Source organism: Planktotalea sp. (assembly GCF_050633725.1).
Classification (GTDB): Bacteria; Pseudomonadota; Alphaproteobacteria; order Rhodobacterales; family Rhodobacteraceae; genus Planktotalea.
Genome location: NZ_JBOEHB010000012.1, coordinates 187007 through 244346, shown reverse-complemented (window position 1 = coordinate 244346; position 57340 = coordinate 187007). Strand labels below are relative to the sequence as shown.

Below are 57340 nucleotides of genomic sequence, written 5' to 3'. Positions count from 1 at the left end.
AACAGCTCAAGAAGCTGCCGACAAGTTAACAAAGAGCGATCCGCGCGAGGTCTTCTCTCATCGGGCGCTGAGCAATCCAGAAGCGGTGTTCATGTTCCCGGGCGGGGGGGCGCAGTACGCTGGCATGGCGCGCGATTTGTATGAGACAGAGCCTGTGTTTGCAGAGTGGGTTGACGCAGGTTTGGACATTTTGCAACCTCGGCTCGATTATGACATCCGTGCGCTTTGGCTGCCAAAACCCGAAGCGCGCGCCGAGGCGGACAAAGCGCTGAAAAAGCCTTCCATCCAACTTCCGCTCATCATGATCGTGGAATATGCATTGGCTCAGCTGTTACAAAGCTGGGGTGTTACTCCGCGTGTTCTCATTGGCCATTCAATGGGCGAAAATACTGCGGCCGCACTTGCAGGGGTGATGTCGTTTGAGGAGTGTATTGGCCTCGTTCATCTGCGCGGCCAATTGTTTGATACGATACCCGAAGGTGGCATGCTGAGTGTTTCTTTGCCTGCGGATGAATTACGAGGTTATCTTGGTGATACGCTTGATCTAGCGGCGATCAATGGCCCTGATTTATCTGTTGCCTCAGGTCCACAAGAGGCGCTTGATACCTTGCAGGCTAAATTAGCTACTGCAGAAATCGAGTGTCAGCGTATTCCAATAGACATCGCTGCTCATAGTCGCATGCTTGAACCTATTTTGGCTCGTTTCGGGGATTACCTGCGCACGCTCGATCTTCGCGCGCCTAGCATCCCGATAATCTCCAATAGCACAGGTGTTGAATTAACGCCCGAGCAAGCCACTGATCCAGAGTACTGGGTGCAGCATTTGCGCGGCACAGTTCATTTTGCCGACGGGATTGCCCATATCGCAGAAAGACCAAACCCTGCGTTTATTGAAGTGGGGCCCGGGAAAGCGTTGAGTTCTCTTGCGCAGCAATGCGTTAACGTTGAAAGCGACCAGGTCATCAATGTGCTCCGCCACCCTGACCAAGATATAAGTGACGATGCGTTCTTCATGGCGGTTCTAGGACGCCTTTGGGCAGTCGGCTTGGAAATTGATTGGCCCCAGATTTGGGGTGAAAGTGCACGCAATAAGGTGGTGCTGCCGGGGTATCAATTCCAAACTAACCCCTATTTTATCGAAGCAACGGAACCTCAATCGACGCCTGCCCAATCTCGTTTGATGCGACGCGATGACATCACGGATTGGGGTTATGTGCCCTACTGGCAAAAGCGTTACGCCGAATGTAGCTTGGATGTATTCAGTGATCTCGGGTCTCCCAAAACATGGCTGTTCTTTGTTGATGATGCAGGCGTCGCACTTCCTTTGATCGAGCGCCTACGCAGCGCGGGGCACACTGTCAGTGAAGTCGTCACAGGCGATGCTTATGCTGCGCTTTCCACGGACCGCTATGCATTGGCACCAGAACATGGGCGCGAAGGCTATGATCGTCTGATTGGCGATCTGGTCGCTGCTGGACGGACGCCCGAACATATCGCCCACTTCTGGTCTGTCACCCGCGAAGAGAATTATCGTCCCGGATCCAGCTTTTTCCATCGCAATCAGGAGCAAGGGTTCTATTCCTTGATGTTCCTTGCTCAAGCGATCAGTGGTGAGGGGCTGCCAACCCCGTTGCATATTTCTGTGGTGTCTTCAGATGCTCATAGCTTGGCAGGTGAGACAGGGCGCTATCCTGAAAAAGGGACGCTCAGTGGTCCTGCGAAAGTCATACCTGCAGAATTTCCGGGTATCACGGTCTCATGGCTTGATATTTCTGCGCCGTCCCCAAAACCTAAAAGGTTTTTCCAACAGCCCGCCTTAGAAAGCGATCTGTCTACGCCTTTGCTTGAAGAGCTTTTGAGCCCTTCTCAGAATAGCATTGCAGCATTGCGCGCTGGAGTGCGCTATGTGCAGACCACGCAAGCCCGTCCACTACCTGAATCCGCGCAACCTTGGAGCCTTCAAAAAGGGGATACCGTTTTAATAACGGGCGGATTTGGTGGCATCGGGCTAAGCCTCGCGCGGGATTTTGTGACCCGATTTGGCGCTCGTATTGTGCTTGTTTCACGCAAGGAACTGCCTGAACGCGCAAATTGGGCCAAGCTTCCACCCGCCGATCCTGTTGCTGGGTATGTGGAAGCGGTTCAAGAACTGGAAGCGCTTGGTGGCGACATTCTCTGCCTTTCAGGCGATGTGTGTAACGTACAAGATATGCGCCGCATTCGCGAAGAGGCCGAAGCAAAATTTGGCATTGTTACGGGAGTTATTCATGCCGCAGGCGTCATTGATGACGCACCGATCTTGGCGAAAGCTGCGGGATCGGTCGAAGCTGTCTTTACTCCTAAAATACACGGCACCCAAGTGATTGGAAAAACTTGGGAAGACGGCGCGCTCGATTGGCTTGTTCTCTTTTCATCTTCTTCAACCGTGACAGCACCCGCAGGTCAAATTGACTATGTTGCGGCGAATGATTTTCTCAACGCATATGCGAATGCGCGAACGGGCGGTAAAACGCAGGTTATCGCGCTGGGTTGGGGTATTTGGTCGGGAGTTGGCATGGCTGCTGATGCTATGGCCGCGCGACTTGGTGAGGTGAAACCGTTTCCGAAACAGCAGGTCGCTCAACCGATGCTTGATACGCTTTCAGCGGACGCTGAAGGGCGGCATGTCTTTGAGACCGAATTATCCGCTACGACCCATTGGGTTCTTTCTGAACATCGCACCATAGACGGGACAATCTTGATGCCCGGCACAGGTTATCTGGAGCTGGCGCAGGAAGCCTTGCGCGCGCTGGGCATTTTCGACGCTTACAGTATCCGCGACCTTTATTTCTTGCGACCATTGGATGTGACCGAAGGAGACGCTCGAAGAATGCGCGTTCGCCTCACAACAAGTGATGCGGGTTTCGAGATGGAAGTTCTGAGTGAACTTGAGTTCCAAGGTAAGCCCGCTTGGCAACGCAATGCGCAAGCGAGTTTGGTGTTGAACAAACCGAATGAACCGAAGCCTTTAGAGTTGGAAAAACTCCGTGCTGACTTGCCAGAGGCAACACTCGCCAAAGCAGGTGAAACGCTGGTTTCCCCACAAGAAACCCATCTTGCATTCGGCCCACGTTGGCGCGTTTTGCAATCCAGAGCACTCGGGGATGGACGCGGAATTGCTGATCTTGCTCTGCCGAGTGAAGCGTCTCAGGACGTGGGTTTTGGGCTGCATCCCGCGCTTTTGGATCTCGCGACTGGCTGGGCGATGGAGCTCATAGATGGATATAAGGGCGAGCATCTTTGGGTGCCTCTAAGCTATGCGGATATCCGTATTTTTAGAGACCTTCCGTCGAAAATTGTCTCCGTTGTGCGGTCTGTTCGCAGGGAAGGCGAGGCCGTGCGCTTTGATCTGACGCTTTGCAGCCCCGATGGCGCGGTCTGCGCTGAAATAGATGGGTTCTCAATCAAACGGCTTGATGATCTATCCAGTCTTGGCCGAGCGCCCGCACCGCATCTCAACGAGATCGAGTTCGAAGATAATGGAATGGCTCAACCGCTTTCCGCTATTGAAGAGCGACTTTATCACAATATTAGTCAGGGTATTCGGCCAGATGAGGGTGCCGACGCCTTCGCGCGGGTTATGGCGATGAAGGTACCGCAGGTGACAGTATCATCGCTTGATCTAGACGCGCTAAAAGCACAAGCCAGCCTTGATACTGCGCAATCTGAGACTAGCGAGGGATTTGAACGCCCCGATTTAGATAGCGATTATGTAGCACCCGAGACCGAAGTAGAACGCATGCTCGCTAGAATCTGGCAAGATCTACTTGGTGTTTCCGATGTAGGTGTTGATGACAGCTTTTTTGACTTGGGTGGGCATTCGTTGATTGCCGTGCGCTTGTTCGCGCAGATCAAGAAAGCCTATCGCATCGAGTTTCCAATCTCGATCCTGTTCGAGGCTCCGAGCATTCGAAAGATTGCCTCCTTGATCGAGGCTCAGATTGGCCCGCAAGATGGCGATGCAGGCGAGGTGAGTGCAAAATCACCAGAGCGCCGCTTTACCCACATTGTTCCAATGCACGAAGGCGCCGCTGGTCAAAAACAACCGTTTTTCCTTGTCGCTGGTATGTTTGGCAATGTTCTCAATTTGCGCCATCTTGCTCATCTGCTTGGCGCGGATCGACCGTTTTACGGACTGCAAGCGCGGGGTCTCTACGGGGATCAAGAGCCACACCGCTCCATTGAAGACGCCGCACGCGATTACATTGCAGAGCTGCGAGAGGTTCAACCCGAAGGTCCCTACATGCTTGGTGGATTTTCGGGTGGCGGTATAACAGCCTATGAAATGGCCCGGCAGCTAGAGGCTGAGGGCGAGCAAATCAATCTGATTGTTCTGCTTGATACGCCTCTGCCGATGCGTCGTCCTTTGGAGTTTATTGACAGGCTGTATATTCAGGCAGCCGAGTTAAAGCGTGGTGGCGTACTTTATCCGTTCCGTTGGATCGCGCGCCGGGTCGCGTGGGAAATTTCTAAGAGACGCGCACCCGAAGACACTCAGGTTCAAGCGCATCAGTTCCACAACGCCTACATTGAAGCCGCCTTCCTCGAAGCGGTCGCATCTTATGAAGTGCGCGCTTGGAACGGTAACTTGCAACTCTATCGACCCCCGTTGGTTGGCCATTGGAACGTTTCTCAAGGGAAGCGGGTTAACTCAGAGCGCGCATATATTTTGCATGATAATGATTGGACGCAACATGCGCCAAACGTGCAGGTGACAGAGGTTCCAGGTGATCACGATAGTATGGTGCTCGAACCGAATGTAAGGGTGCTTGCGGCACGGATGAAAGAGGCGATTGAAGAAGCAACCAATGCCCCAGCGCCAACGCCCAAGAAAATGGCGGCAGAATGATATGCCAAGCATTTTGACCATCATTCTGAACTACAAAACTGCCGAGATGACGCTTCGCTCCGCAGAGGCCGCTTTGCGCGAAATGGCTGATCTCGACGGTGAGATTGTCATTGTTGATAATGCGTCGGGTGACGGTTCATTCGAGGTCCTACAGGACCACGTTGCGCGAAACGATTGGAAACGCGTGCGCGTCGTGCTTTCACCGCATAACGGTGGATTTGGTGCAGGCAATAATATCGGGTTGCGCCTTGGTCTTTCTGATGGATCGATGCCCGACTATTTCTACGTGCTGAATTCCGATGCGTTTCCTGACAAGGGAAGCGTGTCTGCGCTTGTGAGCTATCTGGAAGCGAACCCAAGTGTTGGATTTGCGGGCAGTTACATTCACGGCCCCGATGGCGAGCCTCACCTGACGACCTTTCGATTTCCGTCGATTGCATCCGAACTTGAAGGCGCGGCGCGCTTCGGTCCGATCTCGCGGGCGTTGCGTAACAAGCGCGTACCTATCGACGTTCCTGATCACACGCGTACTGTCGATTGGCTCGCAGGCGCGAGCCTGATGATGCGCCGCGAGGTGCTGGAAGATATAGGTCTCTTTGATGAAACGTTTTTTCTATATTTTGAAGAAACCGACTTGTGTCGGCGCGCCAAGCTTGCTGGTTGGCCAACAGTTTTTGTGCGCGAAAGCGAAGTGACGCATATTGGCTCGGTTTCGACGGGTATGAAAACATGGGCGCGCATGCCGCAATACTGGTTTAACTCGCGCGCGCACTATTTCCGCAAAAATCACGGCTGGCTCTATGCGGTTGTTGCTGTGAAAGCGCATGTGATTGGCGGTTTACTGTGGCGCGCTCGGCGTGTGTTGCAAGGCAAACCCCAAGCCGATCCTGATAGATTTCTACGCGATCTCATTGTGCATGACATGCGTGATTTGACCCGTCCGCGTCGACGCCCGAGCGTTTCGAAATTAAGTGATTTGATGAGTGTTGGAGAGACTTAGATGAGTGCCCCCCTAAGCGTTATTCTTATTGGTTCGGAAAGCCTGACGATTGAAGCCGGCCGCCAACTACGTGCGCGAGGCTATGATCTGCGCGCAGTGGTGACTCATAGTGCAGATGTGCGCAAATGGGCTGCTGGTGAAGGCGTAGATGTTCTTGGGTTTGGTAGCGATCTTATTGTACGCCTTGGCGGTTCGGTGGATTGGATTTTCTCGGTCGCGAATTTGGAGATTCTGCCCGCGCCTTTGATTGAGTTGGCAAGTAAAGGCGCGGTGAACTTTCATGATGGCCCGCTGCCGAAATACGCAGGACTAAATGCCCCTGTTTGGTCGTTGCTTAACGGTGAGACACAGCACGGAATCACGTGGCACTTGATCGAGGGCGGGGTCGACGAAGGGCGTATCTTGGCGCAAGAGATATTTGATATCCGCCCCACCGATACTGCTTTTACGCTTAACTCACGATGCTTCGAAGCTGGGGTCCAGAGCTTTGCTCAAGTAATGGATGCGATCGAAGCCAATGCGGATAACGCACTTGAGCAAGACCTCTCGAAACGCAGCTATTTTGCCTTGGCTCAACGCCCAAGCGATCATGGTCTCCTAGACGTTACACGTTCGCGTGAAGAGGCTCTTCGCGTAATTCATGCGCTTGATCACGGGCCATATTGGAACCCTCTATGCACAGCAAAACTTCGCGTTGGCGATGTCATATTGCATATCAGCGGCGTCTCTACTGAAGAGACCCAAAAGGGACGCGCGGGCGAAATTCTAGCGCGAGAGTTGGACAGTCTCACAGTAGCCTTTCCTGACGGCGCTTTGCGTTTGACGATCTCGTCCGGTGACTTGGCGAAGGTTTCGGTTGGCGATGTCGTTGTGCCTTTTGTTCTTTCCTCTGATTGCGCTGCACAACTTGGTCAAGCGGCTAAGGTAGATGCGTTCTGGCGCAAGCGACTGGCGTCGATGGCGGCGTGCGAGCTGCCGCTTGAGCGCGCGGGCGATGAACACAGTTGGCATAGTCTGAAGGTGTCTTCTGGCAATGCCGAGTTGCTGGATCAAGCGATGCTCGTGCTCGCAGAACAAATGACGGGAGCGGAATGTGACATAGCACTTGGCATGCCATCTGACACGCGGTTGCTGTCAAATTGGGTGCCTTTGCGTGACATTAACGAGCGCGAAAAACTACTTAAAAAAGGCGGGTTTGCTTGTGATTTGCTTGTGCGTGACGCAACGCTGAATGAGCTGTCCCCCCCTCCAATCGGTATTTCTGAAGATCAACCTATTGACGGAACCGCCGTGACGTTGATTGGCGCTAATTTACATTACAATGCGGCACGCCTTAGTGCGCAGGGCGCAAAATTGCTTGCTGCCCGTCTTGTACATATTGCTGAGCACCTGAAAGACGGCGTGGCACCCGGCAAGATCGCGGCTATTCCTGACAGTGAGGCAAAGCTGCTGGCCTCTTGGAATGATACTGCAACTGAATTTGACACAGATTGTTTGCCACAACTGTTCGAGGCACAGGCTGCAAAAACACCAGACCAAACAGCAGTGGTCGTGGAGGACAAAACGCTTAGCTACGCCGAGCTAAACGCTGTAGCAAACCAAGCAGCTCATGTGCTTCGGGAAATGGGCGTTGGCGCGGATACGCTGGTGGGGCTTTATACGTCCCGCTCGCTAGATATGCTGGTTGGCGCGCTTGCGATCATGAAAGCGGGCGGTGCTTATGTTCCGCTCGATCCAGCCTATCCTGATCATCGGATCAAAGGATATCTTGAAGATGCGGACCTACCCGTCATTGTCACCCAAGAAGCGATTTCAGAGACGTTGCCAGAGAACAAAGCGCAACTTTTGCTGCTTGATGCAGATCCACGTTTGGCCGATGCAAGCACAGAGAACCTTGCCCCACTCGCTGGGCCTGAGAACCTCGCCTATCTGATTTTCACGTCTGGCTCTACTGGGCGCCCAAAGGGCGTGATGATCGAGCATCGAAACCTGAACAATTTCTTTGTTGGTATGGATGAGCGTCTGCATCACGATCCCGCTGGAACATGGCTGGCGGTGACTTCGTTGAATTTCGACATTTCGGTGCTTGAGCTTTTCTATACGCTCACACGTGGCTTCAAATTGGTTGTGACGTCGGATGAAAGCCGCGCGGTTCTGTCCAATGGCCCTGTCATGGGCTCAAACGCTGAAATGGATTTCTCGATCTATTATTGGGGTAACGACGACGGGGCAGGCGAAAAGAAATATGAACTGCTGCTAGAAGGTGCGAAATTCGCGGATCAAAACGGATTTTGCGCAGTTTGGACGCCAGAGCGGCATTTTCATGCGTTTGGTGGCCCTTATCCTAATCCTTCAGTGACTGGCGCAGCTGTTGCGGCGGTAACGCAGAATATTGGAGTGCGCTCTGGTTCTTGCGTTGCGCCGCTGCACCATCCAGCGCGCATCGCTGAAGAATGGGCGGTGATCGACAATCTTACGAATGGGCGCGCTGGCTTGGCTATGGCTTCGGGTTGGCAACCAGATGACTTTGTTTTGCGGCCTGAAAACACGCCGCCAAACAACAAGCCTGCTATGCTCGAAACCATTGAGACTGTGCGCAAACTTTGGCGCGGGGAAGCCGTGGAGTTTCCAAAGGCCGATGGCACATTGCACGGTGTCGTCACGCAACCGCGTCCGGTTAGCAAAGAGGTGCCAATCTGGGTAACAACCGCGGGCAATCCTGAAACATGGAAAGAAGCGGGACGCATCGGGGCTCATGTTTTGACCCACTTGCTCGGCCAAAGCATTGACGAGGTCGCAGGCAAAATCACGATTTATCATGCTGCTCTGCGCGAAGCGGGCTACGATCCCGCTGACTTTAAAGTAACGTTGATGCTGCACACATTCGTTGCTGAAACACGCGAAATTGCCCGCGAAGTCGCGCGCGAACCTATGAAAGACTATCTTCGCTCGGCGGCAGGGTTGATCAAGCAATATGCGTGGGCCTTCCCCGCGTTTAAGCGACCCGAAGGTGTGGACAATGCTTTCCAGCTTGATCTTGGATCACTAGAGGAAGAAGAGCTCGAGGGCATTTTGGATTTTGCCTTTCTGCGATATTTTGAGGACTCGGGTCTATTTGGAACTGTGCAGGATTGTGTCAGCAAAGTTGAGGCACTCAAGAAAATCGGTGTGGGTGAAATCGCATGTTTAATCGATTACGGCATTGGAACCGAGCAGGTTCTAGAAGGGCTAAAGCCGCTTGCCGAGATCGTAAAGCGTTCAAATACAGCGCAAAGCATTGCTGAAGACGATTTTTCCATTGCCGCGCAGTTGGTTCGCCACAATGTTAGTCATTTGCAATGCACGCCGTCGATGGCACGGATGATTTCGATGAACGATGAATCTCGCGACGCATTATCTGGCCTTTCACATCTGATGATTGGTGGGGAAGCCCTACCGGGAACTTTGGTAAGCGATTTGAATGCTGCGAGTGGTGCGTTGATCACCAATATGTATGGACCGACAGAGACAACAATCTGGTCTTCGACACGCCCAGCTACTGACCAAGGCACCGTACCGTTAGGCCAGCCTATCGCGAATACGCAGTTTTATGTGCTGAATGAAGCTGGCGCGCTTTGCCCAATCGGCGCCGAGGGCGAATTGTGCATTGGCGGGGCGGGTGTGACGCGTGGCTATTGGCAGCGCGATGATCTGACAGAAGAGCGATTTGTACCTAGCCCAGATGGCGGGCGCATGTACCGAACAGGTGACTTGGTGCGTTGGAGTGCGGAAGGGGAACTGGAGTTCATTGGGCGTGTTGATAACCAAATCAAACTCCGTGGATATCGGATCGAACTTGGTGAGATCGAAACGGCGTTGGAAGCGCAAGCGGGCGTCACGCAAGCAGTTGTTGTCGCGCGCGAAGACACGCCAGGTGATGTGCGTCTTGTAGGCTATGTGACGGGCCGAGATTTGTCGGCAAAGGCTTTACGCGCTGCGATGAAAGCGAAATTGCCGGTCCATATGGTTCCGTCTTCGGTTGAGCTTCTGGATCGTTTTCCTTTGACGCCTAACAAGAAAGTGGATCGCGCAGCGTTGCCAGCGCCTAAACCCGTGGAAACACCTCAAACGGTTGCTTCGGTTGCGGCCGCACCTAATGCGAACGATACAGGCGATATTACATCGCAGCTTTCAGCGATTTGGAGTGCGATTTTGGGCACTCAAAACGTATCGCCGAGTGACAATTTCTTCGACATCGGTGGGCACTCATTGTTGGCCGTTCAAGCGCATCGTGAAATTCGCGACAAAACGGGCGCGAAGATTTCGATAACGGATATTTTCCGTTTTCCAGTATTGTCCGCTTTAGCGGAGCGCGTCGCCGCGAGCGGTGGTCAGGCTTCTAAGGTCGAAGTTGCCGCAGCTGCGCCCGTTTCTTCGCCCCAACCTAATCTGCGTGCAGGAAATCGTGCAGATGCGATGGCAAAGCGACGTGCAATGCGTGCTGCGCGTTTGGGTAAATGAGCTTGCTCACTTCCCTCGAGATGTGGCTTCCCAAGGAGGTTGGATTTGCGGTGCGCAATCCCAGCAAAAGTTACCCGTTGCACGATGTAGAAAAGACGTCAGTTGCGCACGCGATACCCAAGCGGAAAAATGAATTCAGCGCGGGGCGGGATGCTGCACGCGAAGTGCTTAGTCAATTTGGGCTTGATAATTGCTCTATCTCAGTTGGTGAAAAACGCGCTCCGGTTTGGCCCGATGGCTTTTGCGGCTCGATTACTCATAGCGATGAAATTTGCATCGCGGCGATCGCGCGACAAGGCAACGTTCAAGCAATCGGCATTGATGCTGAACCCGACCTGCCGCTAAGGTCAGAGCTGCATTCGAGCATTCTTCATAGTGATGAGTTTGATGCGAGCGCAGAAGACGCGATTGCTATTTTCAGCAAGAAGGAAGCGTTATTCAAAATGCTATTTCCACTGACAGGTCTTTGGATGGGTTTTCATGATGCCAAACGTGTTGGTTTGGATAGGCTGGAACTCACACGTAGTTTTGGACGGTTTACTGCCGGTATGCATTTTCATGTTCCAACGCTACGTGTTTCTGGCCATGTCATCTCATTTTGTAAACTCGAAGGAGACATCGCTTGATATCTCGACTTTTAGAAAAAATGCGGCGTGTTTTGTGCAAACGGCGTTTTCTGGGCTCCAGTGCGCTTTTGCTTTTGCTGTCGGCATGTGGCTTGGTGCGTTGCACGCCAGACCCTTTGCCGCGAGATCAGTTCGAAGCGCTATATGAAGCGCCTTTGAAAGCGTCAAAACAGGGGCTGCACGTATTTCATCTCGGTCACTCTTTGGTTAATCGAAATATGCCTAAAATGCTTGAGCAATTGGCCCAATCTCGTGGGGTAGAGCATCAGTTTGAAAGCCAGATCGGTTGGGGCACTCCATTGAAGTCTCATTGGGAGCCGGCCGAAGAAATTTTTGGTTTCGAAAAGGAAAACGATCATGCGCGTTACCGAGATGTCAAAGCCGCGTTGAAGAGCGGCGAGTATGACGCCTTTGTGCTCACCGAAATGGTCGAAATCAAAGATGCGATCGAGTATTTTGATAGCGCGGAGTATTTGCACAAATTTGCTACTCTTGCCCGAGAAGGTCGGCCCGATACACGCATTTATCTTTATGAAACGTGGCACGAAGTAAACCATCCTGAAGGATGGCGGACACGACTGGAAAAGGATCGAGAACGTTATTGGGAAGATGGTATTCTGCGGCCCGCGTTAGCTTATGATGCTACGCCTTTGCCAATTTACGTGATTCCTGTTGGACAGGTTTTTGCTGAAATCGCGCGCCAAATTGAAGCGGGAGAGATGCCGGAGTTGAAAAGCGTCGAAGACCTTTTTGCACGGGATGAAGACGGGGCTTTGGATCCAATTCATGTGGATCATTTAGGTAACTATATTTCCGCTCTGACGCACTATGCCGTGCTCTATCAACAAAGGCCAAAAGGCTTGCCGAATGAAGTCGATTTGTTTGATGAAAATCGTTTGTTTACAGTGTCTTCAGATGCGCTAACGGACAGACTGCAACAGATCGTTTGGGATGTTGTCGTAAACGATCCTATGACTGGGGTCGCAGCGCATTGACGGAAACAATTTGCGTGGATTGTTTCTTCTGGAATGAGACAAAAAAGTGGCAAATTGTGCCATTTTGAGTTATCTTAAATGCGGACGTATCGGCTGCCACCGATTCCGTGGGGGACTTTGCTGGCAGACCTAATCAAGGTTTGCAGCAATGGCGGGGCGAAAGCCCCGTGTGCGATGACGTCATTTCGGCAGCATGTTTTGGATAGGCTTGGGGCTATTGTATTGGCTCTAGAGCGGCATAAGTGGTGATGGCCAGGTGTTTGGCTGAGGAGAATTGGTTTGGATCAGATCAGAACCTTTGGTGAGTTTATGGGCGTAATTAAGCGCCGCTTTTTCTTGATGGCGCTGATTGTGTGTCTCGGGACTCTGGCGGCGATTTACTACGCGATGAATCAACCCAGCATGTATGAAACGCATGCAGCGCTTCAAATTGAAAGTGCGTCAGTCTCTAGTCAAACTACGGGAGCACCAGTTGCGACCAACGGTGCGGCACATCGCCTGACCTTGATTGAACAGCGATTAATGGCGCGCGACAGCCTTGTGCGCGTTGTGGACAAGTTGCAGTTATTTTCAGACGGCCCCCCCATGCCCTTGAACGAGAAAGTGGATGCGCTGCGCTCTAGCGTTCAGATCGTTCAAATCAAAGATGGCGCGCAGGCGTGGCAACCAAATATCACCCCATCTGGCATGCTCATTACAGTTACTTTCGGGGATCCTGATCTTGCGGCAAAAATTGCTAATGAGTTTCTGGGCTCTGTCTTGGAAGAGAACCGCAAACGCAAAGAAGAACGGACGGAAGGCGCATTGGCGTTTTTCAGCAGCGAAGAAGAGCGCATAGGCGCGGAAATCTTGCTGGTCGAAGAAGAGATCGCAGTATTCAAGAGCGCCAATTCTGATGCGCTACCGGGCGGAATTGCCTCCCAGCGTGATCAACTAGGCACGCTACGCGAGACTGAACTGGAAATTGACCGCGAAATAATCGCTGCTTCGAGCAATACCTCTCGCCAAAGACAGTCTGTGGTTGATTTGCAGGTTGCACGCTTGGAAGAGCAAAAAACGCTGATTCAACAACGTATTGATCGTTTCGAATCCGTGATCGCCGCCGCGCCAGAAGTAGAGCGTGAATTGGGCGCACTTAACCGTCGCCTGCGTCAATTGCAGGATCAGTATAGTGTTATTACAACGGGTCGCGCAGAAGCCGAAATGGGGCAGTTGCTTGAAACGGCGGACCAATCTGAGCGCTTTGTTGTTTTGGAAACCGCGCTGGTTCCTGAATGGGCTGTATCCCCTAGCCGCAAAAAGATTGCGATGCTGGGCTTTATTGGGAGTGGGTTCTTAGCTTGCCTTGCCGCGCTGGCTCTTGAAATGATGAATCCCGCTATTCGCACCAGTGCGCAACTAGAGCGCCAACTTGGCTTGCAGCCCGTTGTGTCTATTCCATATGTCACGACGACATGGGAGCAACGCCGCCGCAAACTCGCGTGGATTGGTGGATTTGTAGCGTTGATATTGTCGGTGCCCTATCTTCTGCGAACACTTGCAGAAAAGGGTTTGGGCGGATTGCTCGGTGGGCTGTTCAACCGTCAGGCGAATTCATAAGCAAACCAAGAGGCCTGCTTTGAAAGAGCCCGTTCTGCTAGAGGCGCAGTTCTATGTCAGAAAGGCTAGTAGCTGTAGTGACTAATCGATAGGCCTTCAGCTTTGTTTAGGATGACACCTAACAGTGGTTTGTCTTCTCCGAAGCGACGTTTAAGCTCACGTACTTCGTTGGCTTTGGTTGTTCCGCCGCCAACAACAAGAAGCACCGCATCATAGTGCTCGCGAAACGCCATGACATCATCATGGTACAAAGCAGGTGGCATATCGTAGATAACGACATCTGGTTCCAGTTCTGCTTCCATCTGGTGGATGGCGTCGGAGGTTGCCTGCGCGCCAAGCATTTCAGAGGCAAAAGGTTCGCGCGTATCGTTCAACGCAAATGCAACGTTTGAACCGATTTTGAGCATATTCTGTCCCATTCGCCGGAAATGTTCCGAGACAGAAACAGAGCCGCGAAGATAGTCGCCCATTGCTCCAGGATCAGTCACGCCCAGAAGCGGAGCCACCGAAGGATTGCGCAAATCGAGGTCCATCAACACCGTGCGCAAACGTTCCTGCCGTGAAAGGCTGATCGCAAGGTTGGTCGAAATGAACGTTTTGCCGCAATCTTTAGTTGGTGAGGTTATGACAACCCGTCGCCAACCTTTTTCAGCCAGTGCTTGCACCAACCGCGTGCGCAATACGTCAAAGGCGACATGCGCGGGGTTGTGACGGCTAGCACTGATAACGCGGTGTTTCTCGAGGTGCGCTTCGTTCACAATGATGCCACCAAGGCGATCCCAGGTATCTGGTGTCGGTTCCAACACCTGTTTGGACTTCATCGGCATCACGAGACGACGACGCATCTCTGCGGCTTCAGTTTCAGACAAGCGCATCCCACCGCCAGAGAACCGGCGACGGGTGCCAGTGCTCTGCGGTTCTGAATTCAGCTGGTTGGCGTTTGCTTTATTCATAACGTGCGTGTGTCCTTTGCTGCTCTGCCTATGGATCGGCAGTGCATTTCCTCACTATAGTCTAAAAAATCGGGCGAAATCATGTCGCGACAAGGGGGCAAGCAAGTTATTTTGCGCAATTTGTTGTGATTGGCGCAAGAAGAGTGGCCCCACGCTATTTTCTACTGTCTTTCCAAGACCCCCAAGCAAACCAATATCCATCGAAAATGCGGTGTTATCGAACGACCTGCGATCGTGCGTTGGCTGGTTTGGGTATCGTTGCGATAGAGCAATGCTGGGCTTTAGTAGCCCAACAGATTCGCGTCGATGATACCCTTTTGAACAAAAGCATGGCGATCCGCCTCCGGGGCCCAATCTAGCATTTGCTTGCTTTGAGAATTGTCAAAGGGGCTGAAGTGGGCGCGCGATTTCCAATCCATCAAGGACGGCCGCAGCACGCCATGACGACGCAGCGCGTGTTTCTTGAGTACAAATTTCACGGCATCAAAGGCCCAAAACAGTGTTGGATTGCCGCCCTTAACTTTCACGCGCGCTTCTAGCGCATCGTGGATTGCATCAAAATATTCGCGCGCAGTGAATTGGATATCGCCCACGAGATTGAATGATTGGCCAATCGCGTCTTTGTGCGTTCCCATGCGGACAAGTCCGTCACTAACGTCATCAATCAATACAAACGGCAATTTGTTTTTGCCCGCGCTCCACAGGCGTACAGCGCCCGCGCCGTGCCAGCGTCCAATGCCCCAATGTTGCAAAGGGCCACCCGGGCCAATCACAATTCCGGGGCGGGCGATGGTAAGCGGTAAGCCGCGTTCAACGTGCATCTGCATCAACTGATGCTCACACTCAGCTTTGGAGCGCGCATAGAGATTGCGATCGCTCATATCGGTGCCAAAACCGGTGCTCTCACGGATCGCAACATCTTCGCGGGACATATCGTAAGAGGCTATCGTGCCTGTGTAGATCAAGCGTTCAACACCAGCGTCCAGCGCGGCTTCGGCGATGTTTACTGCGACACCCACATCATTTTGCAGGCAAAGCTCCCAAGTTGTGTCCATTGATTTGGCGAGATTGTAGACAATCTTTATCCCCTCCATCGCCTTAACGAGCGCGGCTTTGTCTTTCAAATCAACGCTAACGGTTTCGACCTGATCGGGTAAATCGGGAAAGGGTCCGCGCGTGCCGCGCGAGACAACGCGCACGTCATGCCCTTGGGCGACAAGTGTGCGCGTGAGGTGCGCGCCGATAAATCCAGTCCCTCCAATAACCATAACGTCAGGTTTTGGAACGCGAGAGGGCGCTGGATGCGTGTGTGTTTCTTCGCCAGCATTAGGCAGTCGATCAATCACGCTTTGCATTGCATCCATTACCTTGACGCCGCTTTGAGCGTTGTATCGCGGATCTATCGCGCGCTTTTCAGCAAGGGCGTTGTAAAACGCAGACGTTATGCCAAGGAAGCTTAGCCCGTAGGCCGACTTGCGGTTGAGCGAAGCAGTTTGGCGGACTGCATTTACAACCCCTTCACGCAAATGCGCAAAGGACTGTGTGAGTTGGTTCACCAAAGGATTTACAATGAGATCAGAGGCATTTTCAGAGCGCACTACAAGCGCATCGGCGGCGTAATCATATTTCGCCAACCCGTTTGAGCCACGCAGAGTAAGCGAGCGATCATCGAGCGTTTCAACTGTGCTGAGGTTTACCGTAATATCAACATGCCTTGCACGCGCCAGAATGCGCCAACTTTGGTGCCGCAGCGCGCCGCCAGGCAATTCTGTAGGATGGCTCAGCTGGACGTCTAGCACTTCGATTTCGCCAAATAGATCGACTGCAAAGGCAAAAAGATGCGGTGCGAGTTCGAGCAAAAGGTTCTTTGGTTCGCGCAACAACCATAAACCGAACGGGCCAGACCGCAGCGGTGAAAGGGGGAAGCACCAATTAAATTCAGCAGCGCTAATCCGGCCAATTTTTCCCGCGGCCCGCGCGGCTTTCAAACGGTCATAACCCGGTAAACTTAGGAAGTTGTGCCCTACGGCCAACAGGCTTCCGCTTTCGGCGGCGGCCCGTTCCATTGTCCGCATTTCGTCAGCCGAAACGGCGACAGGCTTTTCTACAAGAACAGCAACGCCTGCGCGCAATGCCTTTTCAGCTAAATCAGCATGCAAATGGGGCGGTGTAAGAATGTGGACAGCGTCTACTTTCCCTGAGCTCAGCAATTGCTCCACATCGGTGAATACATGCGCACCGCGCGGCTCTGCCAGATCGCGAGCGGCTCCTTCGGAAAGGTCACACACCGCCGCGAGCTCGACTCCAGCCGTTTGTTTAATGGCATCCGCATGCCATGTCGCGATGTATCCAGCGCCGATAATGCCGGCGCGCAATGGGGTACTCATAAACTCAATCCTACTTGTATTCGATAAGTCGCATATCGCGGCCTGCGCGTTTGCGAAGATAATAACGGACCATTCCAATCATATTTGGGATTTTGGACAGCGAGAGAAGCCCAGATAGCTGATAAAGCAAGGGCTTTGCTTTGACGCCTTCCTTTTGGAGCCCAATAACTGTCCGCGAATAGGAGATCCCATAAGCTATCACCACCAAAAGCAGGAGAGTCCAAGAAAACAGCAATCCGACAAGAGCCAAAACAGGTAACAGCGCTCCAAAAACAACAACCCGTCTAACTTCGGTTTTAAAGTAACCTTGGTGCAAATCAGAAACCTGCGCGAAGCCGTGGCCCGAACGTTCAGCGCGTTTCCACCATTCTTTGAAATGCAGCATGTTTGCGTCATGAAGGGTCATCTGTTCAGGTATGCGAAGCAATTCCCAATTCGCGGCCCGAACGCGTTGGCAAAACTCATCGTCTTCTGCTGCAATCACTGTTGGATCAAAGCCGTCGACATCGTCCACGGCTGCCGCGCGCACCATCATGTCACCGCCGCATGTGGTGATCGGACCTGGGGGTCGATGCCATTCCACATCGCACAAAGCATTGTAGATCGAATTGTCAGGAAAAATTTCACGCCGCCATCCAGTGACGATTCCAAGCCTTGGATTGGCATCCATCTGCGCGCTGGCTTTGGCGATCCAATCTGGCTCTACTCCGCAATCGCCGTCAATAAATTGCACCAATTCGCATTCTGCAACTTCCATTAACTTGTCATAACCAGCGTTACGCGCTCGCGCTGCGGTGAAGGGTGTTGCGTTATCCAGCTCAACGACATGCGCGCCAATCGAGTGCGCAAAATTGACGCTATCGTCGCGCGATCCGCTATCAACATAGACCAAGTGTGCGACCTGTGGCGCAAGGCTATTTAGGCACCGTTTGAGGCGTGCACCTTCGTTGCGTCCGATGACAACGGCTCCAATTGCGCTCATGGTTGGTTCCTCACAGGCAAGTTGGGTGCGGACATCTGGTATGCGTCCAGCAGCTCGGCCAGCCATGCTGCCTCATGCGCGATATTAAAGGAGGCGCTGACCTTTGCACGGCCAGCTTTGCCCATACTTTCAGCCAAATCGACGTCGTTTAAAACGCGCTCAATCGCGTGGGAGAGCGAGTTTGAATCGCCCGGATGCACCAATATTCCTTCTTGCCCATCGCTGATAAGTTCAGGCACGCCCGCGACATGCGTCGTAATGACTGGCACTTCTGCGGCCATTGCTTCCATCAATACGACAGGAACACCCTCTGCAAAGCTGGGTAGAACGAAGAGGTCGCTATTCATTAGCGCCTCTGCCACTTCAGATTGGCTTTTGTACCCGACAAATTTTGTGATGCGGCCAAGCCCCAATTCTTGCGCGCGTTCTTCTAGCGCTGCCCGCTCTGGACCATCGCCAATGAAGGTCACGTTTAGATCAGGATGCGCCTCGCGCAATGTGCTAAGAGCATCAAGCAACACCGGTACGCCCTTGACCCCCGCCAAACGCCCTACAAACAGCAATTGTTTTGCGCGCTTGCGTGGTTTTGGTGTGTAGCGGTCGGGTTCGATACCGCAATGTACGATATGCAACTTCTCCCAATTCTCAGAACTAGAGAAATTCATCGCTTGCGCGCGGCAAAAATGACTGATGCAGGCTACAAACCGCGCTGATGCGATCTTTTCATCTAATCGCCAACGGTGTGGTTCAAAAAAGATATCCGGACCATGAAGTGTGAAACTAAAAGGAATACCGCTGAGCGCGCTGGCGAGCATAGCAACTGTGCAAGATGCCGTTGCAATGTGGTTGTGCAAATGGGTTATGCCGCGCGCTTGCATGTGGCGCGCGAGCATTCCTGCTTCTGCGAAATAGATCAATTGATAGAGCCCAGCTTTGAACCCGGGCGCGCGGGTTGCCCATGCTTTTCGCAACGCGCCAAAGTACCGACGTGGGTTTTGCGCAAAAATGCGGGCGTGGGCTGAAAGGAGCCTGATCGGGTTTTTTGCCGCTTCCAAAACATGGAATGTGCGCGCGGCTTCTTCTCGTTGTTCTGCGCCCACATGATGGCTCGGGTCAGTACGTCGAATGGAGCAAGTTTGAATATCTAATCCAAGTGAACGCAGGCCCGCGACCTCGCGTTGAATAAAAGTATCCGTTGCACGTGGGTATTCTCCCGTCAGGTAAGCGATGGGACCTGCATTACTCATGGCGCATTGCCTTTGTCATTTTGGCCTCGAAGCTGTCTTCCGGCTCATGAACGAGCGACGCGCGCATCAAAGCATTGTCATAGGCGAGCGGTTTCATGCGGGCGTGAAGCACCTTCGTGCGCAAAAGGCCAGGACGTGACGACCAGAATGCCAAAAGCTTGCTAAGGACTGAGAAAGCTTGCCAAGGGCAGGGTATGACCAGCTTGGGCCAACCAGATGCGCTAAGAGTTTCAATAAAGCGAATACGATCTGGTAGATCCGTGTCGAGTATATTCACTGCGCCGCTTGACTTGTTTATCGCCGCATTCAATGCCGATTGAGCAACCAAATCTATATGCGCAAGCGGAACTTGCCCCCTTGATGCGAGGCGTAGCAAGATTGGACCAAGTCCAATGCCCAAATGTGCGTTCATGATACGCGTTGCCCCAAAGATCGCGCCAACGCGCAAAACGCTGGCGTTGGGCATTTCGTCAGCGATGATCTCTTCTTGGGCAAGTTTGGCGTGTGAATACCCGTCGCGCTGTTCAGGATTAGGTTCAATCGGGCTTTGCTCGGTGACGATACTGCCAGCTTTAAGCGATTCAAAATCGTAGATTGCGATCGAGCTGATGTGCACAAGATGCGCGTTCAATGCCTTGGACACGGCGCAAACGGTTTGCATGGCTGGCAAACTGGACGCTTCGTGCCGCGCCCAATCAGACGTCATTTCACTGGCAGCATGGATTACAACATCAGCGGCACCGATTTCCTGAGCGAGCCTTTCGGCGGCACCTGTTTCTGCGAGGTCTTGAACAATTCCAGAATCGCCACTTCGAACGATCTTGCTCACGTGGTGACCGCGTGTTTCTGCCGCTTCAACGATGGCGCGGCCTAAATAGCCTGCGCTTCCAGTAACAACGATATGGAGAGGTTTTAAAGCGCCCATGGCATTGGCTCCATGGTTTCGCAACTTGTGCTCATATCTTGGACGCCGCGCGTGCGCCCCGCATTTTGAATGGCAAGAGTCACTTCGTTCAAGTGCAACGCGAAATCCCCCGCTAAGCGCGGCGTGCGTCCAGTTTCGAGAGCCTCCACCATTTCCATTGGCCCCAGAGCAAAGTTCATTTCAGCAGCGCCCCAACGTTTCACCTTTGGATGCGATCCGCCTACCAGTTTTATCCGTTTGCCAATGGGATGTTCTAGCAGACGGCGACGCAAAATCATGCGTTTATGAAAGCGTACCGGCGCGGAATTTGACCATGCTTTTTTCACGTTCAAAACACCTGCATCACCGATCACGCGGATACGATGATCATGCGGCGCCGTTATTGAGCAGGTCAGGCGCACAGGAGGGCCGCTTCGTTCGAAAAATAGGGTCGCAACAGAAAAATCAGCGGTCCCCATTGCGCCGGGCTTGTCTGGTATCGTTTCTGCTGAGGCCGCAATCACTTGGGTCACAGGGCCGAACATTGCGATAAGCCAGCTTAGATAATAACCCGCGTGTTCCAAGGTGCATCCAACATGAAACTCATCCTCAAACGGCCAAGGTGCGCCGCTTTCGCTGGTCCAATCTTGGTAGGGGGCTTGCGGTATGAAACCGTCGTCGAGTTCCGCATAGATCAGGCGAATATCGCCAGCGACGCCCTCTCGTGCTGCCTTTGCGAGCGTTTGCGCGGCTTCGCCCAAAACAGAGCAAGGCGCCGAAGCGAGGTAGCGCCCTTGGCTTTTCGCAAGCTCTGATAGTTCACGCGCATCTTGCATATCAATCGCAAGCGGTTTTTCAGAATATGCGTGATGTCCAGCATTTAAGATCGCTCGGTTTACAGCGCTATGGGCATGTGGATTGGTCAAGTTCAGAACGACGCTTCCGCGCGGCAAGCTTTTCAACAGTGCGTCTTGCGTCGCAAAATCGTCAAGTTTCCAATAGGTGCAGAATTGGGATAGGCGGTTGGCGTCGGTATCGAACACGCCTGCGATATGTTGATTTGGAAAACTGGCGAAAGAGCGCATGTAAAGATCGGCGACAAAGCCGCATCCTATGATCGCAATTTTCGTCATACGTTTCGCCTAAAACCACTGGTATCTTTTTACCACCTACGGGTATGAATTCACCACACAATCATGGCTATTCTTGGACAAAACACGAGAATTTTGCGTCTTGTCGTGATAATTCTGGCGCATTTGAGGGTCATAGGTCGGCAAAAGTATACGAGTTAGGGAAAAGGGGCGCAGGTTGCGGCTAACAGGTAAAAATTTCGCAGTAGAGATCAACATCCCAAGCAAGGCCGCTTTGATGGATGAAATTGCGCAAAGATTTGAGAGCCGTCAGGGTTTTGCGCTCGCGACGATCAACTTGGATCATGTCACCAAACTTGAGCAAGATGAAGGGTTTCGAAGCGCATATGCAGCTCAGGATTTGGTCGTGGCTGATGGAAATCCGATTGTTTGGGTGTCGCAATTGGCCCGCGCGCCTGTTGATCTGCTTCCCGGCTCTGAATTGGTCGTTCCTTTGACTAAACTTGCAGCACAAAAAGATGCTCCGATTGCGCTTATTGGCAGTTCCGATGAATCGTTGGAAGCAGCGGGGAATGCGCTCAAACGTGAAGCGCCCAATGTGCGAATTGCCTATATTTGTGCGCCTGAATTTGGGTTCGATCCAGAGGGTGAAAGCGCTCGAAAAATCTTGAGCGAACTTGCTGCGAGCGGCGCTCAATTGGCGTTTCTCGCGCTTGGCGCGCCAAAGCAAGAACGGTTTGCCGCGCTTGGGCGTGAACTCGCGCCATCTGTTGGGTTTGCATCAATTGGTGCGGGTTTGGATTTTCTCTCTGGAACGCAGGTTCGCGCTCCCAAATGGGTGCGTCAAATCGCGATGGAGTGGCTTTGGCGGATGCTAGGCAATCCGAAGCGCTTGGTCGGGCGCTATGCGCAAAGCGCAATGGCGCTGCCAGGGTTGGCGCTTCGCGCTTACAAAAGTCGTTAGAGCGGCGTTAAGATACGAGGTTTTTGCGGTCGGCTGAGCGTCAAAAGTGCTTTCAATTTTCGCTTTAGCGCGCTGCCCGCAAGGATTTCGCGATCCATTTCAAATGTCGTCCCAGTGAGTTGAGGATCGTGCATCATCGCCAAAGCTGCGCCCCAGCCGGCCGCAACGTTTGGATCTAGGCCGTCCTCAATCCCCATCTGAGTTGCGAGCATTCCTGGCATCCAATCGCTGACCACGATATCTGGGAACCGATCCGCGATATCCGCAATCAAAGCGCGTGTGAAAATCCTCGCTGCGCCCTTGGATGTGCTATATTCGCTGCTCATTGGAAGCGGGGACATGTCAGCAAAGGTCGCCACGTTTAAGATACGCCCAACGCCATCTTGAATCATGTAAGGCAGGACCGATTGGACCGCATTCACAATGCCGCCTAGGTTGGTTTCCATGGTCTGCATGAATGCGCCTTGAGGCAATTCTAGGATATCACGGTGCGGATAGACCGCTGCATTGTTGATGAGAATACGAGGCGTGCCGAGGTCGCGAGCAATCGCGTCAACAACGGTTTGAACCTCGCCAGCGTCGGAAACATCACAGACATAAGGCATCAGCCTGTCGGGGCGCGTCGCAGCAGTTTCTGTTAGGGTGTTTTCCTGACGACCGAGCAAGGCAACAGGTGTTCCCCGCTCAGCGATCTTGCGCGCGAGAGCGCGGCCAAGACCCGTTCCCGCGCCTGTTACGATCGCAGGGCCATTCTGGATGATTTCGGTAGGAGTCATTTTGCGACCTCTTGTAACAGATGTTCCCCAACACGAATTGCGTTTGCTGCGATGGTTAAGGACGGATTTACACCAAAGGAAGTGGGCATAAAACTGCTGTCGACAACCCACAAATTGCTCAGGTCATGTGCTTTGCAATTGCGATCCAGAACCGACGTTGCTGGATCATCCCCGAAACGCAATGTGCCGCAAGGGTGGCCATAGTTTAGTTCGGGCTGCATCGACAAGAAGAGCTTGCGATGCTTTCGAAAGGCGCGCTTAATTGCCTTGCGAAACGCTTTTCGACGCGCTCTTAGCTCTGGCGCAATTGTGTATTCAACGCACAGTGCATCAGGATGCGCAGGGTCATAGACTACGCGATTTTCGGAGTATCCGTAGTCTTCTAGCAAGCCAACGAACACTCTGGCATTCCCGAGGAATCTATTGGCAAAGGTTGCTGGGATACGCGCAAGTTCGTGTGCGAGCGGAATGCGTGCAAAAGGTGATCTGGCGAGCATTAACCGCAGATAGTGCAGTATTTCGCCATAGCCAGCCTCGATTCCCATACTTTGTACTGTGCCAAATCGCGTTCCCTTTTCATGGTATAGGTCGCGCAGTGAAATTGTCTTGCTCGTTTCATCCCCATCGATTTTCTTCTTGGGCCAGAGGGCAAACATTTCGTTCAAATGAAACATCAGGTTGCGCCCAACCAATCCGCTGGAATTGGCAAGTCCACTTGGCTCAGAAGCAAGAAGCAAACGTGCGGAGCCTAGCGCACCGCCAGCAAGAATGACGCGTTTAGCCCTTAGGGATTTTTGGACCTTTCCAATGCGAAGTATAAGATGCTTAATGACACCCCCTTCGGCAGCGAGAGCCGTGACTTCTGCCCCTTCAAGCAACTGAGCGTTGCCAGTCGCAAGGGCAGGTTCTACGCCCGCGGAGCGTCCATCCATTTTGCAAGGTTTAGGGCACTTTGATCCAAGACAACCATGGCACCCTTCAAGGTATTTGATCGCAGAATGTAACCTGTAGGGGTGCAATCCACTGCTGCGCATTTCGTCCATCAAAGCGGAGTCACCTGAGTCCAATGCGGGATACGGTTCCAGTTCGTTTTCTTCCTCAAAAGAGAGAGGGTCTGGCTCGCCACAGACGTGAAACATTGTTTCGGCTCTGGTGTACCAAGGACGCATTTCGTCAAAGCTTACGGGCCATTTGGCCTTTGGATGATCGTCAATGTCATGGCGTTCTGGCCGCTCCAGTGTTGCTGCGTAAAAAGCAGAGCTACCGCCAACACCTGCCCCTATAGGTGCAAAAAACTCTGCCGATTTTCCGTCAACGCGAGCGCGCATAGGCGCAGGCCAAAACCCCCGCAGAGCGCGGGCTTCAGGAGAGAAAACCTCGCTGTGCAATGCTTGCCTTTCGCTGCGATATCCGCTTGGACCTTTTTCGATGAACAATACACGTAGGCCGCCCTCTGAAAGGACTCGGCCAATCGTTCCACCACCCATGCCTGTCCCGATGATGACCGCATCCCAATCCTGCTCTAGAATTTCGAGGTTCATGAGCCACCTTCGATCTGAAAGACAGGTTGAAAAAGTGCTCTGATACGAAGGGCGGAACTATTGATAATGTGATTGTTGTCAAAAAACTGAGCTTTTCCCTTGTGCAAAGCCGAGCAACTATTGCTCTCGCAAAAATAGGGTGAGGGATCGAGAAGCGTCGCCCCTAAGGTGCTTAAGTCGTGCATTGCCGGCGCGATTGCCGACGTTCGTTTTTGGTGATCTTCTAAACTAAGCGAAACCGCTTTCGAGAGCTGATCTTCAGACATTCTGTTGCCAGCCAGTTCGCGCGCAATCTTGCGCGAGTCATAATCGTGGATTTCAGGGAGAGCGTTTAGAACAAAAAGCTTATGACCTGTGCCCATCAATGCCTCAGCTGTTCGTTTTAACCCCTGAACAAATTGCTCGGATTGATCGCCGTTCGCATCCCTCACAGATAGAGCGATCCTGTTGTTCGCATCTGAGCCAACGCCATTTCCCTCAGCATAGTAAGCCCAGCGACCGACGAGCAGGACATGTTTGAACAGCTGGTCGCTCAAAGCTGTTTCGATCTGGTTGTTGGCCGCGGTGCAGGCTGCATCCTGCGCAGGGGAGGCTGAGGTTTCATCTTTCGTAACGCCAAATACAGGTGCGCAGCCTGCGCGCCAAATCAGCAAGGCTGGGGTATCCGCCTCGAAAGCAGCGACTTCCAATCCTTCTTTCAAAGCGCGCACGTGGCTATCACCCCAGATCAAGATTTCGGGCGTGCCTTCCGGGCCAATAGGACAGGTTTCTAGCCCGCTGAATGGGCCTGTTGCAGGTGTTGTGCAGCGTGACCAATCTTGCAAAAAATCCGCTGACGCTTCAATATGGGTGCGAAGCGGTGGCTCAAAACGCTCGATCATCCCATCTTTTTTGAAGACAATTCCGCCAACCGCGATAAGAGCGGCGCTCGCGATCAAGGCGCTGCCAAAGGTGACCCGATCAAGGGTGCGTGCACGGCGTACGGGGCGTTCAATAAAGCGCCACGACAAATAGGCCAAAGCTACGCTAACTGCGAGCCAAACACCTGTTTCTAACCAACTGTCGTAGCCGCCGCGATAATAGCTCGATAGAGTTAGAACTGGCCAATGCCACAGGTAAAGCGAGTATGAAATCAGGCCGATTCCAATAGGAAGCGGCGCACTTAATGCGCGGTTCACAAGGTTGTCGTTCTTCCCATTTGCAATCAAAAACACCGTGCCCAGCACTGGAAAAATGGCATGCCAGCCGGGGAACTGTGCGCTTGCAGGGATAAAGACGATGCTTCCTAGCACCAGAGCAAGGCCAACGAAGCTGATTGCCTGCGCCTGAGGGATCGTGCGCCGCTGGCTTTCAATTGCCAAAAGAACGCCCGCTAATAATTCCCACGCTCTAAAAGGAAACAAATAAAACGCAGCAGGTTGAGATCGCTGAGTTATCCAGATGCAGGCGATCAAGGATACTCCAAGTGAGAGCCACAACAGCACACGTAGCCCAAAAGAGCGGCGCAGTAATAGCATCATCAGCAAGGGCAGGACGATGTAGAATTGTTCTTCAACGGATAGCGACCAAGTGTGCAAGAGCACTTTGTCTTCTGAAGCTGTGTCGAAATACCCAGCGCTGCGAAAGAAGTTCACATTGGATAGATAAAGCGTTGCGGCGATCAGTGATTTCCCGAACTCGCGAAACTCAAATGGCAGCAGAACAAAATAGCCGACAACAAACGATGCAAGGGCCATGGCAACATAAGCAGGCGCAAGACGCTTGATGCGCCGCGCATAAAAGCGCTTCAGGCTAATAGTGCCTGTTTCTAGGCCTTCACGCCAAAGCAAGCCGCCAATCAGAAAACCGGATATGACAAAAAAAACGTCAACGCCGACAAAGCCGCCCTGAAGGCCAGTCACGCCAAAATGGTAAAGAACAACGGCAAGCACCGCGATTGAACGCAGGCCATCAATTTCAGGGCGATAGGAAAGGGGGGCTTGGGTACTCATATGAACAGTCTAACAAGGGTAAACGAGGGCGTCTTGATCCAAATGCCGTTGCTTTATGGCGATTTGATGGAAGGGGTTTCGTAATTCGGGCCAAAGGCTTAGTTTGCATGTGAAGAAATGGGCAGCACGATGCAAGAGACCAAAGATTTGAATGTTTCCGCGACTGAACCTGATTGGAGCCGCGAAGCCGTGCGCCAATTTTGGGATCCCGGTCAGAAACTTATGCGAGCGATCAGGCGTTATCAGCGGGCAAAGTCGCGCGGTGGGGTGCTGGGCAAGCTTTCTGCAAAGCGTTGGGCTTTGTCGCATTTGTTTTGGTCGACTGTGACGCAGAGTGAAATTCATTTGAATACGCAGATTGAAGGCGGCTTGCGGCTTACCCATCCAACGGGGATAATCATCCATCCAGATTGTATAATCGGTCCAAATTGCATGATCTTTCACCAAGTCACCTTGGCGGGGGCGGTTACACTGGGTGGCCATGTCGATATTGGCGCGGGTGCCAAGCTACTTGGTCCTTTGAAGGTAGGTGATCACGCGCGCATTGGCGCAAATGCTGTTGTTACTCGCGACGTTGAAGCAGGCCAAACCGTTGTTGGCATTCCAGCGCGCCCTATCAGCTGAAAAAATCCGGGGCCGCGCCACCTTTGGCAATCCAACCATAGACTTGCGTGATTTGATGTGCTTTTCGCTCCCATGTAAAATGGCTTTGAACCCGCACAGCTGCCGCATTTCCTATCGCTTCCAAGGCGCTGCGATCTTTGCATAGATCGCTTAACGCATTGCGAAAACCTGTGATGATCTCGTCGCGCGATCCGATTGGAACCTTTATTCCCCATTTGTCGCAGACAAGCTCACCCGGCCCAGCGTAATCGACAATTAAGGGAGGTACGCCAAGCGCCATCGCTTCTAGCACAACGCCGCCACCAAATTCTCGAATGGATGGGAAAGACAACAAATGGCAGGTTTTCAGGATGTCCTGCACCTCTTCATGCGCGACCCATCCGCGCCAATTCACGCCTGTGGTGTGTACTGCTTTTAGTTCTTCCAGCATTGGCCCATCGCCGATCATTTCGATCTCTAGCGCGCCGCTCTTCAAAAACGGGTCTGCCGCCTCTAGCAACATGTCAGGCCCTTTGTAGGGCACCAGACGTCCTACGAAGCAGGCACGCAATGGGCCAGTCTTGGGTGCTTCCGCACGTTCTGAAAAGCGCTTTGGGTCGATGCCGTTTTCGGGCATGTAAATGCACTTGTCTTGGTGTTGAGATGCAATTTCGCTCGCGGTATGGCGTGATCCAGTCAAAATCGCGCTTGCGTGTCTTTGGGTCGCTTTGCGTCCCGGCAACGCTTTGTACGCCGAGCGCAGATAAGACAGCCATTCGCGTTCACGGCGTCTCTCAGCGTCAAATCCTTTTGGCCACGGAACGCCGCCATTCAAAGGCCCCAGCACAAATGGAACTCCCGCGCGGGCGCATTTGGCCGCTAAAGGGCTGGAAATCGTTGGGCTAAGAGGGGTGACACGATGCACAATGTCATACTCGCCTGCTTGGATCGCGGATCCAAAAGTTTTCCAAATCAAATGTTCAAAGTATGGGTATCCAAGCGCGTTAATCAATTGAAGCGTGGTCCATCCTTTGCCTTGCCCCATGCGTAGTTTTTCCCCAATGGCCCAAAGCGGTCGAGCGAAAGCCTCCGAATCAATGGCGGTAAAGTCCTTCCCTTCCACCAACCCAGCGCGCAAAAAAGCGTCACGATTGCGAATTTGAGTCACAATATGGGCATCGCACTTCGCAGCAATTGCTGTCGCTAAAGACCACCCGACCAAAGGCACGCTGACCCATTCGGGGTTAGCGGCTTCGGCGATGATTAAGACACGAGGGGTGGATTGCATCTAAAGAACTGTCCGCCAGAAAAAGGGTTCCATGCCCGGGGTGCGCGCAATGCGTTCCGCGCGAAGCGTTTCTGCATAGCCAAGTAAAGCCCCGGAAAAGAGCCAAGTTAACGGAGTGAGCGTGGCATTAGGGATCATATCTAGCACGTTTATCGCCAAGAGCAGGGAAATCGTGCCTGCGTATGGTGTTATGGTCGCGCCGAAACTTGGCTTGGCCTCGCGCCATATCATAAAGATCGGCAGTGTAAGCAAGCAAAACTCTGCTAGGAATCCGACCCAACCATAAACGCCAATTGCAATGATCCATCGACCGTCTGTGACCGTAAGAATAATCCCGCTAACCGGATCAAGAATGTGGTTTCGCCCCCAACTGCCCCATCCAAACAGGGGCTTTATCATCGCCCGTTCCATCAGGATGATTTCGTTGTCGAAACGGAACTTTAGAGACGCAGAACGTTCTTCGCTAACCGCGGCAGCTTGATCGAGCATCCATTGAACAGGGACAACATCAAAGCCTTTGAGCAAAGGGTAGCCAACAGCGAGCGCGCCAATCATTGCAGCAATTTTGATCTGTGCATTCCGCTTTAGCAACAGAACAATCGGGATCAAAAAGATCGCAAAGAGAAGCGAACCCATGGACTTACACAGGACCAGAACCGCAAGCATATAAGCACCTGCGACATAAGCCATCAGCTTTTCCTTGCCTGCTTCGGCCTTAGCAATTGCAAGAGCGGCTATCACCACCATCATCGCAAATAGAGCGACCCAAAGGCCATGATAGAGGAATACCAAAGGACGGTAGCCACCAAAGCGGACCGATTGACCAAAAACGTGTTGGAAATAGCCATAGATCCATGTGTTGAGCTGCGGGCTAAGTCGAACCTCAATAAGCATGAGCAGCGAATAACAAAGGCCGCTGAACAGGAAGACCTTCAGGATTTCCTTTTGGCTTTCCGCATCCACAAGGAATTTTCTAGCAATCAGAAAAGGGATGACCGTGATGAACTGCAACATGCACAATGCAAGCATGTCAGTCGTTCCAAGGCCCCTGATCCCGACTTGCCCGTAAAAAACAGGCTCGCCGTTGGTGAGAACTGTGAACATTGGGCTGAAAATGAACACGCCTAAAACCAAACGCGGCAACATCGTTTCAGGCATGAGTGAACCGCGATGCCCATACATAAAGAAGCAAATGATAAAGACAGACAAGCTTGGGATTGTGTCTTTGTCAAAGGCGGGCAGTAGTGGAAAGTCAAAGCCGGCGGGGGGAGGTGGTAGAATGAGATATCCTGCGACAATAGCCCAGATGAATGCTTTTTCGACTGGCAAGCGTCTAAACATCACCAAAGTGACTAAGGGCCAAATGGCCAGCATCCCAAATGCGATCATATTTGGCATCGCGCGCCCGTATGTTTTTTGAGCTGACCAAACTGTCAGGTTACGCAGACACTATACGCTTGGAATAGCGGCGAAACCATGACGCAGTGGCGTGCAAACTAGGGATTGTGCTTTGCTCGCCAATCAGGCTGAGCAAGTGTAGCGGCGAGGGCGCCGCTACTCATGGGGCTTTAGTAGCCTGTTCCAGCAAAGACGACGCCAACTGTTTTTGTCAGCACACGCAGGTCTGTACCCAAGGACATGGCGTTAAAGTAAGAGGCGTCGAAGGTCGCGCGCTCGGCAAAGCTGCTCTCGTTACGCGAAGAGGTCTGCCAAAATCCTGTAACTCCAGGGCGCATCGCATAATAGGCGACGCCTGGATACAACATACGTTGATCAAGCATCATCGGACGCGGCCCGACCAATGACATTTCACCGCACAGGACATTCATCAGCTGTGGCAGCTCATCAATGGAGGTTTTGCGGATCAATTTTCCAATCGGGGTGATCCGTGGATCGTTCTTAAGCTTCTGAGTGAAATCCCACTCACGGCGCGCTTCAGGGTTCTTTGCAAGGTAGCCTTCAAGCACAGCATCTGCGTTCGGAACCATGCTGCGGAGTTTCCACATGCGAAAGGCACGCCCGTCCTTGCCAATGCGACTTTGGCGATAGAACGGATTGTGGCCATCGCGCATGATTAGAAGCGCAAAGATGCCGACGATAATTGCAGCAGGCAAAGCGAGCATCAGTGTCAGAACTACATCTACCACAGGCTTTATGAACGAAGCATAGATCGAACGCGATCGCAGCTCAGTAGTCGCTCGTGGCAGGCCGCTGATAATATCGGCATAAGTATTTAGCCGTCTATCATGTGACGCCATGTTTCATCCCCTTACACACTTCGCAGCGCAACCGCTGCATACGCACTCACCAATCAAGCCTACGAAGTGGGCACTCCAATTGGGGCTCACAAATAAGACGGGTTTGAAGCCGGCTCAGCAGACACTTCTGTTACGTTCAAATCTGCATTATTTTTGACAGCTCGCAGGTTTAAACAATGTGTCGAAAACTTGTCTCAACTCCTCGGTAATGACATAAACGCGCCACTTTCGTCAATGTTTTGGAGTTGCGCGATTGACCAAATTAGGGCGTAGCACTTGGCCAACTAAGCGGGAAATAGCCGCTATTTAGTTTTGCTTTGGCGGCGGCGCATTTCACAAATACATCCTGTAGGTGCATAGAGTGTCCTGTTGGCAGATTTCAGAAAGCACCCATTTTTGTCAATTGTTCGGAAACAGATGTAAGTATTAGCATTATTGTTTCCGCTTTGAGGGTAATTGAGCAGTATTCGTCAATAAATATTTAGGCGGTTGCCACAATCCTTGAGCAACTAATCAAGTATTTTGAAGTGTAGGTTTGATCGCGCATCCCTTTAAGATTGCGTAAGGCGCGACTGAGCCGAGCAAGCGTAGCTCAACTTAACCATAGTGCGGGGAATATTCTTGCCGCCACGTCATTTCGCAATTTTTAGGCAAAATTGGACGAAATGAGCGCAATTGTTGACGAATCACCGGTGACATTGGCTGTCTGCCGAACGGGGCTTCGCGCGGACTTGGATGAAGAGTTCCAATTTGAGCGGCCGCTTTTTGCGAGGTAGTACCAGTTTCGAAAGCTACCTCAAAAACGCCGCCATCTGAGCGGCGCTTTCTCAAAGCTATCTGCTTCATGAGATCCAAGCGAAACGTGTTCTTTGACAGCTAGAGCGCGGGAGGCGGCTTCTTCAGATGCGCCTTTCAAAAATCGAAAGGGTGTAGATCGTGCGGCGTTGCACACGACGGCAAAGAGCCGATCAAGACGCGCGCGATGTGGCAGAGACGTGTTTAAGCCATGTGGCAACGGCTCTACCAACGTAAACGTTTCGAAATTCAGTGGTGCGAGAACCATGCGAGCCACCCTTTCATAGCGAAATGCGCACATCTTTTGAGTGAGCGCGACCGTGCTTTGTACTTCGATTAGGTTCGCAAAGGTGGGTTTTCCGTTGTCTGTTCAAAGCACAAGCGGGGGATCGAAAAAAGGGGAAGCAGACTTCTCGTGGTCTAAAGTATTGGATTTATTTAATAATATAAGAAATCATGGTGCTGCTGGAGAGAATCGAACTCTCGACCTCTCCCTTACCAAGGGAGTGCTCTACCTCTGAGCTACAGCAGCAGCCGTGTGGGCGGCTGATTAGACCCAATTAGACTCTCACGCAAGCGCAATCTGGACCCTAACAAGGACCTGCGTTAGAGAAGAGCCATGACAGAGCGAAGTGACCCGAAAAAGCAGTCCAATAAGCAAGCCTCGCGCGAGGATCGGCTTAAAGCGGCGTTGAAAGCAAATTTGGGGCGGCGTAAAGCGCAGGCAAAGACACGCTCGCACGCAGAGCAACAACAATCGCCAAAAGGCGAGACATAAAGAGTAGGCCAATCAAATGGATTCAATTCTCGTCAGAGGTAATGGCGCGCTGAACGGGCAAATCCCGATTGCAGGTGCGAAGAACACAGTTCTTAAACTCATGTGCGCGGCGCTTTTGACTGATGAACCGTTGACGCTAACCAATGTACCGCGCCTTGCGGATATTGGAACGCTCAGTGATGTGCTTGAATCTCTTGGCTGCGAAATCGCGCAATTGGCGGGTGGCCGCGTTTTGGCGCTTAATGCGACAGAGCTGACGTCTCACAAAGCTGACTATGATTTGGTGCGTAAACTGCGCGCCTCTTTCAATGTGCTTGGCCCAATGATTGCCCGTGCTGGAGAAGCGATCGTGTCTATGCCGGGTGGCTGTGCAATCGGCGCACGCGCGGTTGATATGCACCTTGATGCACTTGAGCGCATGGGCGCCAGCATCGAGCTAAAGGATGGTTACGTGCACGCCACAGCGTCGAAAGGACTGACTGGCGCGGAAATTCCACTGCGTTTTGCGTCTGTTGGCGCGACCGAAAATGCCATGACGGCTGCGACGCTTGCTAAAGGCACGACCGTCATCAAGAACGCCGCGCGTGAGCCAGATACCAAGGCACTCGCGGATTGCTTGATTGCGATGGGCGCTCAAATCGAAGGCGCTGGTACCGACACAATCACTATCCAAGGCGTTGAAAAGCTCCATGGTGCCACGCAAGCCGTCATTCCCGATCGCATTGAAATGGGCACGTTCATGATTGCGCCAATGATTGCGGGCGGTTCTGTTGAGTTGTTGGGTGGTCGGCTTGATTTGATCCCATCATTTGCTGAAAAAATGCAAGAGTCTGGCGCAATCATCGAGGAAACCAAACTTGGTCTACGAGTGACCAAACCCGATGGTCCGATTAAGCCAGTGAACGTGACAACCGAACCTTTCCCGGGGTTTCCAACAGACTTACAAGCACAATTCATGGCAATGATGTGCTTTGCGGATGGCACAAGCGTGCTTGAAGAAACAATCTTTGAGAACCGCTTTATGCATGCGCCAGAGCTTCTGCGAATGGGTGCCAACGTAGAAGTGCATGGGGGCACTGCAACGGTCACGGGCGTTGATAAAATGAACGGCGCGCCTGTTATGGCTACAGATTTGCGTGCTTCGGTCTCTCTTATCCTCGCAGGTCTACGCGCGGAGGGCGAGACGCAAGTAAACCGAGTTTACCATCTTGATCGCGGCTATGAGCGGATCGAAGAAAAGCTAGGCGCTGTTGGTGCGGATATTGAGCGGGTCCAAGGATCATGAGTGAAGATGCACGTTTCGAAGACGGTGTTGCCTCATCGTTAAACATTGGCGCACAAGACGCGGATGATCTCAAAATCCTCTCGGCGCTTGTCCAGGACGCCATATTTCCAACAACCGAAATGCGATACTTTGCGTCTGAACGCCGTTTCGCTGTCCTGTTGAATCGTTTCCGCTGGGAAGAGGAGCGCACCCCGAAGCCCGAGCGTGTTCAATCGGTGCTTCATTTTTCGGATGTCACATCGGTGTCGAGCCAAGGTATTGATCGCGCCGATAAGGACATGGTTCTTTCCGTTCTCAGCGTTGAATTTGAGGCAGGCGAAGCGCCGTCTGGCCACGTAATTCTAACTTTAGCTGGTGACGGTGCGATCCGATTAGACGTCGAGGCGCTGGACGTCACATTGAAGGATGTTACGCGCCCGTATGTAGCGCCATCCAAAAAAATTCCGAACCACGAGTAATTTACGCGACGGAAAGCAACGACTGCTCCGTATCACCCTGCACAAAACAACGATCAACAGGGACAAATTACGATGCAACGTTTATTAACTCCAATGGTATTTCTCTCGCTGCTGCTTTCAGGGGCGATCTTCGGTTTTTTCTATGCTTGGGTCTGCTCGACCATGTGGGGTCTTGATACGCTTGACCCTAACACCGCGATTGCTGCGATGAACGCGATGAACATATCCGTGCGCAATGGCGTCTTTATGCCTGCCTTTTTCGGTACACCGATTGTTTTGATCGCGACGGGTGTTATCGCTTTCCTTGGTGGACAAAAGCGTGTCGCTCTGTTGATCGCTGGCGGTGGGATTGTGTATGTCATCGGCGCATTTGTCCCGACTGCAAACGTGAACGTGCCGATGAACATTGCGCTAGAGGCGTTTTCAGACCCTTTGCCGCTCGCAGAAGCGCAAGCAATCTGGGATGAGTATTCCCCACGCTGGCAGTTCTGGAACACCGCACGCACAATCGTCTCTGGTGTTACACTTTTGATGGTTGGCTTTGCTCTTTATGCGCTGCCACGCCGCGCGTAAGCGCCCTTGAGGCCGTCCCAGTCTGGCGTTAAGTCTAGCGCCAGACAAAAGGGACAGCCTATGCCGCAGTTTTTCTCTACAAGCGACGCTGATTTTGAAGCCCGTTTTACCGCGCTCTTGAACGCAAAACGTGAAGATAGCCCCGACGTAGACACTGTCGTTGCTGGCATTATTGCAGATGTTCGCGAACGTGGTGATACGGCGGTGATTGAACTGACTTCAAAGTTTGATCGCTTGGAGCTGACGCCCGAAACTCTGGCTTTCTCTGCTGAAGAAATTGAAACGGCCTGTTCTGAGGTCCCAGATGCTGAGCGCACGGCGCTTGAACTCGCGGCCGCGCGCATCCGTGCATATCACGAGAAACAGATGCCAGAGGATGCAAGCTGGACTGACGACGCAGGAGCAACGCTTGGTTGGCGTTGGACGGCGGTTTCCGCCGCTGGTCTGTATGTTCCTGGTGGTCTTGCATCCTATCCGTCTTCTGTTCTGATGAATGCTATCCCTGCAAAAGTCGCCGGTGTTGAGCGGCTTGCTATTGTTGTGCCGACTCCGGACGGCGTTGCCAATCCAGCGGTATTGCTCGCGGCGCGCATCGCGGGCGTTAATGAAATCTATCGCATTGGTGGTGCGCAAGCGATTGCCGCTCTGGCTTATGGAACCGAAGCCGTAAGACCTGTCGATAAAATCACCGGACCAGGAAACGCCTTTGTTGCCGCTGCAAAGCGCCGCGTGTTTGGTAAAGTTGGCATCGACATGATCGCTGGGCCGTCCGAAATCTTAGTGATCGCTGACAAAGACAACGATCCGGATTGGCTTGCCCTAGATCTTATGTCGCAAGCCGAGCACGACGAAAGCGCGCAATCTCTGTTGATCACGGATGACGCCGCGTTTGGCCAAGCTGTGGCGAGTGCCGTTGAAAAACGACTGCAAACTCTAGAACGCCGCGAAATCGCAGGAGCGAGCTGGCGCGACTATGGGGCGGTGATAACGGTCAACGACATGAATGAAGCCGCCTCCTTGTCCAATCGGATTGCGCCTGAACACTTGGAGCTTTGCGTCGCTGATCCAGAGGCATTGGCAGAGAAATGCGTTCACGCGGGTGCGATCTTCCTTGGACAATGGACGCCTGAAGCTATTGGGGATTACATAGGTGGTCCAAATCACGTGCTGCCAACTGCCCGCTCAGCGCGCTTTTCTTCTGGCCTGTCCGTGATGGACTTTATCAAACGCACCACAATGGCGCGAATGACGCCGCAAGCCTTGCGCGCAATCGGTCCTTCTGCTGAAGTGCTCGCTAATTCCGAAAGCCTTGAGGCGCATGGTTTGTCCGTGACTGCCCGCTTGCAACAATTGAACGGGTCAAACTGATGTCTCGAATTGCTCACATTGAAATTGACGACAGTGCATTGCCACCCCCAACGCCCGAGATAGAACAAGAGCGCAAGGTCGCTGTTTTCGATCTGCTCGAAGACAACTCTTTTGTTTTGCCTCAGAGAGACGAACGAGCAGTGCCCGAAGGTCCTTATGATCTAACGCTTGCGATCCGTGAAAAACGGTTGGTTTTCGATATCAAAACCAGCGCCAAAGAAACTGCTGCGGAATTTCATCTCTCGCTTGGTCCGTTCAGGCAGGTGGTTAAAGACTATTTCCAAATTTGCGAAAGCTATTTCGATGCGGTGAAAACCCTGCCGCCAAGCCAAATTGAAACCATCGACATGGCACGGCGCGGGATTCATCTGGAAGGCAGTCGAATTTTACAAGAACGGCTAGAAGGCAAAGCGGAGATAGACATTGATACCGCCCGTCGGCTCTTTACGTTGATCTGCGTTTTGCATTTTGGGGCATAAGATGGCGACTGACTTGCCTCAATCGGTCCTGTTTTGCTGCGATCATAATGCTGTGCGATCGCCGATGGCCGAAGGGATCATGAAAAAGCTCTATGGCACGCAATCCTATGTTCAATCGGTCGGTGTTAACAATGATTTGGAGATTGACGGCTTTGCGATCGCGGTTTGCGCTGAAATCGGGGTCGAGCTGGAACGTCACCGCTCGCGTTCGTTCGATGAGATGGAGCAATTCGGCGATGATCTTAGCTCTTTCGATTTTGTCGTGGCACTATCTCCAGCCAGTCATAACCGTGCATTAGAACTAACGCGTGTTTTTCATCTTGAGGTCGAATATTGGCCGACAATGGATCCGACCGGTCGGGGCGAAACACGCGACGCCAAGCTGGATGCATACCGACAAGCCCGCGATCAGATTGTTGAGCAGCTTACCGAGAAATGGGGCGAACCCCGATAGATCCGATGGGCGTTAGGTGCAGTTCACGCAGCGTAAAGCGTTTTTGTTGTGACCTACGTAAGAATTGCGGATTTTGTGAATAGCTTCTAGCGATCAAGTCATCCCTTTTGGCAAGTAAATGGAGTTCTTTCATTTCCATGCACAAAAGGTGAATTCCATGAAATCTTTGCTTTTGGCGACCTCGCTTATTATTGGGCTTGGCGGCCTGGCGTCTGCGCAAACTGTGACGCTCAAAATCGAAACCCAAACAAATACAGGAACGATGCGCGCCGCGGTTTTCGACAGCCAAGCCTCGTTTGATACCGAAAAGGTCGTTGCTTTTGAATCTATTCCTGCGCAGCAAGGCACCACAGTGATCACTATTAAGAACCTGTCTTCGGGGACCTATGGGATCGCCGTTTTTCAAGACGAAAACAACGACGAAAGGTTAGATCAAAACTTGTTGGGCGCGCCAACGGAACCCTTCGGCTTTACCAACAATCCCCGCATCGGTTTTTCAGCCCCCAAGTTTGAGGACTTCAAGTTCGAGCATGATGGTTCGGATCAAGAGTTTTCTATCAAGCTAAACGGGCTTTGATATGGATCGGCGCAGCTTTGTAAAATCTTTCGCGAGCTTCATGGCGGCCTCTGCTTTGCCAGCGACTCTGCGGGCGCAATCGCATCTTGGCGATCAGGCGGCGTTCATGGCGGCTTTAGAGCAAAAACCATGGCTCCTTGGCTATCTGGGTGCACGCGAGATTGAAATGCACGCGAACTTGCGCATTACATCTGGTCGTGTTCCAGAGGGATTAAGGGGTAGCCTTTATCGCAATGGTCCAGCGATGCATGATATTGGGCAAGACCGATTTATGCACTGGTTTGATGCCCCGGGTATGGTGCAGCGGTTTGCCTTTGCCGACGGTCAGATCAAACATCATGGTAAGATGATCGAAACAGCCCGCAACTTTGCGGAACTCAAAGCAAAGCGCATTCAGTTTGTGGGGTTTGGCAGCCACGGCCACGATTTAACGTCGGGTGGTTCGGCCGATAACACCAACACCGCGAATATTAGCCTGCTCAATCATGCTGGCGAACTGCTCGCGCTTTGGGAGGGTGGTTCTGCTCATGTCATCAACCCTGAATCTCTGGAAACCGAAGGGCGAAAGGTCTGGTCCTCTGAAACTGACGGTTTGCCCTTTGGTGCGCATCCGCGCGTTGATACCGACGGCTCTGTTTGGAATGTAGGCTATTCTGTCACGCCGGGGGCTTTGATCATCTATCATATTTCGGCGCAGGGAAAGTTGCTGCAAACCCATGTGCTGCCTCAAACGGCGACGCCAATGATCCATGACTTCATGATTACCAAGAGCAAGATCATCCTCGTTTTGCCACCTTTCGCTGCGAGCGATTTGCGGGGAGAGTCATTCGTTGGCCTGTTTGAATGGAGCAAGGATAGCCCGACCCAAGTTCTTGTGATCGACAAGAGCGATCTAAGCAATGTCAGGCAGGTTGAGCTTGATCCATTCTGGGTTTTTCATTTCGGCAATGCCTACGACATGAGCGATACTGAGCTTGGGTTTGACTTTGCGCTACATGACGATCCAAGTTTCATGACCAAAGATGCCTTTGAGGCGATGGACGGAAGCTGGGATGGCGCTGGCTCATCTGCTTCACACTATGTCCAAGCGCGCGTCGATTTGAACTCTAAAACCGTGACACTCGACAAAGCGTCCGAGCTTGGTCAGGTGGAGTTCATCCAAACTGACGCACGAGAGAACCTAAGTGCGCACAAGTATGCGCTTATGTTGGCCCAGCCCGGTGGTGTCTCTGCTTTTGGATTCGATCGCTTGACTTTGGTTGACCGTGAAACAGGTAAAGCATCGTTCTATGATGTTGGTGAGACCGAAATTCTGGAGGAACACCTGATCGTCCCCAAGCCGAAAAGTAGGGATGATTTTTGGATCCTTGGCACAGCTCTCGATTGGCAAAAAGGAGTTACGACCCTTTCAGTTTACGAGGGTCTACACCTTGGAGACGGGCCGATCATGAAGGCGGAATTGGACATCGCCTTGCCACTTGGCTTGCATGGTACGTTTGTCGCCGCTTAGTCCGTTTCGGACAGGGCAATCATCAAATCTGCAAGCGTGGCCAGAGGTGCCTCGCTTGATCCCTCTTCTCCATCGGCTATTTCTTGCAAGCCAATTAGACCGGCATAGAACACGCGGGGCAGGTCGGGATTGCCCATGCCCATCCCTTCGAAGATGCCTTTGAGATGATCGAGCCTTGCGCTATCGACCCGTTTCACAGCGGCAGCTACATTTGTGTCGCCCTTGGCCCAGGCGCGAATCGCAGGCTCTGCGCCGATACCGCCGTAGTTTTCCTGCGGCTCTGTTGCGACTTGCGCTAGGGTGCGCAGCTTTTTCTCATGGTTTGGGATCGCGTCGAGCAAAGTGATGATTTCTTTGGTTGCACGTTCTTCCCAAAGTTCAAGCATAGCAGCCTGAAACGCTGGAACATCTTTGAAGTGCCAATAGAAGGAACCTTTGGTGGTCTTCAAATCTCGTGCCAAAGGCTCGGCCTTTAACGCCTGTGCCCCTTTGGACGTAAGCGCACGAAAGCCTGCGGCAATCCAATCTAACTGTGACAATCTGCTCATGCCGCAACATACGCAGACGTATTGCTCTTTGCAAGTTTTCGAACTATACGTTACCGTATGGAGACGGCAACATGAATTATTTGACACTAAGCGCTGCACTATTGATGGGCCTGACGACTGGCGTTCACCTGTTCGTAGGGACGCAGGAGATCATGCCGCCGATACTGGAGGCCGCAACGATAGATCCTGTCGTGAAAGGCGTCGCATTGGTTGTTTGGCACATGATCACCTTGATCCTCGCCTGTTCGACCGTTGCCATCGCTTACCTCGCACGCAACCGAAACAAAGCAATGGTAGTGTTGCAAATTACTTTGAACGCCGGATTTGCTGTAATCTTTCTGGTGGTCAACGCGGTCATGTTTGAAGCGCTGTTAACGATGCCGCAATGGACGGCATTTTCCCTCATTACAGTATTGATGATGGTAAGTTGGGCTAAAGCCGCTTGATCACTGCCTGCCTTTGCTTTTCTAGAAATGCGCGCAATGGGGGCTGAGCTGTTAGGGCCAAGGCTGCTTCGTAAGTTTTAGCAGCATCGTTCAGTTGACCAAGTTCGCTCAAAAAATGCGCCCGTGCGGCGTGATAGCTTTGTAGCCCGAGCACTTGCTTGGGCTCGAGCGCATCCAGAACTGCCAAACCTGCATCGGCGCCTTGAACATGGCTCAGTGCGACAGCGTAGCCGATCTGCGCGCCCAAAGTTGGGTAGAGTTGGCACAGCCCAGCATAAAGCTGTGTCGCCGCGCGCCAATCAGCTGGTTCGCCATCTATCCGTCGAGCATGGATTGCCTGAATAGCAGCCTCCAGCTGGAAGCGTCCAATCTGCCCCATTTCGCTCGCCCGACGCAGCAAAGCCTGCGCCCCTCGTGTGAGTTGGGTGTTCCAGGCGGCTGGGTTTTGCTCATCCAAAGGAACGAACACGCCGTCCACGATACGGGTGTCTCGTCGTGCTGCCGCAAACCCGAGCAAGGCGGCCAGGCCATGTGCTTCTGCGTGCGTCGGTAACTGGGTGCAGAGCACGTCCGCCAAATACAACGCTTCCATGCCCATGGCATCACCGGTTTCTAGCCAATCGCTTGAGTACGCGCCGTAGATCGCTTCCATAACCGCATCCAAGCGCGCGTCAATGGCATCTTCGTTTGGCAGTTTGAAGGGAACGGCATTCGCTTTGATTTTGGTTTTGGCGCGCACTAGGCGCTGGGCCATTGTGGCTTTGGGCACCAGAAACGCTTGACCGATCTGTTCGGCTTCTAAGCCCATCACGCATTGAAGCATCAAGGGGGTGTGCATTTTCCGATCAATCGCGGGATGGGCGCAAACGAACATCAATTCCAAACGTTTGTCGGGTGCAGTGCTGTCTGCCTGATGTATCACTTCTGGTATGTCCTCTTCTGGCGCAAGTCGTGCAGAACGGCGTTGACCGTCTATCAACCTGTTCTTCGCCACGCGCACGAGCCATGCGTCAGGATTGTCTGGCACGCCCTCTTTTGGCCAGAGCATCAGTGCCTTTGCAAAGGCATCACTCAGAGCATCTTCAGCGCTGGCAATATCGGAGCTGCGCGAGGCCAGAATGGAAAGCAAACGGCCATAACTGTCGCGCGCCGCATGTTCCGCAGCGCGCGCAGTGTCATTCAAAGACTATCCATCGCGCTGGCTCGGATTTCGACCTTGCCAAATTGCGCTGCGGGGCATCTTCCTGCCCATTCAAGAGCGACGTCCAAGTCAGGGACGTCAATTACAAAATATCCACCGAGCGTTTCTTTGGTCTCCGCAAATGGACCGTCTTGTATCTGAACGGATCCGCTAGCTGCGCTGAGTGTCGAAGCGGTTTCAACGCCTTGCAGCCAATCGGTATCGACAAAAACACCTGCTTGCTGGAGCGCACCGATATAGGCACCATAGACTTCTTTTTGCGCGGCCCAGTCTTCGGGCGTCATATCGGCAAAATCAGCGGGGTTCGAGTATAGCAAAAATGTATAACGCATTGTAATCGTTCCTTATGCAGCGGTGTTCAGGTTAGTGAGACCTTGTTCAAGAGTTTTCCCGATCATCCCATCCATGAAAAGACCAAAAATGCGGGCGATAGGATTGCGACCTAAATCCGCCTTCATCCGCCATTCAACGGCTGACCCGCCGCCGCTTGATCGTACATCGACGATTTGCTTGGGTTTCCCCATTGCCCCAAGATCGATGTCATAGGTGACCGAATGATCGGTAACAGCCGCAACAGTTTGGCTGCCTTTGCCGTCTTTCCCGTCAAAGTGGAATCCAGACCCGACACCGCTGGACGGGCCAAACAGGGCGATCTTCAGCGCTGGATCGCTCGCTTTGTAGGGATTTATCCTTTGATAGCCCTCATTGGATGCCAGCAAGGCGATCACGTCGCTTGGGCTCGCGCTCACTTGCGCGCTGCGAACGACGGTCACTTCGCGTGGCAAAAGCTGGGTGCTTAGTAGCGCAACACCTAGGATGCCTGCACCGATAGCTACAGTTGTTAATAATGTCATGTCTCAGTTCCTTTCATCTACAAAAGCAAAGGCGCTTTCATAGGGATGACGAACGAGAACAGGCCCAATCGACAAAACGAAAAAAAATTCTGAAAAAAGATCAAAAACCCTGTCTGATCTTGATCAACGCGACATCAACCAAACTGTGGGTAGTCTTTGGGATACCAAAAAAGGAGAGCCATTATGTATGATCGTATCCTTGTTCCCATCGCATTAGATCACGCAAGCAGCGCAGAAGCTTCGCTTGAAATTGCGCAAAGTCTAATAAAGTCGGGTGGAGAAATCACTGTCTTGAACGTGATCGAAGATATCCCAACTTTTGCGCAAAATTATCTTCCCGAAGGCACGTTGGAAGCCAATCAAATAAAAGCAGTCGAAACGCTCAACGCGCTCGCTCATAAAGGGGGGCACAATTATATTGCCGAAGTTATTCACGGCAAACCAGCTGTCGCCATCTTGGAGTATGCGAAGAAAATTGATGCCGATTGCATTGTGATTGCGTCACACAAACCGGGTTTGGAGGACTACTTTATCGGGTCAACCGCGGCGCGCGTAGTGCGGCACGCCACGTGCTGTGTTCATGTGCTACGCTGATAGCTCGTCGAAACAGGCAAGGGCTTTGGCCGCATACATCATAGATGGGCCACCACCCATTTGGATCGTCATTGCCAAAACGTCGCTGACTTCGTCGCGGGTCGCGCCTGCGCGGATCAACGTGTCGATGTGAAGTGTGATGCAAGCTTCACATCGCGTCGCCACTGCGATGCCGAGCGCGACAAACTCTTTGGTTTTGAATTCTAACACGCCGCCTTCTTTGACAGTTTTCCCCAATGCGCCAAAAGCTTTGGCTGTCTCTGGAACCGCTTTATTCAGTGTGCGCAGTTGGTTTCGTGTGTCGTTAAGTTTTTCTGACCATGCCATTTGGAAGGTGCCTTTCATTGCCTATTTGCGAGTGAAATAGGCAGCGCGGACGTTTGGGGCTTTGATCTTGATCAGAAATTCAACTTTGCTTTGCGTTAATGCGTATTTGCCAAGCAATAGCGGCGTCTAGGCGGTCATTGCCCCAGAATAACTCCCCATCACTTGCGGTAAAACTGGGCGCCCCGAAAATTCCTAAGGCTTGAGCCTGTTCAGTTGCCAATCGAAGCTCTGCCTTGATACTTGCGTCTGATCGCGCGCTTTCAATGATAGCGGTGGGGTTTAGCTTTAGTCCCGTTAGAACCGCGGCAAGGGTTGTTGAATCGCCAATGTTTTTGCCGTTCATAAACTGCGCTCGATAGACGTCACGGGTAAAGTCTTTGCCCCACTCTTCACGCATACCTAGAGTCGCAATTCGAGCGGCGAGAAGGCCATGTTGCGGAAAGGCTTCGGGTACGGTCAAGGATGGCAGGCCCATCTGCGCGAATTGACGCTCCATATCGCGCCACATGTAGCTGCCTTTAAGCGGATAGAGGTTGAACGGTGATGTCTCCATCCCTTGCGCTTTAAAGATAGGTCCAAGAAGGAAAGGACGCCATCTGACCTTTATGCCAGACTTTTGGGCCAAGGCTTCAATGCGCAGCGCCGACAAGCACGAATAGGTTGATGCAAATTCAAACCAGAATGTCAGCATGTATCCCCCTTAAGAAAAAGACCCTCAACTGTGATAAGTTGAGGGTCCATTAAAGTCTTAGAGAAAGCAAATTGCTTAGCCAAGCAAGCGGCGCGCGATCACTTGCGCTTGGATTTCGCCGGCACCTTCAAAGATGTTCAAAATGCGGGCATCACACAGGATGCGCGAAATCTTGTATTCCAAAGCAAAGCCATTGCCGCCGTGGATCTGAAGCGCATTGTCCGCAGCTGCCCAAGCAACGCGTGCGCCGAGCAATTTTGCCATGCCTGCTTCGAGATCGCAGCGACGACCTTCGTCTTTTTCACGTGCAGAGAAATAGGAAAGCTGACGCGCAACCATGATCTCAACGGCCATCATTGCCAGCTTGCCAGAAACACGTGGGAAGTTGATCAGGCTCTTGCCAAATTGCTTGCGATCCTCAGCATACTGCATGCCAACGTCGAGTGCAGATTGAGCAACGCCGATTGCGCGGGCCGCAGTTTGAATGCGAGCGCTTTCGAAGGTTTCCATCAACTGTTTGAAGCCCTTGCCTTCTTCGCCGCCAAGCAGGTTCTCGCCCTTCACGTGAAAGCCGTCGAACGCCAGTTCATACTCTTTCATGCCGCGATAGCCGAGCACTTCAATCTCGCCGCCTGTCATGCCTTCTGTCGGGAACGGTGCCTCGTCAGTACCAGCTTCCTTTTCCGCAAGGAACATCGACAGACCTTTGTAGTTTGAGGTGTCGGGATCGGTGCGCGCTAGGAGCGTCATAACATGGGTTCGGGCAGCGTGAGTGATCCACGTTTTGTTACCAGTGATCGTGTAATCGCCATCATCACCTTTGACAGCGCGTGTGCGCAAAGAACCAAGGTCGGACCCAGTATTTGGCTCGGTAAAGACCGCTGTTGGCAGTGTTTCAGCCGAAGCAATTCGAGGTAGCCACTTGGCTTTCTGCTCGTCCGTACCGCCAGCGATGATCAATTCAGCAGCAATCTCGGAACGCGTGCCGAGTGAGCCAACACCGATGTAACCGCGCGATAGTTCCTCAGATACAACGCACATGGACGCTTTCGAGAGGCCAAAACCACCGAATTCTTCCGGGATAGTCAAACCAAAGACACCCATCTCTGCGAGCTCTTCAATGATCTCCATTGGGATCAATTCGTCTTTCAGGTGCCATTCGTGCGCGAAAGGCTCTACTTTCTCGACGGCGTAACGGCGGAACTGATCGCGGATCATTTCCAATTCTTCATCAAGCCCGGAAACACCGAACATCGTCGCGCCGTTTTGTTCCTGCATCAACTCAACCAAACGCGAGCGCGCGGCTTGCGTGTTGCCGCCCTGCGTCAGCGTCATAACGGCTGGAGCCATGAGAGCGCCCATATCTTCTTGGCTTAGGCCGATATCTTGCAGGCGCAGAATTTCGCCCTGATTCATCGGAATGCCGCCATAGAGCTGCCAGAGATATTCGCCAAACGAGATTTGCAGCAACAATTGCTCCATCTCGCCAAACTTGCCTTCATCGTTTTGACGCGCGGCCCAGCCCTGCATTTGACGCAGGCTTTCTACATAGGTCGCAACCCATGCGAGCCCGTGGCTAGCCGTTTGATTTTCTTCAATAAGAACCGCAGAAACGCGGCCATCAGCAGAGACCATATCGCGCAATTTTTCGCGAGCGATCTCAAGCACTTTCTCAGCAGGATCGAGCGCCTCTTTGGTCAATTTCAATAGATCGGGGAGGATCACGGGAGTGTTCATTGTCATATCCTGTCCATCATGTGCCATTGCGACGACTCCTAAAAACGGTTCATGGTGAGATAATCCTTTCGCAGGCGCAGCGCAACAAAAATACGAATTGCTGCACTGCATTGATTTTTTCTTGCGCAATGAGTGTGTTGGTTTTCATGCTACGCAGTTTAATGCGGCACTGATATGAGCGGACATGGACCAGCTTTTAACGATTCTCTCACCTTCCTTGATCTTAGCAGCCCTCGTCATTGCGTGTGTTGCGGGGGTGATTAAAGGCATTGTCGGATTTTCTATGCCGACGATAATCCTTTCAGGCATCAGCACTTTCACCACCCCGGAAATTGCTCTGGCGGGCCTTTTGCTCCCGACGCTTTTCACCAATGCGATGCAATCCTTTCGATTTGGCAGAGCAGAGCTTTGGGCTGTGATCCTACGGTTTCGGATTTTCTTATTGTCTGGTGCCTTTACAATATTCGCCGCAGCGCAATTGGTTCCGATCATCCCTACGCAAACTCTTTTGATCGTTATCGGTGGTGCGGTGACGTGCTTTGCGTTCTGGCAACTCTCCAGCTTTGCGCCGGCCCCTGGACAATGGTCTCAAAAGCCGTTGCTGGAGGGGGGCATAGGTGCATTTGCCGGAATAGTTGGGGGCATTTCAGGCATGTGGGGGCCACCGACTGTTGCCTATCTGACGGCGATTGGCACAGAAAAGCGGCAACAAATATTAGCGCAAGGCGTCATTTATGGTCTTGGTGCCGTGCTTCTGGTTATCGCTCATATAAAATCGGGAATTTTGAACAGCGCAACGCTTCCGTTGTCGCTCGCACTTTTGCCATCTGCGATGATTGGCATGTGGATTGGAGGAAGATTGTCAGATCGTTTTGATCAAGCAATGTTTCGTCGTGCAACGCTGTTGGTCCTCATTGTGAGCGGTTTGAATCTACTCAGACGCGGGTTGGTTGGTTGACTATCGGGAACTTGAAAACACCTGTAAAAGCTGGTGCGGCGCAGTCCGCGCAAGGCGAAATGCAGGCCAAGCTGCCGCCAAAGCCGCTGCTAAAACAGCGATAGCACCAAGCCCGAGATATGACATCGGGAATACAAACATAGGAAGCTGCCAGCCGAAGGCAGCAACATTTACCACCGCCAAGAGCGCCCAAGACAAGGCAAGTCCCAGAGGGACAGCAAGGCAGGTAACGCACAGTGCCAAAACGATAGATCGCAAGAGTTCCATCTGCCCAATCTGCAAACGCGTAATCCCAAGTGCCCAGATCGGTGCAAGTTGAGGTAAACGCATTTGCGCAAGGGTCAAAAGGCTCATCATAATTGAAAACCCAGCGACGCTAAGCGTGAGCACATTCAATGCTGCAGTGACCGTGAATGTTTGCTCAAAGATTTTCAAAGACATGGCTTTGATGCGTGACTGATCTGTAAACGAAGTGCCTGAAAGGCCAAGGTCTTTTTGCAGGATTTGTGAAATGCGCGGGATATCGTGTTGGGCCAAACGTAGGCCGAAACGGGTCGCTGGAAGGTCGGGATAGAGAGATCGAAAGGACTGCAAGTTGATAATCATCTGGGGAGCAGGATTGCCATAGTCCGAATAAATACCAACAATCTCTTGTTGTTGCGCACCTGGTACGTAATCGCCCACTTTCAGATCTGCGCGCAGTGCCAATTGCTCATTGATCAGGGCCGTTCCGGGATTTTGCAGATCGTCCCAAACTGTTTCGCTTTGGCTCAAAAGTGGCCAATGATTGCGATACGTTGCATGGTCCTTAATGGCATAGATGCTTCCGTTTTGCCCATTCAACTGTACCGGCGCGCTGATGATTGGCAAAATCGCGTCGACTTGACCTTCCAGCAGTCGGTTCATTGCGTCCACTTGCTTTGCGCTGTCCAAAGTAACGTACATTTCCGACGCGAGCCGCTGATCCAGCCAGCCAGTAAACGTTAACCGAAAGCTCGAAACCATCGTGCTGACACCAACATTAGTCGCGATTGCGAGCAACAGGGCCATCAAAGCCATAGAAAGCCCGGGCACTTGGCTGCGGCTATCGGCCCAGAACCAATGAGGCAAGGCAGATCGAGTGCTACGCTCTAAAAGAGCCAAAACGCGATCCAACAGCCAAGGAAGCAAAAACGCGGCACCGACCAATAGGCATCCCAGCAAGATAAACCCTTGAATGAGTCCATTTGCGGTTTGAGTTAAAACAGCAGCTACGATGAGCAAAACAAGCCCAGTGAGCGCGAGCATTTTGATCACGCGGCGCGAGGCACGCGCCCATGCTTGGGGTGTACCTGCCTCCATCAATGGCGTTCGCGCCTGTCTGATCAAAACACCAGTACTGGCGATCATTGTGCCGCCGATTGCCATTGCTAGTCCCGAGAGCCACCAAGATGCACGAATCTGCAATGTGCCAGCGACCTCTGCCCCATACAGCCCGCGCAGGGTTGCGGCGACGTCTGGCAACAGGGCAGCTGCGATTAGATAACCAAGTGCAACGCCACACAAGCCCGCGAGCGTGGCAAAGATCAAGAGTTCGGTGAGCAACAAAAAAATCAGAGTTTTCAGAGAAATCCCCAAGGCACGCAGGGTGCGAAACATGGTGCGGCGTTGCTCGAACGCCAGCCCAATCGCACCATAGACAATGAACAGCCCGACAACAAAGGACAGCAACCCGAAGGCCGTCAGGTTTAAATGAAAGCTATCGGTCAGGCGCGCGATGTCCTCACCATTCTCTTGCGAGGAAACACGCGTAAGATTGGGCACTACAGATGCCACATCAGGTCTGTTTATGGGCTGCTCGCCTAAAATCACCAAACGATCGACCGTCGCGCCGCGATTGAGCAATTGTGCAGCAATTCGAATGTCCACAACGGCAGTTGTGCCGCTAAGCGTTTTCTCGATTTCGTATGCCATCCCTAAACTGCGGACTGCTGATTCCGCTTTGGCCGAGATCAGCGCAAACCCCGCGCCAGAGAAAAAGCGATCCATTGAGAGGGTCTGTAGGTCAAGGTTGCCCCCAGTCTTTGGGCCAGTAAGCGGCTCTATCCCAAGAATTTGAAGCGCTTGTCCTTCTACATCTAATACCCCTGATATTTGCGGCGAAACCAACCAACCAGCCTTGCGCAGGGCAACGAAATGCTCGAGCGTCAACTCAGCAGACCCATGCGCCACCAAATAGTCGGACTGGCCTTGCTGAACTTGCGCGCTTGCTGCGCCATAGCTCGCCCGCGCTTCAGCATTGATTGCTTGTACCCCGGACCAAAGCGCCGTTGCGAGCGCCAAACCAACCAATAACGTGAATAGTTGAAGCGGGTTACGCCACCAATGCGACAGCAAAGCGATCAAGGCATATCGCGATCCAATCATGCAATCTGCCCGTTTCGCAGAGTCATTTGCTGTCCCAACGCTTCGGCGTGTTTAGACGAATGCGTAACCATCAGAAGGGCCGTTTCAGTTTCGCGAGTGATGGAAAGCAACAGGTCAAGAACGTTCTGCGCCGTTGCTTCATCCAGATTTCCTGTTGGCTCATCCGCAAGAACAAGCGCAGGTTTCGCAGCCAGTGCGCGGGCAATAGCGACACGTTGCTGTTGTCCGCCAGATAGCGATTCAGGGTATTTGCCTAAGTGCTCCTTCAAGCCGATACGTTCGGTGAGTTCAGCGCACCATTTTTCATCAAACCGTCCTGCGAGTTGCGCTTGGAAGCGGATATTCGCTGCAACCGTAAGGCTAGGAATTAGGTTAAACTGTTGGAAAATCACACCAACCAAAGATCGCCTCAGAGCAGCACGTTCGGTGTCGCGTGGGTGAGACATGACGCAGCCTTTAACCTCGATCGAGCCTGAAGAGGGCACGTCTAAACCCGCAATAAGATGCAAGAGCGTGCTTTTCCCCGAACCAGATTCCCCCATAAGCGCAAGGCTATGCCCAGCCTCTAGCGTAAACGTGACTCCGCGCAGCACCTCTGCCTCGTCTGCGCCGGAAACATAGCTTTTCCAAACTTCTTGAACGTTCAAAAGCATATGTGTCCTCTCTGACCATCTTCCCACTTGAAGGGCCTGTTTGCAGCGATTCAAGCGAAGCTCAGCCTAAGGTGCAAGCAATCGTTTACGCAGGACGGAAATTAAATTAAAAGCCCGCGTTAGAACTTTGAAACCCATCTGCGTGGATCGACGATTGACCAAGTTTTTTTCTCTAGTTGCGTCTTGTGCACTGCTTGCTGCCTGCGCCGATCCACTTGCGAATGTGGATAAGCTGTCCTCGGTTGATCTTGCCGATGACGCCGTCACTGTTGGTGCACTGGAAGATGCGCGAACTGCCCAAGCTGAAGGCGGGTTCTTTTCAGGCCTGTTTTCACGCAATTCTGAGCCAACTGAACCTAGTGCCGCAGACGCTGCGGTCGGAGCAGCCCTTGAAGATGCTGGTGCGATAGCTTCCGCAGAAACAGCGGTTGAAAGCGCGGCTGATGCTATTCAGCCAGCACCTAAGACGCGCGGGCTTTTGGGGTTCATTCGCGGCAAAAACGCCGCCGAACCCGCGCAAGCCGCCCTTGCTGCGCCCGCAGATCCTGTCATTGACGCCGCCAGCGCTGCGGAAGAAACATCTGCTTCGATGGAGCTGACGAGCGCAGTCGTTCCAGAAGCGATCGCACCTTCCGCCGCGCAGGCTAAGCCCCGCAAAGGTTTCTTTAATCGTCTCGCTGGCGCGCGTGGAGCCGATAAGACTAATACGCAGGACGCCAACGTTAGAACTGCGTCTTTGGGCCCTGTCAGTGCGCCTAAAAGAAGCAACAGGAATTCGGGGGCCTTCGCTAAGCGGAACAAAAAACACACCGGCCCTGATGTTCAAATAGTACCTTATGGAACAGCTTTGTCGTCAGGCACAGTGGCCCGCGTTTGCGACTTGCCAAGCGGACGCTTGGGTAAAGAAGTCGGCAAGTTTCCCGAACGTGGCCGAGGATACAAAATTTTCGACAGTAACCCAGGCGGCGCAGGTGCGCGCCCATTCTACGTGACAGGGTTTGATGACAAATGCGCACGCACGTTCACTGCGGCCCTCGCGCTGTTTGGTAGCCCAACGATGCATGAGCAATTGCGGTATGGCCTGCCAAGCTCAGTGCAGCCTTACAGCACCACAGATCAGGCCTATGAAGGTATTAAGCGTTCTGTTTGCGGCGTAGGTAAAAAGAAACCATGTGGCGCAAAAATCTCGGCGCTGGAAAAAGACACTGTGTTCATATCGATTTATGACCGCCTTGGCAGCAATTCGAGCTGGTCAAACGTGCTTCTTCACAAAGGCTGGGTGCTTGCTGCGGACCGTAAAAGCTAGGGCTTCTAGTAATGTGGTGGTCTCTCGTCACCAAGTACGACGCCACCGCCACCCTGAGCCTCACGTTCTCCTTCACGGGACATAAGCATTTGCACGCGATGCGTCAGAACAGAGATTTCTCGTTCCTGACGCGCAATGATGTCTGACAACTCATCGGTTGTTTTCAGCAACTCGGCTGTCTTTTCTTCGAGGTTTTGTAGGCGCATATCAGTCATGCAGCTGCGCTATCACGACGCTAGGCCATAGGCAAATCGCCTGTGCCTGTTGCTCCCTTAGCCTCAGGGCGGTAAAGGGCAATCACAAAGCCCGTCGAAAGAGAGACCCATGGCCAAAGTGAAAAAAGCCCCCCGCCCCAAGGCCGCCGCGCCAAAGGGATTTCGCGACTATTTCGGCGCTGAGGTGACCGAGCGTTCCGAGATGCTGCAAAAGATCGCTGGGGTCTATCATCGCTACGGCTTTGACGCGCTGGAAAGCTCCGCCGTGGAGACGGTCGAGGCGCTGGGCAAGTTCCTTCCCGATGTGGACCGCCCCAACGAGGGTGTCTTTGCCTGGCAAGAGGATGAAGACGCCGATTGGCTAGCGCTGCGCTATGATTTGACGGCCCCTTTGGCGCGCGTTTACGCAGAGAACCGCAATGAGTTGCCGACGCCTTATCGGCGCTATGCGATGGGCCCTGTCTGGCGCAATGAAAAGCCGGGTCCGGGGCGGTATCGTCAATTCTATCAGTGCGATGCAGACACGGTTGGCGCGTCCAGCGTTGCAGCGGATGCAGAGATTTGTGCGATGCTCTCAGACACGCTTGAGGTGGTTGGCATTGCGCGCGGCGATTACATCATTCGCGTGAACAACCGTAAGGTTTTGAACGGCGTCATGGAGGTCTGCGGCATTGCGGGTGATGACAAAGCCGACGAGCGCGGCATCGTTTTGCGCGCGATAGATAAGTTGGATCGCCTCGGCGTTGACGGCGTGCGCGCCCTGCTTGGCGAAGGCCGCAAAGACGAGAGCGGCGATTACACCAAAGGCGCTGGGCTGAGTGATGCGCAGGCCGATATCGTTATGGGCTTTATGGATGCCAAGCGCGAAACAGGCGCTTTGACTGCCGCCCGTTTGAGCGAGCTTGTTGCAGGCTCAAGCGTCGGCGAGGCTGGCGTCGCTGAGTTGTTGACGATTGCCGAACTGCTTGAAGCGCAGGGCTATGGCTCTGACCGGATCGAGATTGACCCCTCCGTCGTGCGCGGTCTTGGCTACTATACTGGCCCTGTTTACGAGGCTGAACTGACCTTCGAAATTGAGGATGAAAAGGGGCGTCCGCGCAACTTTGGCTCGGTCGCAGGTGGCGGTCGTTATGATGACCTCGTGAAGCGTTTCACAGGTCAGGAGGTCGCCGCTACTGGTGTTTCCATCGGCGTCGATCGCCTGCTCGCCGCGCTGCGCATGAAGGGTCGGATTGAGAGCCATTCAGCGGGGCCCGTGGTCGTTACCGTGATGGATAAGAACCGCATGGCGGATTACCAGACCATGGTCGCAGAACTGCGTGATGCGGGTATCCGCGCAGAGGTCTATCTGGGCAATCCGAAGAACTTCGGCAACCAGCTCAAATATGCGGACAAGCGCAATTCACCCATCGCGATCATCGAAGGGGGCGACGAAAAAGAAAACGGCGTTATCCAGATCAAAGACCTGATCCTTGGTGCGAAAATTGCGGAAAGCGCGACGCTGGAAGAGTGGAAAGACCGCCCCAGCCAGTACGAAGTGCCGCGCGATCAATTGGTCGCAAAAGTGCGCGAAATTCTGGAAAGCCAAAGCTAATGACTGCTGTGAGTAACCGAACAGCTGCGCTTCGCACCCACTTTGAAAGCTTGGGCGCGATCCCCGTCGAAACCTCGATCTTGCAGCCCGCAGATACGCTGCTGGACCTCTACGGCGAAGACATTCGTGCGCGCGCCTATGTGACCTCGGACGCGAGCCGCGGTGAGCTGATGCTGCGACCCGATTTCACCGTTCCTGTCGTGCAAATGCATATGGCGGGCGGCGCTGAACCTGCGCGCTATACCTATGCGGGCACTGTGTTTCGTCAGCAAGAAGACGACGAGAGCCGCGCAAACGAGTACACGCAGGTCGGCTATGAGGTGTTTGATCGCGCCGAGCCGATTTCGGCAGATGCAGAGGTTTTCGCGCTGATGGCGCAGGCTTTGGGCGATGCGCCTGTGCGCGCCTCGACGGGTGATATAGGGATTTTGATGGCGGCTGTCTCTGCGCTTGAAACTTCCGATGCGCGCAAGAACGCTTTGCTGCGTCATATCTGGCGTCCGCGTCGTTTCCGTGCGCTTTTGGATCGGTATTCAAAACCCGCCGCTGCGCGCGAGTTTCCTGCGTTTGAGGATGTGGGGCCTGAAATCGGTTTGCGCAGCAAGGCGGACGTTGAAGCGCGCATTGAAGTGCTGCGCGAAGATGCCAATACCGCGCCGATTTCCGCGCGAGAGATTGAGCTGATCGAGGCGCTTTTGAGCGTGCGTGAATCCTTGCCTTTCGCGCTTGAGCAGCTTCGCGATCTGGCGGTTGACCTGCCCTCCATCAGCCCTGCGGTCGAACGTCTTGGCGCGCGCATGATCGCGCTGCGCACGCGCGGTGTGGATGTGGACAAGCTCGAGTTTGAGACCAGCTATGGGCGCACCTTGATGGAATACTACGACGGGTTTGTCTTCGGCTTTTACGCCGAAACACGCGCCGATTTGCCGCCCATTGCGACGGGCGGGCGCTATGATGCGCTGACACGGCAATTGGGCCAAGGCGCTGAAATTCCAGCAGTTGGCGGGGTCATCCGCCCCGATCTGTTGATGATGTTGGAGGGCGCGGCATGAGTATCAAGCTTGGGGTGCCATCCAAAGGTCGCCTGATGGAAAAGACCTTTGATTGGTTCGGCGCACGCGGTGTGCAGCTCTCTCGGACGGGGTCGGATCGCGAATATGCGGGTGCTGTGAGCGGCGTTGAAGGTGTGGAATTGGTGTTGCTGTCTGCGGGTGAAATCCCGCGTGAATTGGCGGCAGGTCGCATTCATTTGGGCGTCACCGGGATTGACTTGATCCGCGAGAAACTCAGCGGCTGGGAGCAGCACGTTGAAGAACTTGCGCCGCTGGGTTTTGGTCATGCGGATTTGATTATCGCGGTTCCGGATTTCTGGGTCGATGTGCGCACCTTGGATGATCTTGATGCGGCCTGCGCAATGTTTCGCGCGCGCAATGGTTTTCGCTTACGCATTGCCACGAAATATCACCGTCTGATCCGTGAATACCTGCGCGCAAATGGGGTTGCGGATTATCAATTGGTGGACAGCCAAGGCGCGACTGAGGGCACTGTGAAGTTTGAAACGGCAGAGGCTGTTGCGGACATTACATCCACAGGCGAGACGCTGCGCGCAAACCATTTGCGCCTGCTCGATGATGGGCCTGTGCTCAAATCGCAAGCGACTTTGCTACGATCTTTGAAAGCAGAGATGAACGATGCAGAGCGCGCGGATTTAGCAAACCTTTTGAAAACGCTCGAACTGGAGTAGCGTCGGTTTTCTAGCGAACTTCCGCCAGCGAGGACCGATCTATGGAACCGTTCAAAAACGCCATTTCTCCAAAAGTGGTGAAGATAACTGCGGCCTTGTTAGAGCGGCATTTGCAAGGATTCGAGCGCGCGCAGTTTGAGAGCCAAGTTATCGCACAGCTCGATGCGCTTGAGTTGAAAGAGCGCGTCGCGATGATTGCGGATGCGCTGCATCAGGTGCTGCCTAGCGAGGCGGCTCAGCGCAACGCGATCCTGTTGGCCATGCTGCATCCCGATGTGGAAAGCACCGGCGTTGAAAGCTCTGCCGAGGGGTTGAGCGGCTGGGGTGTTTGGCCGTTGACCCATCTGGTTGGCAAATACGGTGTCGATGATTTTGACGACTCGCTTGCAGCGCTGAAAGAAATGACCAAGCGGTTCACATCTGAATTTGATGTGCGCCCGTTTATCATCGCGGATCAGGATCGCGCGCTGGATGTGATCTGCGCTTGGGCGGATGATCCCAACCATCATGTGCGCCGATTGGTCAGCGAAGGCACGCGGCCGCGCTTGCCCTGGGGTGCGCAGTTGAAAGGGTTGATTGAAGATCCGAAGCCGATGATGCCAACTCTAGAACGCTTGCGCGATGATCCGTCCGAGTATGTGCGCCGCTCGGTTGCAAATCATTTGAATGACATTGCCAAGGATCATCCAGATTTTTTAGCGAAGCTCGCTGCGAAGTGGTTGCAGGGTGCATCTAAGGAGCGCGAGAAATTGGTGCGCCATGCGTGCCGAACCTTGATCAAACAGGGGCATGAAGGTGCGCTTGCGGCGTTTGGCCTGCACCCGCCAGAAATTGAAGAGCCGCGCATTTCTCTATCCGCCATTGAGATTAGCTATGGTGGCGCGATTGAGTTCGAGTTGATGCTTGCGTCGAATGCGCAAGCGAAACAAACGCTCGTTATTGATTACGTGATCCACTTTTTGAAAGCCAACGGGACGCGCGCGCCCAAGGTATTCAAGTGGACTAAGGTGGAATTGGGGGCAGGCGAAGAGAAAACACTAAGCCGTCGTCATGTGATTAAACCCATCACGACGCGAAAGTACTATGAAGGTGTACAGGTGCTCTCGCTTAGGATCAACGGCAAAGATTTTGGAAGCGAACCCTTTGTTTTGAAGGATGTTAGCTAGTTGCGACCTCAGCCAAGCTGATTTCGTCGGCGGCCAGCTTTGCAAGTAAATCAACGTGAATATCAAGTGCGTCGATAACCTTGTAGCCCGTCGCTTGACCGTCAAACGCGAGGTTCAGATCGGTGCCGGCCAATACGATCGCTTCTGCGCCTTGTTCATCAACCATACGTTGCCCAGCATCCAAAAAGAGTTGGCGCTGGGCCGCGGTGCAAAATCCGTTCACTGCGACATCTTGGTAAGTCTGTCCGAGTTTTTCGATGTCATCGTCGAGCGCAACAGACTGGGTTTGAACAAGCTGGCCATAAAGTCGCGTTTGCATGACCACACGCGTTCCCAATAGTCCGATGCGGCTGAGGTTTTGCGCAGCGAAATAGGCATCGAGCGGGGTCACTGCGGAAACCAGCGGCAGGGGCGAAATCGCTTGAAGTTCTTCAAAACAGTAATGGGCGCCCAAAGAGGTCAGCGCGGCGACGTCTGCACCAGCGCCTTTAAGCTCAGAGATTTGAGCGGCAAATATTTCCGCTTGAGGTGCGCGATTGTCAGCGAGGTTGTTGGCGATCAGGGTTCGAATATCGCCATGCGAAATAGTCAGGCGCAGGGGTACGCCTTTAGCGTCCGCTGCTGCGGCAAGGCGTTGATAATAAACCAGACTGGCAGCGACACCAATTCCTCCAATTAGACCTATATGCATATCCGCTACCTAACGCCAATTTCCGCTAATGCCGCGCTGAGTTCTGCGGGCATCGGGTCTTCGTGCTGTTTGCCTTCCGGCAGGTCAGCGGGGGCATCTTCGGGTTTGAGGTAGCGCCAACCTTGGAAGGGGCGCTTGAGCGCGTGTTGCGTGCGAATGAGACCCGGCTGCATGACAATGGCGCAGCGGCGAATGCCATCTTCGCCGATGACTTCATCAAAACGTAGGATGCTTTGACGCGCTTGTATCACGCCCTTGATGACCCAATAAATTGAGCCACCTTGCAGGATTTCAGCCTCGCGTTTGGGCCACATACGAGTGACATGACGGTTCAAACCGTCCGTAGCGGCGGCGCGCATCTGTTGCCAGTCCTCAAGGCCTTCGACCGATTCTGTGCCAACGCTCAGTTTAATAAGGTTTATATGCTTGCTCACAGAAAGATTCCCATTTTGATACCACATATGGTATGTGAGTTATGCGCAACATCAAGGTCTAGTATTGCAAAAGCACGTTGCTGGATGCGGATAGCGGCTATACTAGGCTAACCAAATAAGCTGCACACCAAGGGAATCGCCACATGAATCGTTTTGCCGCCCCCATCGCCGAGCAAATTTGGGATATGAAGTACCGCTTTAAGGATGCGGACGGAACACCCATTGATGCAACGGTCGAAGATTCTTGGGGCCGCATCGCCAAAGATCTGGCGAAAGTCGAAGATGATCCAGAGCATTGGGAAGAGCAATTCTATGCCGCATTGGAGGATTTCAAATACCTTCCAGCGGGCCGCATCACGGCGGGCGCAGGCACGGCGCGTAATGTAACGTTGTTCAACTGCTTTGTGATGGGCACGATCCCTGATAGCATGGGCGGCATTTTCGACATGCTGAAAGAAGCAGCGCTGACGATGCAGCAGGGCGGCGGCATCGGTTATGATTTCTCCACCATTCGCCCGAAGGGCGCGGATGTGAAGGGCGTGGCAGCGGATGCGTCTGGTCCGCTCTCGTTCATGGATGTGTGGGACGCGATGTGCCGCACGATCATGTCAGCGGGCTCGCGTCGCGGCGCGATGATGGCGACAATGCGCTGTGATCACCCTGATATTGAGGATTTCATCACCGCGAAATCGGACGCCGCGCGCCTGCGCATGTTCAACGTGTCCGTATTGATCACCGATCCATTCATGGAGGCGGTGAAGGCGAACGGCACATGGGACTTGATGTTCGATGGGGTTATCTATCGCACGGTGAATGCGCGTGAGCTTTGGGACAAGATCATGCAAGGCACCTATGATTATGCCGAGCCGGGTGTGATTTTCATCGACCGCATCAACAAGGCCAAC

51 protein-coding genes and 1 tRNA gene (2 of these 52 cut by a window edge) are annotated in these 57340 nt (G+C 53.0%); 26 read left to right on the top strand and 26 right to left on the bottom strand.

Annotation, left to right across the window (positions count from 1 at the left end):
* From ACRBCU_RS12160 to ACRBCU_RS12135, 6 genes are all read left to right on the top strand, one after another.
* Window positions 1-4888, top strand: partial view of a type I polyketide synthase gene (locus ACRBCU_RS12160; protein WP_431365658.1) — the 3' portion only. It extends 1526 nt beyond the left edge of the window; 4888 of the gene's 6414 nt are visible here — the last part of the coding sequence; its start codon lies beyond the left edge, outside the window; the stop codon is at window positions 4886-4888.
* Window positions 4848-5888 (top strand): glycosyltransferase family 2 protein, encoded by a 1041-nt coding sequence (locus tag ACRBCU_RS12155; RefSeq protein WP_431365657.1) that lies wholly within the window; start codon window positions 4848-4850, stop codon window positions 5886-5888. The genes ACRBCU_RS12160 and ACRBCU_RS12155 overlap by 41 nt, the downstream gene beginning before the upstream one ends.
* Window positions 5889-10388, top strand: a complete 4500-nt coding sequence (locus tag ACRBCU_RS12150) for a MupA/Atu3671 family FMN-dependent luciferase-like monooxygenase (protein ID WP_431365656.1) — start codon at window positions 5889-5891, stop codon at window positions 10386-10388. It begins immediately after the preceding gene.
* A complete protein-coding gene (locus ACRBCU_RS12145; RefSeq protein WP_431365655.1) occupies window positions 10385-11014 on the top strand; it encodes a 4'-phosphopantetheinyl transferase family protein in 630 nt (209 codons plus the stop codon). The genes ACRBCU_RS12150 and ACRBCU_RS12145 overlap by 4 nt, the downstream gene beginning before the upstream one ends.
* Entirely contained in the window at window positions 11011-12009 is a 999-nt protein-coding gene (locus ACRBCU_RS12140; RefSeq protein WP_431365654.1) for a hypothetical protein, read from the top strand. The genes ACRBCU_RS12145 and ACRBCU_RS12140 overlap by 4 nt, the downstream gene beginning before the upstream one ends.
* A gap of 279 nt (window positions 12010-12288) precedes the next feature.
* Entirely contained in the window at window positions 12289-13608 is a 1320-nt protein-coding gene (locus ACRBCU_RS12135) for a GumC family protein (RefSeq protein WP_431365653.1), read from the top strand.
* A gap of 65 nt (window positions 13609-13673) precedes the next feature.
* On the opposite strand, the gene ACRBCU_RS12130 is transcribed toward ACRBCU_RS12135, so the two are convergent.
* From ACRBCU_RS12130 to ACRBCU_RS12105, 6 genes are all read right to left on the bottom strand, one after another.
* Window positions 13674-14561 (bottom strand): CpsD/CapB family tyrosine-protein kinase, encoded by an 888-nt coding sequence (locus tag ACRBCU_RS12130; protein ID WP_431365652.1) that lies wholly within the window; start codon window positions 14559-14561, stop codon window positions 13674-13676.
* 281 nt (window positions 14562-14842) lie between these two features.
* Complete coding sequence (locus tag ACRBCU_RS12125; RefSeq protein ID WP_431365651.1) at window positions 14843-16948, bottom strand: NAD-dependent epimerase/dehydratase family protein; 2106 nt, start codon at window positions 16946-16948, stop codon at window positions 14843-14845.
* A gap of 10 nt (window positions 16949-16958) precedes the next feature.
* Window positions 16959-17930, bottom strand: a complete 972-nt coding sequence (locus ACRBCU_RS12120; RefSeq protein WP_431365650.1) for a glycosyltransferase — start codon at window positions 17928-17930, stop codon at window positions 16959-16961.
* Window positions 17927-19177 carry a glycosyltransferase gene (locus ACRBCU_RS12115; RefSeq protein WP_431365649.1) on the bottom strand — a complete coding sequence of 417 codons (1251 nt, stop codon included), beginning with the start codon at window positions 19175-19177 and terminating at the stop codon, window positions 17927-17929. Before ACRBCU_RS12115 ends, ACRBCU_RS12120 begins: the two co-directional genes overlap by 4 nt.
* Window positions 19170-20102: an NAD-dependent epimerase/dehydratase family protein gene (locus ACRBCU_RS12110; protein WP_431365648.1), complete on the bottom strand. Its 933-nt coding sequence runs from the start codon at window positions 20100-20102 to the stop codon at window positions 19170-19172. Before ACRBCU_RS12110 ends, ACRBCU_RS12115 begins: the two co-directional genes overlap by 8 nt.
* Entirely contained in the window at window positions 20090-21214 is a 1125-nt protein-coding gene (locus ACRBCU_RS12105) for a Gfo/Idh/MocA family protein (protein WP_431365647.1), read from the bottom strand. The genes ACRBCU_RS12110 and ACRBCU_RS12105 overlap by 13 nt, the downstream gene beginning before the upstream one ends.
* Before the next feature lie 235 nt (window positions 21215-21449).
* On the opposite strand from ACRBCU_RS12105, the gene ACRBCU_RS12100 reads away from it, so the two are divergent.
* Window positions 21450-22136: a WecB/TagA/CpsF family glycosyltransferase gene (locus ACRBCU_RS12100; protein WP_431365646.1), complete on the top strand. Its 687-nt coding sequence runs from the start codon at window positions 21450-21452 to the stop codon at window positions 22134-22136.
* On the opposite strand, the gene ACRBCU_RS12095 is transcribed toward ACRBCU_RS12100, so the two are convergent.
* Genes ACRBCU_RS12095 through ACRBCU_RS12085 form a run of 3 tightly spaced genes read right to left on the bottom strand, consistent with a single transcriptional unit; the run spans window position 22133 to window position 26444 of the window.
* Window positions 22133-22912, bottom strand: a complete 780-nt coding sequence (locus tag ACRBCU_RS12095) for an SDR family oxidoreductase (protein ID WP_431365645.1) — start codon at window positions 22910-22912, stop codon at window positions 22133-22135. The genes ACRBCU_RS12100 and ACRBCU_RS12095 overlap by 4 nt on opposite strands.
* Window positions 22909-24453 carry a GMC oxidoreductase gene (locus tag ACRBCU_RS12090; protein WP_431365644.1) on the bottom strand — a complete coding sequence of 515 codons (1545 nt, stop codon included), beginning with the start codon at window positions 24451-24453 and terminating at the stop codon, window positions 22909-22911. Before ACRBCU_RS12090 ends, ACRBCU_RS12095 begins: the two co-directional genes overlap by 4 nt.
* Complete coding sequence (locus ACRBCU_RS12085; protein ID WP_431365643.1) at window positions 24450-26444, bottom strand: acyltransferase family protein; 1995 nt, start codon at window positions 26442-26444, stop codon at window positions 24450-24452. Before ACRBCU_RS12085 ends, ACRBCU_RS12090 begins: the two co-directional genes overlap by 4 nt.
* 129 nt (window positions 26445-26573) lie before the next feature.
* On the opposite strand from ACRBCU_RS12085, the gene ACRBCU_RS12080 reads away from it, so the two are divergent.
* The gene (locus tag ACRBCU_RS12080; protein WP_431365642.1) at window positions 26574-27068 is read left to right on the top strand and encodes a serine O-acetyltransferase; all 495 of its coding nucleotides are present in this window, start codon (window positions 26574-26576) and stop codon (window positions 27066-27068) included.
* Here ACRBCU_RS12080 and ACRBCU_RS12075 read toward each other — a convergent pair.
* From ACRBCU_RS12075 to ACRBCU_RS12055, 5 genes are all read right to left on the bottom strand, one after another.
* Window positions 27061-28335, bottom strand: coding sequence for a glycosyltransferase family 4 protein (locus tag ACRBCU_RS12075; RefSeq protein ID WP_431365641.1), 1275 nt, complete (start codon window positions 28333-28335; stop codon window positions 27061-27063). The two genes, ACRBCU_RS12080 and ACRBCU_RS12075, sit on opposite strands and share 8 nt — an antisense overlap.
* Window positions 28336-29733 carry a hypothetical protein gene (locus ACRBCU_RS12070; protein ID WP_431365640.1) on the bottom strand — a complete coding sequence of 466 codons (1398 nt, stop codon included), beginning with the start codon at window positions 29731-29733 and terminating at the stop codon, window positions 28336-28338.
* Between the two features lie 170 nt (window positions 29734-29903).
* Complete coding sequence (locus ACRBCU_RS12065) at window positions 29904-30593, bottom strand: sugar transferase (RefSeq protein ID WP_431365639.1); 690 nt, start codon at window positions 30591-30593, stop codon at window positions 29904-29906.
* A 796-nt stretch (window positions 30594-31389) separates the two neighbouring features.
* Entirely contained in the window at window positions 31390-31656 is a 267-nt protein-coding gene (locus ACRBCU_RS12060) for a hypothetical protein (protein WP_431365638.1), read from the bottom strand.
* Between the two features lie 189 nt (window positions 31657-31845).
* A tRNA-Thr gene (locus ACRBCU_RS12055) sits at window positions 31846-31920 on the bottom strand.
* 87 nt (window positions 31921-32007) lie between these two features.
* On the opposite strand from ACRBCU_RS12055, the gene ACRBCU_RS12050 reads away from it, so the two are divergent.
* From ACRBCU_RS12050 to ACRBCU_RS12010, 9 genes are all read left to right on the top strand, one after another.
* Window positions 32008-32166, top strand: a complete 159-nt coding sequence (locus tag ACRBCU_RS12050) for a hypothetical protein (protein WP_431365637.1) — start codon at window positions 32008-32010, stop codon at window positions 32164-32166.
* A 16-nt stretch (window positions 32167-32182) separates the two neighbouring features.
* Window positions 32183-33451: a UDP-N-acetylglucosamine 1-carboxyvinyltransferase gene (gene murA / locus ACRBCU_RS12045; protein ID WP_431365636.1), complete on the top strand. Its 1269-nt coding sequence runs from the start codon at window positions 32183-32185 to the stop codon at window positions 33449-33451.
* Window positions 33448-33909 carry a DUF2948 family protein gene (locus ACRBCU_RS12040; RefSeq protein WP_431365635.1) on the top strand — a complete coding sequence of 154 codons (462 nt, stop codon included), beginning with the start codon at window positions 33448-33450 and terminating at the stop codon, window positions 33907-33909. The genes murA and ACRBCU_RS12040 overlap by 4 nt, the downstream gene beginning before the upstream one ends.
* A 72-nt stretch (window positions 33910-33981) precedes the next feature.
* On the top strand, window positions 33982-34482 hold the full coding sequence (locus ACRBCU_RS12035; RefSeq protein WP_431365634.1) for a DUF1772 domain-containing protein: 501 nt from the start codon (window positions 33982-33984) through the stop codon (window positions 34480-34482).
* Between the two features lie 60 nt (window positions 34483-34542).
* On the top strand, window positions 34543-35850 hold the full coding sequence (hisD, locus tag ACRBCU_RS12030) for a histidinol dehydrogenase (protein ID WP_431365633.1): 1308 nt from the start codon (window positions 34543-34545) through the stop codon (window positions 35848-35850).
* Window positions 35850-36329, top strand: a complete 480-nt coding sequence (locus ACRBCU_RS12025; protein WP_431365632.1) for a UPF0262 family protein — start codon at window positions 35850-35852, stop codon at window positions 36327-36329. Before hisD ends, ACRBCU_RS12025 begins: the two co-directional genes overlap by 1 nt.
* A gap of 1 nt (window position 36330) precedes the next feature.
* Entirely contained in the window at window positions 36331-36783 is a 453-nt protein-coding gene (locus ACRBCU_RS12020; protein ID WP_431365631.1) for a low molecular weight phosphatase family protein, read from the top strand.
* 157 nt (window positions 36784-36940) lie between these two features.
* Window positions 36941-37360, top strand: coding sequence for a DUF2141 domain-containing protein (locus ACRBCU_RS12015; RefSeq protein WP_431365630.1), 420 nt, complete (start codon window positions 36941-36943; stop codon window positions 37358-37360).
* A 1-nt stretch (window position 37361) separates the two neighbouring features.
* Window positions 37362-38870: a carotenoid oxygenase family protein gene (locus ACRBCU_RS12010; protein WP_431365629.1), complete on the top strand. Its 1509-nt coding sequence runs from the start codon at window positions 37362-37364 to the stop codon at window positions 38868-38870.
* On the opposite strand, the gene ACRBCU_RS12005 is transcribed toward ACRBCU_RS12010, so the two are convergent.
* Window positions 38867-39418, bottom strand: coding sequence for a TetR/AcrR family transcriptional regulator (locus tag ACRBCU_RS12005; protein ID WP_431365628.1), 552 nt, complete (start codon window positions 39416-39418; stop codon window positions 38867-38869). The genes ACRBCU_RS12010 and ACRBCU_RS12005 overlap by 4 nt on opposite strands.
* A gap of 71 nt (window positions 39419-39489) precedes the next feature.
* Between ACRBCU_RS12005 and ACRBCU_RS12000 the strand changes: the two genes are divergently transcribed.
* Window positions 39490-39864 carry a hypothetical protein gene (locus ACRBCU_RS12000; RefSeq protein WP_431365627.1) on the top strand — a complete coding sequence of 125 codons (375 nt, stop codon included), beginning with the start codon at window positions 39490-39492 and terminating at the stop codon, window positions 39862-39864.
* On the opposite strand, the gene ACRBCU_RS11995 is transcribed toward ACRBCU_RS12000, so the two are convergent.
* Genes ACRBCU_RS11995 through ACRBCU_RS11985 form a run of 3 tightly spaced genes read right to left on the bottom strand, consistent with a single transcriptional unit; the run spans window position 39851 to window position 41919 of the window.
* Window positions 39851-41047, bottom strand: a complete 1197-nt coding sequence (locus ACRBCU_RS11995; RefSeq protein WP_431365626.1) for an RNA polymerase sigma factor — start codon at window positions 41045-41047, stop codon at window positions 39851-39853. The two genes, ACRBCU_RS12000 and ACRBCU_RS11995, sit on opposite strands and share 14 nt — an antisense overlap.
* Entirely contained in the window at window positions 41044-41397 is a 354-nt protein-coding gene (locus ACRBCU_RS11990; protein ID WP_431365625.1) for a YciI family protein, read from the bottom strand. Before ACRBCU_RS11990 ends, ACRBCU_RS11995 begins: the two co-directional genes overlap by 4 nt.
* Before the next feature lie 12 nt (window positions 41398-41409).
* Entirely contained in the window at window positions 41410-41919 is a 510-nt protein-coding gene (locus ACRBCU_RS11985) for an SRPBCC family protein (RefSeq protein ID WP_431365624.1), read from the bottom strand.
* 183 nt (window positions 41920-42102) lie between these two features.
* On the opposite strand from ACRBCU_RS11985, the gene ACRBCU_RS11980 reads away from it, so the two are divergent.
* Entirely contained in the window at window positions 42103-42513 is a 411-nt protein-coding gene (locus ACRBCU_RS11980; protein ID WP_431365623.1) for a universal stress protein, read from the top strand.
* Here the strand turns inward: ACRBCU_RS11980 and ACRBCU_RS11975 are convergent.
* From ACRBCU_RS11975 to ACRBCU_RS11965, 3 genes are all read right to left on the bottom strand, one after another.
* Window positions 42505-42840 (bottom strand): carboxymuconolactone decarboxylase family protein, encoded by a 336-nt coding sequence (locus ACRBCU_RS11975; protein ID WP_431365622.1) that lies wholly within the window; start codon window positions 42838-42840, stop codon window positions 42505-42507. The genes ACRBCU_RS11980 and ACRBCU_RS11975 overlap by 9 nt on opposite strands.
* Window positions 42841-42919: 79 nt before the next feature.
* On the bottom strand, window positions 42920-43531 hold the full coding sequence (locus ACRBCU_RS11970; protein WP_431365621.1) for a 2-hydroxychromene-2-carboxylate isomerase: 612 nt from the start codon (window positions 43529-43531) through the stop codon (window positions 42920-42922).
* 75 nt (window positions 43532-43606) lie between these two features.
* Window positions 43607-45295, bottom strand: coding sequence for an acyl-CoA dehydrogenase family protein (locus ACRBCU_RS11965; RefSeq protein ID WP_431365620.1), 1689 nt, complete (start codon window positions 45293-45295; stop codon window positions 43607-43609).
* A 157-nt stretch (window positions 45296-45452) separates the two neighbouring features.
* On the opposite strand from ACRBCU_RS11965, the gene ACRBCU_RS11960 reads away from it, so the two are divergent.
* Window positions 45453-46226, top strand: a complete 774-nt coding sequence (locus ACRBCU_RS11960; RefSeq protein ID WP_431365619.1) for a sulfite exporter TauE/SafE family protein — start codon at window positions 45453-45455, stop codon at window positions 46224-46226.
* Here the strand turns inward: ACRBCU_RS11960 and ACRBCU_RS11955 are convergent, their stop codons facing one another.
* Both ACRBCU_RS11955 and ACRBCU_RS11950 read right to left on the bottom strand, forming a co-directional pair.
* Entirely contained in the window at window positions 46227-48632 is a 2406-nt protein-coding gene (locus ACRBCU_RS11955) for an FtsX-like permease family protein (RefSeq protein WP_431365618.1), read from the bottom strand.
* Window positions 48629-49285, bottom strand: a complete 657-nt coding sequence (locus ACRBCU_RS11950) for an ABC transporter ATP-binding protein (protein WP_431365617.1) — start codon at window positions 49283-49285, stop codon at window positions 48629-48631. The genes ACRBCU_RS11955 and ACRBCU_RS11950 overlap by 4 nt, the downstream gene beginning before the upstream one ends.
* A 154-nt stretch (window positions 49286-49439) precedes the next feature.
* Here ACRBCU_RS11950 and ACRBCU_RS11945 point away from each other — a divergent pair, with 154 nt between their 5' ends.
* A complete protein-coding gene (locus tag ACRBCU_RS11945; RefSeq protein WP_431365616.1) occupies window positions 49440-50591 on the top strand; it encodes a hypothetical protein in 1152 nt (383 codons plus the stop codon).
* 5 nt (window positions 50592-50596) lie between these two features.
* Here the strand turns inward: ACRBCU_RS11945 and ACRBCU_RS11940 are convergent, their stop codons facing one another.
* Window positions 50597-50806 (bottom strand): SlyX family protein, encoded by a 210-nt coding sequence (locus ACRBCU_RS11940; RefSeq protein WP_431365615.1) that lies wholly within the window; start codon window positions 50804-50806, stop codon window positions 50597-50599.
* Between the two features lie 109 nt (window positions 50807-50915).
* On the opposite strand from ACRBCU_RS11940, the gene hisS reads away from it, so the two are divergent.
* From hisS to ACRBCU_RS11920, 4 genes are read left to right on the top strand one after another with little or no spacing between them, the layout of a single operon-like run.
* Entirely contained in the window at window positions 50916-52400 is a 1485-nt protein-coding gene (gene hisS / locus ACRBCU_RS11935; RefSeq protein WP_431365614.1) for a histidine--tRNA ligase, read from the top strand.
* A complete protein-coding gene (locus ACRBCU_RS11930) occupies window positions 52400-53452 on the top strand; it encodes an ATP phosphoribosyltransferase regulatory subunit (RefSeq protein WP_431365613.1) in 1053 nt (350 codons plus the stop codon). Before hisS ends, ACRBCU_RS11930 begins: the two co-directional genes overlap by 1 nt.
* Window positions 53449-54144: an ATP phosphoribosyltransferase gene (hisG, locus tag ACRBCU_RS11925; RefSeq protein WP_431365612.1), complete on the top strand. Its 696-nt coding sequence runs from the start codon at window positions 53449-53451 to the stop codon at window positions 54142-54144. Before ACRBCU_RS11930 ends, hisG begins: the two co-directional genes overlap by 4 nt.
* Window positions 54145-54185: 41 nt before the next feature.
* Complete coding sequence (locus ACRBCU_RS11920) at window positions 54186-55310, top strand: DNA alkylation repair protein (protein ID WP_431365611.1); 1125 nt, start codon at window positions 54186-54188, stop codon at window positions 55308-55310.
* Here ACRBCU_RS11920 and ACRBCU_RS11915 read toward each other — a convergent pair.
* Together ACRBCU_RS11915 and ACRBCU_RS11910 are read right to left on the bottom strand one after the other, a co-directional pair.
* Entirely contained in the window at window positions 55303-56001 is a 699-nt protein-coding gene (locus ACRBCU_RS11915) for an aspartate/glutamate racemase family protein (protein WP_431365610.1), read from the bottom strand. The genes ACRBCU_RS11920 and ACRBCU_RS11915 overlap by 8 nt on opposite strands.
* A gap of 5 nt (window positions 56002-56006) precedes the next feature.
* The gene (locus ACRBCU_RS11910; protein ID WP_431365609.1) at window positions 56007-56435 is read right to left on the bottom strand and encodes a DUF1489 family protein; all 429 of its coding nucleotides are present in this window, start codon (window positions 56433-56435) and stop codon (window positions 56007-56009) included.
* A gap of 143 nt (window positions 56436-56578) precedes the next feature.
* Here ACRBCU_RS11910 and ACRBCU_RS11905 point away from each other — a divergent pair, with 143 nt between their 5' ends.
* Window positions 56579-57340: the 5' end (the start) of an adenosylcobalamin-dependent ribonucleoside-diphosphate reductase gene (locus ACRBCU_RS11905; protein WP_431365608.1), read on the top strand. It continues 1524 nt past the right edge of the window; only the first 762 of its 2286 coding nucleotides appear in the window; its start codon is at window positions 56579-56581; its stop codon lies beyond the right edge, outside the window.

Excerpts from the sequence above, each read along its gene's own strand:
- ACRBCU_RS12005 (WP_431365628.1), bottom strand. The coding sequence starts at position 39,418 with ATGAGCAGATTGTCACAGTTAGATTGGATTGCCGCAGGCTTTCGTGCG.
- ACRBCU_RS12085 (WP_431365643.1), bottom strand. The coding sequence starts at position 26,444 with ATGAGTACCCAAGCCCCCCTTTCCTATCGCCCTGAAATTGATGGCCTG.
- murA (WP_431365636.1), top strand. The coding sequence starts at position 32,183 with ATGGATTCAATTCTCGTCAGAGGTAATGGCGCGCTGAACGGGCAAATC.
- ACRBCU_RS11965 (WP_431365620.1), bottom strand. The coding sequence starts at position 45,295 with ATGGCACATGATGGACAGGATATGACAATGAACACTCCCGTGATCCTC.
- ACRBCU_RS12070 (WP_431365640.1), bottom strand. The coding sequence starts at position 29,733 with ATGCCAAATATGATCGCATTTGGGATGCTGGCCATTTGGCCCTTAGTC.
- ACRBCU_RS11970 (WP_431365621.1), bottom strand. The coding sequence starts at position 43,531 with ATGCTGACATTCTGGTTTGAATTTGCATCAACCTATTCGTGCTTGTCG.
- ACRBCU_RS12020 (WP_431365631.1), top strand. The coding sequence starts at position 36,331 with ATGGCGACTGACTTGCCTCAATCGGTCCTGTTTTGCTGCGATCATAAT.
- ACRBCU_RS12075 (WP_431365641.1), bottom strand. The coding sequence starts at position 28,335 with ATGCAATCCACCCCTCGTGTCTTAATCATCGCCGAAGCCGCTAACCCC.
- ACRBCU_RS12145 (WP_431365655.1), top strand. The coding sequence starts at position 10,385 with ATGAGCTTGCTCACTTCCCTCGAGATGTGGCTTCCCAAGGAGGTTGGA.
- ACRBCU_RS12095 (WP_431365645.1), bottom strand. The coding sequence starts at position 22,912 with ATGACTCCTACCGAAATCATCCAGAATGGCCCTGCGATCGTAACAGGC.
- ACRBCU_RS12015 (WP_431365630.1), top strand. The coding sequence starts at position 36,941 with ATGAAATCTTTGCTTTTGGCGACCTCGCTTATTATTGGGCTTGGCGGC.
- ACRBCU_RS12050 (WP_431365637.1), top strand. The coding sequence starts at position 32,008 with ATGACAGAGCGAAGTGACCCGAAAAAGCAGTCCAATAAGCAAGCCTCG.
- ACRBCU_RS11940 (WP_431365615.1), bottom strand. The coding sequence starts at position 50,806 with ATGACTGATATGCGCCTACAAAACCTCGAAGAAAAGACAGCCGAGTTG.
- ACRBCU_RS12110 (WP_431365648.1), bottom strand. The coding sequence starts at position 20,102 with ATGGGCGCTTTAAAACCTCTCCATATCGTTGTTACTGGAAGCGCAGGC.
- ACRBCU_RS12065 (WP_431365639.1), bottom strand. The coding sequence starts at position 30,593 with ATGGCGTCACATGATAGACGGCTAAATACTTATGCCGATATTATCAGC.
- ACRBCU_RS12115 (WP_431365649.1), bottom strand. The coding sequence starts at position 19,177 with ATGAGTAATGCAGGTCCCATCGCTTACCTGACGGGAGAATACCCACGT.
- hisD (WP_431365633.1), top strand. The coding sequence starts at position 34,543 with ATGCCGCAGTTTTTCTCTACAAGCGACGCTGATTTTGAAGCCCGTTTT.
- ACRBCU_RS12025 (WP_431365632.1), top strand. The coding sequence starts at position 35,850 with ATGTCTCGAATTGCTCACATTGAAATTGACGACAGTGCATTGCCACCC.
- ACRBCU_RS12125 (WP_431365651.1), bottom strand. The coding sequence starts at position 16,948 with ATGAGTACCCCATTGCGCGCCGGCATTATCGGCGCTGGATACATCGCG.
- ACRBCU_RS12150 (WP_431365656.1), top strand. The coding sequence starts at position 5,889 with ATGAGTGCCCCCCTAAGCGTTATTCTTATTGGTTCGGAAAGCCTGACG.
- ACRBCU_RS12040 (WP_431365635.1), top strand. The coding sequence starts at position 33,448 with ATGAGTGAAGATGCACGTTTCGAAGACGGTGTTGCCTCATCGTTAAAC.
- ACRBCU_RS12100 (WP_431365646.1), top strand. The coding sequence starts at position 21,450 with ATGGATGAAATTGCGCAAAGATTTGAGAGCCGTCAGGGTTTTGCGCTC.
- ACRBCU_RS11980 (WP_431365623.1), top strand. The coding sequence starts at position 42,103 with ATGTATGATCGTATCCTTGTTCCCATCGCATTAGATCACGCAAGCAGC.
- ACRBCU_RS11975 (WP_431365622.1), bottom strand. The coding sequence starts at position 42,840 with ATGGCATGGTCAGAAAAACTTAACGACACACGAAACCAACTGCGCACA.
- ACRBCU_RS11985 (WP_431365624.1), bottom strand. The coding sequence starts at position 41,919 with ATGACATTATTAACAACTGTAGCTATCGGTGCAGGCATCCTAGGTGTT.
- ACRBCU_RS12035 (WP_431365634.1), top strand. The coding sequence starts at position 33,982 with ATGCAACGTTTATTAACTCCAATGGTATTTCTCTCGCTGCTGCTTTCA.
- ACRBCU_RS12120 (WP_431365650.1), bottom strand. The coding sequence starts at position 17,930 with ATGAGCGCAATTGGAGCCGTTGTCATCGGACGCAACGAAGGTGCACGC.
- ACRBCU_RS12080 (WP_431365642.1), top strand. The coding sequence starts at position 26,574 with ATGCAAGAGACCAAAGATTTGAATGTTTCCGCGACTGAACCTGATTGG.
- ACRBCU_RS11920 (WP_431365611.1), top strand. The coding sequence starts at position 54,186 with ATGGAACCGTTCAAAAACGCCATTTCTCCAAAAGTGGTGAAGATAACT.
- ACRBCU_RS12130 (WP_431365652.1), bottom strand. The coding sequence starts at position 14,561 with ATGAATAAAGCAAACGCCAACCAGCTGAATTCAGAACCGCAGAGCACT.
- ACRBCU_RS12090 (WP_431365644.1), bottom strand. The coding sequence starts at position 24,453 with ATGAACCTCGAAATTCTAGAGCAGGATTGGGATGCGGTCATCATCGGG.
- ACRBCU_RS11960 (WP_431365619.1), top strand. The coding sequence starts at position 45,453 with ATGGACCAGCTTTTAACGATTCTCTCACCTTCCTTGATCTTAGCAGCC.
- ACRBCU_RS11990 (WP_431365625.1), bottom strand. The coding sequence starts at position 41,397 with ATGCGTTATACATTTTTGCTATACTCGAACCCCGCTGATTTTGCCGAT.
- ACRBCU_RS11955 (WP_431365618.1), bottom strand. The coding sequence starts at position 48,632 with ATGATTGGATCGCGATATGCCTTGATCGCTTTGCTGTCGCATTGGTGG.
- ACRBCU_RS12060 (WP_431365638.1), bottom strand. The coding sequence starts at position 31,656 with ATGGTTCTCGCACCACTGAATTTCGAAACGTTTACGTTGGTAGAGCCG.
- hisS (WP_431365614.1), top strand. The coding sequence starts at position 50,916 with ATGGCCAAAGTGAAAAAAGCCCCCCGCCCCAAGGCCGCCGCGCCAAAG.
- ACRBCU_RS11915 (WP_431365610.1), bottom strand. The coding sequence starts at position 56,001 with ATGCATATAGGTCTAATTGGAGGAATTGGTGTCGCTGCCAGTCTGGTT.
- ACRBCU_RS12010 (WP_431365629.1), top strand. The coding sequence starts at position 37,362 with ATGGATCGGCGCAGCTTTGTAAAATCTTTCGCGAGCTTCATGGCGGCC.
- ACRBCU_RS11930 (WP_431365613.1), top strand. The coding sequence starts at position 52,400 with ATGACTGCTGTGAGTAACCGAACAGCTGCGCTTCGCACCCACTTTGAA.
- hisG (WP_431365612.1), top strand. The coding sequence starts at position 53,449 with ATGAGTATCAAGCTTGGGGTGCCATCCAAAGGTCGCCTGATGGAAAAG.
- ACRBCU_RS12105 (WP_431365647.1), bottom strand. The coding sequence starts at position 21,214 with ATGACGAAAATTGCGATCATAGGATGCGGCTTTGTCGCCGATCTTTAC.
- ACRBCU_RS11950 (WP_431365617.1), bottom strand. The coding sequence starts at position 49,285 with ATGCTTTTGAACGTTCAAGAAGTTTGGAAAAGCTATGTTTCCGGCGCA.
- ACRBCU_RS12000 (WP_431365627.1), top strand. The coding sequence starts at position 39,490 with ATGAATTATTTGACACTAAGCGCTGCACTATTGATGGGCCTGACGACT.
- ACRBCU_RS12155 (WP_431365657.1), top strand. The coding sequence starts at position 4,848 with ATGCCCCAGCGCCAACGCCCAAGAAAATGGCGGCAGAATGATATGCCA.